Annotated in this window: 51 protein-coding genes (2 of these 51 only partly in view); 31 read left to right on the forward strand and 20 right to left on the reverse strand. The window is 62.2% G+C overall.

Translation table 11 applies throughout. The features are described from left to right. From N5D22_RS17855 to N5D22_RS17935, 17 genes are all read left to right on the forward strand, one after another. A protein-coding gene (locus tag N5D22_RS17855; RefSeq protein ID WP_020808632.1) for a phage tail tape measure protein crosses the window boundary here: on the forward strand, positions 1 to 49 show its end. 533 nt of this gene lie to the left of the window's left edge; only the last 49 of its 582 coding nucleotides appear in the window; its start codon lies off the left edge, out of view; it ends in the stop codon at positions 47 to 49. A 56-nt stretch (positions 50 to 105) separates the two neighbouring features. Then, positions 106 to 744 carry a TIGR02217 family protein gene (locus N5D22_RS17860; RefSeq protein ID WP_279658443.1) on the forward strand — a complete coding sequence of 213 codons (639 nt, stop codon included), beginning with the start codon at positions 106 to 108 and terminating at the stop codon, positions 742 to 744. Beyond that, the gene (locus N5D22_RS17865) at positions 741 to 1,625 is read left to right on the forward strand and encodes a DUF2163 domain-containing protein (RefSeq protein ID WP_279658442.1); all 885 of its coding nucleotides are present in this window, start codon (positions 741 to 743) and stop codon (positions 1,623 to 1,625) included. Before N5D22_RS17860 ends, N5D22_RS17865 begins: the two co-directional genes overlap by 4 nt. After that, on the forward strand, positions 1,622 to 2,056 hold the full coding sequence (locus tag N5D22_RS17870) for an NlpC/P60 family protein (protein ID WP_279658441.1): 435 nt from the start codon (positions 1,622 to 1,624) through the stop codon (positions 2,054 to 2,056). Before N5D22_RS17865 ends, N5D22_RS17870 begins: the two co-directional genes overlap by 4 nt. A 15-nt stretch (positions 2,057 to 2,071) precedes the next feature. After that, positions 2,072 to 5,881 carry a glycoside hydrolase/phage tail family protein gene (locus N5D22_RS17875; RefSeq protein WP_279658440.1) on the forward strand — a complete coding sequence of 1,270 codons (3,810 nt, stop codon included), beginning with the start codon at positions 2,072 to 2,074 and terminating at the stop codon, positions 5,879 to 5,881. 34 nt (positions 5,882 to 5,915) lie between these two features. After that, positions 5,916 to 6,122 (forward strand): hypothetical protein, encoded by a 207-nt coding sequence (locus tag N5D22_RS17880; RefSeq protein ID WP_279658439.1) that lies wholly within the window; start codon positions 5,916 to 5,918, stop codon positions 6,120 to 6,122. 139 nt (positions 6,123 to 6,261) lie between these two features. After that, positions 6,262 to 6,516, forward strand: a complete 255-nt coding sequence (locus N5D22_RS17885) for a hypothetical protein (protein ID WP_003497070.1) — start codon at positions 6,262 to 6,264, stop codon at positions 6,514 to 6,516. Positions 6,517 to 6,609: 93 nt separating this feature from the next. Further along, positions 6,610 to 7,281: a response regulator transcription factor gene (locus tag N5D22_RS17890; RefSeq protein WP_003497063.1), complete on the forward strand. Its 672-nt coding sequence runs from the start codon at positions 6,610 to 6,612 to the stop codon at positions 7,279 to 7,281. Beyond that, a complete protein-coding gene (locus tag N5D22_RS17895; RefSeq protein ID WP_279658438.1) occupies positions 7,271 to 8,671 on the forward strand; it encodes a HAMP domain-containing sensor histidine kinase in 1,401 nt (466 codons plus the stop codon). Before N5D22_RS17890 ends, N5D22_RS17895 begins: the two co-directional genes overlap by 11 nt. Positions 8,672 to 8,775: 104 nt before the next feature. Beyond that, the gene (locus tag N5D22_RS17900; protein ID WP_279658491.1) at positions 8,776 to 9,204 is read left to right on the forward strand and encodes a hypothetical protein; all 429 of its coding nucleotides are present in this window, start codon (positions 8,776 to 8,778) and stop codon (positions 9,202 to 9,204) included. A 154-nt stretch (positions 9,205 to 9,358) separates the two neighbouring features. Next, complete coding sequence (ccmI, locus tag N5D22_RS17905) at positions 9,359 to 10,522, forward strand: c-type cytochrome biogenesis protein CcmI (RefSeq protein WP_279658437.1); 1,164 nt, start codon at positions 9,359 to 9,361, stop codon at positions 10,520 to 10,522. Continuing rightward, positions 10,519 to 11,025, forward strand: a complete 507-nt coding sequence (gene ccmE, locus N5D22_RS17910; protein ID WP_279658436.1) for a cytochrome c maturation protein CcmE — start codon at positions 10,519 to 10,521, stop codon at positions 11,023 to 11,025. Before ccmI ends, ccmE begins: the two co-directional genes overlap by 4 nt. Further along, entirely contained in the window at positions 11,022 to 13,013 is a 1,992-nt protein-coding gene (locus N5D22_RS17915; protein WP_279658435.1) for a heme lyase CcmF/NrfE family subunit, read from the forward strand. Before ccmE ends, N5D22_RS17915 begins: the two co-directional genes overlap by 4 nt. Positions 13,014 to 13,039: 26 nt before the next feature. After that, a complete protein-coding gene (locus N5D22_RS17920) occupies positions 13,040 to 13,507 on the forward strand; it encodes a cytochrome c-type biogenesis protein CcmH (protein WP_279658434.1) in 468 nt (155 codons plus the stop codon). A gap of 156 nt (positions 13,508 to 13,663) precedes the next feature. Beyond that, positions 13,664 to 15,217: a Do family serine endopeptidase gene (locus N5D22_RS17925; RefSeq protein WP_279658433.1), complete on the forward strand. Its 1,554-nt coding sequence runs from the start codon at positions 13,664 to 13,666 to the stop codon at positions 15,215 to 15,217. Between the two features lie 302 nt (positions 15,218 to 15,519). After that, positions 15,520 to 16,278: a response regulator transcription factor gene (locus N5D22_RS17930; protein ID WP_031233368.1), complete on the forward strand. Its 759-nt coding sequence runs from the start codon at positions 15,520 to 15,522 to the stop codon at positions 16,276 to 16,278. Between the two features lie 9 nt (positions 16,279 to 16,287). Further along, on the forward strand, positions 16,288 to 17,697 hold the full coding sequence (locus N5D22_RS17935) for an ATP-binding protein (protein WP_279658490.1): 1,410 nt from the start codon (positions 16,288 to 16,290) through the stop codon (positions 17,695 to 17,697). A 63-nt stretch (positions 17,698 to 17,760) separates the two neighbouring features. Here N5D22_RS17935 and N5D22_RS17940 read toward each other — a convergent pair whose 3' ends face one another. Further along, complete coding sequence (locus N5D22_RS17940; protein WP_279658432.1) at positions 17,761 to 18,618, reverse strand: MipA/OmpV family protein; 858 nt, start codon at positions 18,616 to 18,618, stop codon at positions 17,761 to 17,763. Positions 18,619 to 18,836: 218 nt separating this feature from the next. Here N5D22_RS17940 and N5D22_RS17945 point away from each other — a divergent pair, with 218 nt between their 5' ends. Next, positions 18,837 to 21,806 (forward strand): bifunctional [glutamine synthetase] adenylyltransferase/[glutamine synthetase]-adenylyl-L-tyrosine phosphorylase, encoded by a 2,970-nt coding sequence (locus N5D22_RS17945; RefSeq protein ID WP_279658431.1) that lies wholly within the window; start codon positions 18,837 to 18,839, stop codon positions 21,804 to 21,806. Between the two features lie 180 nt (positions 21,807 to 21,986). On the opposite strand, the gene N5D22_RS17950 is transcribed toward N5D22_RS17945, so the two are convergent. After that, a complete protein-coding gene (locus N5D22_RS17950) occupies positions 21,987 to 24,323 on the reverse strand; it encodes a PAS domain-containing sensor histidine kinase (protein WP_279658094.1) in 2,337 nt (778 codons plus the stop codon). Positions 24,324 to 24,676: 353 nt separating this feature from the next. After that, the gene (gene pepN, locus N5D22_RS17955; RefSeq protein WP_279658093.1) at positions 24,677 to 27,325 is read right to left on the reverse strand and encodes an aminopeptidase N; all 2,649 of its coding nucleotides are present in this window, start codon (positions 27,323 to 27,325) and stop codon (positions 24,677 to 24,679) included. A gap of 441 nt (positions 27,326 to 27,766) precedes the next feature. Here pepN and N5D22_RS17960 point away from each other — a divergent pair, with 441 nt between their 5' ends. Next, positions 27,767 to 28,702, forward strand: coding sequence for a DMT family transporter (locus N5D22_RS17960; RefSeq protein WP_279658092.1), 936 nt, complete (start codon positions 27,767 to 27,769; stop codon positions 28,700 to 28,702). Positions 28,703 to 28,986: 284 nt separating this feature from the next. Here the strand turns inward: N5D22_RS17960 and N5D22_RS17965 are convergent, their stop codons facing one another. The 3 genes from N5D22_RS17965 to N5D22_RS17975 form a co-directional block, all read right to left on the reverse strand. After that, on the reverse strand, positions 28,987 to 29,178 hold the full coding sequence (locus N5D22_RS17965; protein ID WP_003509784.1) for a hypothetical protein: 192 nt from the start codon (positions 29,176 to 29,178) through the stop codon (positions 28,987 to 28,989). Between the two features lie 152 nt (positions 29,179 to 29,330). Then, the gene (locus N5D22_RS17970; protein WP_279658091.1) at positions 29,331 to 30,227 is read right to left on the reverse strand and encodes a uracil-DNA glycosylase; all 897 of its coding nucleotides are present in this window, start codon (positions 30,225 to 30,227) and stop codon (positions 29,331 to 29,333) included. A 43-nt stretch (positions 30,228 to 30,270) separates the two neighbouring features. Then, complete coding sequence (locus N5D22_RS17975; RefSeq protein ID WP_279658090.1) at positions 30,271 to 31,569, reverse strand: Hsp70 family protein; 1,299 nt, start codon at positions 31,567 to 31,569, stop codon at positions 30,271 to 30,273. 301 nt (positions 31,570 to 31,870) lie between these two features. On the opposite strand from N5D22_RS17975, the gene N5D22_RS17980 reads away from it, so the two are divergent. Beyond that, positions 31,871 to 32,848 (forward strand): sensor domain-containing diguanylate cyclase, encoded by a 978-nt coding sequence (locus N5D22_RS17980; protein WP_279658089.1) that lies wholly within the window; start codon positions 31,871 to 31,873, stop codon positions 32,846 to 32,848. A 22-nt stretch (positions 32,849 to 32,870) separates the two neighbouring features. Here N5D22_RS17980 and N5D22_RS17985 read toward each other — a convergent pair whose 3' ends face one another. After that, the gene (locus tag N5D22_RS17985; protein WP_279658088.1) at positions 32,871 to 33,659 is read right to left on the reverse strand and encodes an SDR family oxidoreductase; all 789 of its coding nucleotides are present in this window, start codon (positions 33,657 to 33,659) and stop codon (positions 32,871 to 32,873) included. Between the two features lie 80 nt (positions 33,660 to 33,739). On the opposite strand from N5D22_RS17985, the gene N5D22_RS17990 reads away from it, so the two are divergent. Beyond that, entirely contained in the window at positions 33,740 to 34,660 is a 921-nt protein-coding gene (locus N5D22_RS17990) for a cation diffusion facilitator family transporter (protein WP_279658087.1), read from the forward strand. A gap of 35 nt (positions 34,661 to 34,695) precedes the next feature. Here the strand turns inward: N5D22_RS17990 and N5D22_RS17995 are convergent, their stop codons facing one another. Further along, positions 34,696 to 35,301, reverse strand: a complete 606-nt coding sequence (locus N5D22_RS17995) for a cadmium resistance transporter (protein ID WP_279658086.1) — start codon at positions 35,299 to 35,301, stop codon at positions 34,696 to 34,698. A 378-nt stretch (positions 35,302 to 35,679) separates the two neighbouring features. Between N5D22_RS17995 and N5D22_RS18000 the strand changes: the two genes are divergently transcribed. Both N5D22_RS18000 and N5D22_RS18005 read left to right on the forward strand, forming a co-directional pair. Beyond that, positions 35,680 to 37,344 (forward strand): electron transfer flavoprotein-ubiquinone oxidoreductase, encoded by a 1,665-nt coding sequence (locus N5D22_RS18000; protein WP_279658085.1) that lies wholly within the window; start codon positions 35,680 to 35,682, stop codon positions 37,342 to 37,344. A 407-nt stretch (positions 37,345 to 37,751) separates the two neighbouring features. Then, positions 37,752 to 38,492 carry a pentapeptide repeat-containing protein gene (locus N5D22_RS18005; RefSeq protein WP_279658084.1) on the forward strand — a complete coding sequence of 247 codons (741 nt, stop codon included), beginning with the start codon at positions 37,752 to 37,754 and terminating at the stop codon, positions 38,490 to 38,492. Between the two features lie 87 nt (positions 38,493 to 38,579). Here the strand turns inward: N5D22_RS18005 and N5D22_RS18010 are convergent, their stop codons facing one another. Further along, a complete protein-coding gene (locus N5D22_RS18010; RefSeq protein ID WP_279658083.1) occupies positions 38,580 to 39,596 on the reverse strand; it encodes a zinc-binding alcohol dehydrogenase family protein in 1,017 nt (338 codons plus the stop codon). A 103-nt stretch (positions 39,597 to 39,699) separates the two neighbouring features. Here N5D22_RS18010 and N5D22_RS18015 point away from each other — a divergent pair, with 103 nt between their 5' ends. Both N5D22_RS18015 and N5D22_RS18020 read left to right on the forward strand, forming a co-directional pair. Then, positions 39,700 to 40,089 (forward strand): helix-turn-helix domain-containing protein, encoded by a 390-nt coding sequence (locus N5D22_RS18015; RefSeq protein WP_279658082.1) that lies wholly within the window; start codon positions 39,700 to 39,702, stop codon positions 40,087 to 40,089. Between the two features lie 120 nt (positions 40,090 to 40,209). After that, on the forward strand, positions 40,210 to 41,046 hold the full coding sequence (locus N5D22_RS18020; RefSeq protein ID WP_279658081.1) for an undecaprenyl-diphosphate phosphatase: 837 nt from the start codon (positions 40,210 to 40,212) through the stop codon (positions 41,044 to 41,046). A gap of 150 nt (positions 41,047 to 41,196) precedes the next feature. On the opposite strand, the gene mgtE is transcribed toward N5D22_RS18020, so the two are convergent. Continuing rightward, positions 41,197 to 42,573, reverse strand: coding sequence for a magnesium transporter (mgtE, locus tag N5D22_RS18025; protein WP_279658080.1), 1,377 nt, complete (start codon positions 42,571 to 42,573; stop codon positions 41,197 to 41,199). Positions 42,574 to 42,821: 248 nt separating this feature from the next. Further along, entirely contained in the window at positions 42,822 to 44,066 is a 1,245-nt protein-coding gene (locus N5D22_RS18030; RefSeq protein ID WP_279658079.1) for an MFS transporter, read from the reverse strand. A gap of 235 nt (positions 44,067 to 44,301) precedes the next feature. On the opposite strand from N5D22_RS18030, the gene N5D22_RS18035 reads away from it, so the two are divergent. The 3 genes from N5D22_RS18035 to N5D22_RS18045 all read left to right on the forward strand — a co-directional run bounded on the left by N5D22_RS18035 (position 44,302) and on the right by N5D22_RS18045 (position 47,407). Next, the gene (locus N5D22_RS18035; protein ID WP_279658078.1) at positions 44,302 to 45,210 is read left to right on the forward strand and encodes a diacylglycerol kinase family lipid kinase; all 909 of its coding nucleotides are present in this window, start codon (positions 44,302 to 44,304) and stop codon (positions 45,208 to 45,210) included. Positions 45,211 to 45,502: 292 nt separating this feature from the next. Beyond that, complete coding sequence (locus N5D22_RS18040; RefSeq protein ID WP_279658077.1) at positions 45,503 to 46,885, forward strand: aspartate aminotransferase family protein; 1,383 nt, start codon at positions 45,503 to 45,505, stop codon at positions 46,883 to 46,885. A 51-nt stretch (positions 46,886 to 46,936) separates the two neighbouring features. Continuing rightward, positions 46,937 to 47,407, forward strand: a complete 471-nt coding sequence (locus tag N5D22_RS18045) for an OsmC family protein (protein WP_279658076.1) — start codon at positions 46,937 to 46,939, stop codon at positions 47,405 to 47,407. Positions 47,408 to 47,590: 183 nt separating this feature from the next. Here N5D22_RS18045 and N5D22_RS18050 read toward each other — a convergent pair whose 3' ends face one another. The 6 genes from N5D22_RS18050 to N5D22_RS18075 all read right to left on the reverse strand — a co-directional run bounded on the left by N5D22_RS18050 (position 47,591) and on the right by N5D22_RS18075 (position 51,082). After that, positions 47,591 to 47,800 carry a type II toxin-antitoxin system VapB family antitoxin gene (locus N5D22_RS18050; RefSeq protein ID WP_279658075.1) on the reverse strand — a complete coding sequence of 70 codons (210 nt, stop codon included), beginning with the start codon at positions 47,798 to 47,800 and terminating at the stop codon, positions 47,591 to 47,593. A 59-nt stretch (positions 47,801 to 47,859) separates the two neighbouring features. Next, positions 47,860 to 49,365: an AMP nucleosidase gene (gene amn, locus N5D22_RS18055; protein ID WP_279658074.1), complete on the reverse strand. Its 1,506-nt coding sequence runs from the start codon at positions 49,363 to 49,365 to the stop codon at positions 47,860 to 47,862. A gap of 104 nt (positions 49,366 to 49,469) precedes the next feature. Further along, positions 49,470 to 49,646, reverse strand: coding sequence for a hypothetical protein (locus tag N5D22_RS18060; protein WP_162180287.1), 177 nt, complete (start codon positions 49,644 to 49,646; stop codon positions 49,470 to 49,472). Between the two features lie 7 nt (positions 49,647 to 49,653). Next, positions 49,654 to 49,836, reverse strand: coding sequence for a hypothetical protein (locus N5D22_RS18065; RefSeq protein WP_035218142.1), 183 nt, complete (start codon positions 49,834 to 49,836; stop codon positions 49,654 to 49,656). Positions 49,837 to 49,992: 156 nt separating this feature from the next. Continuing rightward, the gene (locus N5D22_RS18070) at positions 49,993 to 50,589 is read right to left on the reverse strand and encodes a hypothetical protein (RefSeq protein ID WP_279658073.1); all 597 of its coding nucleotides are present in this window, start codon (positions 50,587 to 50,589) and stop codon (positions 49,993 to 49,995) included. 154 nt (positions 50,590 to 50,743) lie between these two features. Then, complete coding sequence (locus tag N5D22_RS18075) at positions 50,744 to 51,082, reverse strand: DUF2147 domain-containing protein (protein WP_279658072.1); 339 nt, start codon at positions 51,080 to 51,082, stop codon at positions 50,744 to 50,746. 604 nt (positions 51,083 to 51,686) lie between these two features. On the opposite strand from N5D22_RS18075, the gene N5D22_RS18080 reads away from it, so the two are divergent. Continuing rightward, positions 51,687 to 51,950 carry a sel1 repeat family protein gene (locus tag N5D22_RS18080; RefSeq protein WP_003509974.1) on the forward strand — a complete coding sequence of 88 codons (264 nt, stop codon included), beginning with the start codon at positions 51,687 to 51,689 and terminating at the stop codon, positions 51,948 to 51,950. Positions 51,951 to 52,360: 410 nt separating this feature from the next. Here the strand turns inward: N5D22_RS18080 and N5D22_RS18085 are convergent, their stop codons facing one another. Both N5D22_RS18085 and N5D22_RS18090 read right to left on the reverse strand, forming a co-directional pair. Further along, complete coding sequence (locus N5D22_RS18085) at positions 52,361 to 53,473, reverse strand: pyridoxal phosphate-dependent aminotransferase (protein ID WP_279658071.1); 1,113 nt, start codon at positions 53,471 to 53,473, stop codon at positions 52,361 to 52,363. Between the two features lie 156 nt (positions 53,474 to 53,629). After that, on the reverse strand, positions 53,630 to 53,977 hold the full coding sequence (locus N5D22_RS18090) for a hypothetical protein (RefSeq protein WP_279658070.1): 348 nt from the start codon (positions 53,975 to 53,977) through the stop codon (positions 53,630 to 53,632). Between the two features lie 306 nt (positions 53,978 to 54,283). On the opposite strand from N5D22_RS18090, the gene N5D22_RS18095 reads away from it, so the two are divergent. Then, positions 54,284 to 55,501, forward strand: coding sequence for an FAD-dependent oxidoreductase (locus N5D22_RS18095; RefSeq protein WP_279658069.1), 1,218 nt, complete (start codon positions 54,284 to 54,286; stop codon positions 55,499 to 55,501). Between the two features lie 7 nt (positions 55,502 to 55,508). Then, positions 55,509 to 56,309, forward strand: coding sequence for an HpcH/HpaI aldolase/citrate lyase family protein (locus tag N5D22_RS18100; protein WP_279658068.1), 801 nt, complete (start codon positions 55,509 to 55,511; stop codon positions 56,307 to 56,309). 1 nt (position 56,310) lies between these two features. Here the strand turns inward: N5D22_RS18100 and N5D22_RS18105 are convergent, their stop codons facing one another. After that, a protein-coding gene (locus N5D22_RS18105) for a hypothetical protein (protein ID WP_162936695.1) crosses the window boundary here: on the reverse strand, positions 56,311 to 56,348 show its final stretch. The gene runs 139 nt beyond the window's last position; only the last 38 of its 177 coding nucleotides appear in the window; its start codon lies beyond the right edge, outside the window; it ends in the stop codon at positions 56,311 to 56,313.

The following is a 56,348-nucleotide window of genomic DNA, read 5'->3' on the forward strand; positions in this document are numbered from 1 at the left end:
CGCGGCCATGCTGGCGCGCAGCGTCGGGCGCGGCCAGCGCGGATTGTGAAGCACGCGCGTCCTCCCACGTTTCAAGACCATCGAAAAGAATCCAGGAACAACGACATGGCGGCATTTCATGAAGTGCGGTTTCCGCTGCGGCTCGCGCTCGGGGTGAGCGGCGGGCCGGTGCGGCGGACGGATATCGTCAACCTGTCCAATGGCCGCGAAAGCCGCAACCAGCGCTGGAGGAACGCCAGACGCAGCTATGACGCCGGATCCGGTATCCGCTCCGTCGCCGATCTTTATGAGGTGCTCGCCTTTTTCGAGGCGCGGCGCGGTGAGCTTTACGGCTTTCGTTTTCGCGACCCGGTGGATTTCAAATCCTGCCCGCCGGGGGAGACGCCCGCCGCGACCGATCAGAGGATCGGCACCGGCGACGGCGTGACAGCGGGTTTTCAGTTGCGGAAGACCTATGCCGATGCGGGCGGCTCCTTCGTGCGGCGGATAGAAAAACCGGTCGAAGGTTCGGTCATGGTTTCGGTCGAGGGGGTGAAGGTCGAAGCGGCTGATGTGGCGGTCGATCATGTAACCGGCATGATCGTGTTCCGTGCGGGGCGGGTGCCGCCCGCCGGCGCCGCGATCCGCGCCGGTTTCGAATTCGACGTGCCGGTCCGCTTCGGGATCGACCGTATCGACGTGAACCTGACCGCTTTCGAGGCGGGCCGCATTCCCTCCATTCCACTGATGGAAATCCTGCCATGAAAACCATTCCCGCCGCCCTTGCCGGGCATCTTGGGCAAGATGCGACGACCACATGCCATTGCTGGAAGGTGACACTGAAGGACCGTGCGGTGATCGGTTTTACCGATCATGACGAGGCGATATCGTTTGCCGGCACCTCCTACCTTGCCGCCAGCGGCTTTTCGGCCAGCGATAGCGACGGCGAAACGGGGCTGGGCGCCGGCGCGGGGGAGGTGGCGGGCGGTTTTTCGAACGAGGCGATTGCGGAGGGCGATCTGGCCGCCGGACGTTTCGATGGGGCGAGGGTGGAGCTTTTCCTCGTCAACTGGCAGGCGCCTGACCAGCATGTGCTGCTGAACAGGCGCGAGATTGGTGAGGTGACACGGGCCGGCGGCGCATTTCGCGCCGAGCTGCGCAGTCTTGCCCATCGCCTCGGCCAGCCGCAGGGCAGGGTCTATGGGCGGCGCTGCGACGCCGCGCTTGGCGACAGGCGTTGCGGTGTCGATCTGGCGCGTTTTACCGGGCATGGCAGCGTCGCGGCGGTGGATGCCTCGGGCGGACTGCTCGTCTCCGGGCTCGATGCCTTTGCCGATGGTTTTTTCAGCCGGGGAAAGCTGCGTTTTCTGACCGGCCCGCTCGCCGGCAAGGGGTTTGATCTCGACGGGCAGGAGCGGCGTGACGGTGGCGTGCATCTTTCCTTCTGGTCGCCGCCGGAACAGACGCCTTCGCCGGGAGATAGGTTTTCCGTCACCGCCGGCTGCGACAAGAGTTTTTCCACCTGCCGGGTAAAATTCGCCAATCATCTGAATTTCCGGGGCTTTCCGCATCTGCCGGGGGCGGATTTCGCCTATTCCTATGCGGCGGGCGGCGAGAGCCATGACGGCGGGGCGCTGTTTTCATGAGCGATACCGGCGAAAGAGTGCTGGTGCTCGCCGAAGGCTGGATCGGCACGCCCTATCGGCATCAGGCCTCGTTGAAGGGTGTCGGCTGCGATTGCCTCGGCCTCATCTGCGGCATCTGGCGGGACCTTTACGGCCACGAACCGGAATTGCCGCCGCCCTATGCGCCCGATTGGGCCGAACGCGGCGGTGAGGACCGGCTGATGGCGGCGGCAAAACGCCATTTTCCGGCGGTGGCGGGCCTGGAAGAGGCAAGGCCGGGAGACCTGCTGCTGTTCCGCTGGCGGGCCGATGCGGCGGCCAAGCATCTCGGCATTCTGGCCGGTCCGCAGCATTTCATCCACGCCTATGAACAGGCGGCGGTGGTGCGTTCGGCGCTGGTGCCCGGCTGGCGGCGGCGCATCGCCGGCGTCTTCCGTTTTCCCGATCCCTGATTTTTCGAGGCAAGCATGGCGACAATCGTTTTTCAGGCGGCGGGCGCGGCACTCGGCGGCATTTTCGGTCCTTTGGGCGCAGTAATCGGCCGGGCGGCCGGGGCGCTGGCGGGCAATGCCATCGACCGCACGCTGCTTTCGAACGGGCGGACGGTAACGGGCGCGCGGCTCTCGACGGCGCGCATTCCGGGGGCGGATGAGGGAGCGGCGATCAACCGGCTTTACGGCGCGGCACGGATCGGCGGCACGCTGATCTGGGCGACGCGTTTCGAAGAAAGCGTGGAGGTGGAGCGGCGCGGCGGCAAGGGCAATCGCGGCCCGAAGGTCGAAACCTTTCGGTATTTTGCCAACGTCGCCATCGGCCTGTGCGAAGGCGAGGCGGCAAGGGTGCGGCGCGTCTGGGCCGATGGGCGGGAACTGGACCTGAGTGCCGTGGAGATGCGCTTTTATCCCGGCAGCGAGACGCAATTGCCAGACCCGCTGATCGAGGCGAAGCAGGGGGCGGGCAATGCGCCGGCCTTTCGCGGACTGGCCTATGTGGTGTTCGAACGCCTGCCGCTCGACGGCTTCGGCAGCCGCATTCCGCTCATGCAGTTCGAAGTGGTGCGGCCGGTCGGCCGGCTGGAAAAATCCATCCGCGCCATCACCGTCATTCCGGGGGCAACGGAACATGGTTACGCCACCGCGCAGGTTTCCGAAAGGACGGGGATCGGCCAAAGCCGCATCATGAACCGCAACGGCCTGACCGCTTCGACCGACTGGGCTGCTGCGATCGACGAGTTGCTGGATATTTGCCCCAATCTTGAGAGCGTGGCGCTGGTGGTGAGCTGGTTCGGCACGGATATGCGGGCGGGGGAATGCCGCATTCTGCCGGGCGTGGAAGTGGCCGGCCGGGATGGGGAAACCATGCCATGGTCCGTCGCCGGCCTGTCGCGCGATGAGGCGCATCCTGTCAGCCATCATGGCGGCGGCCCGGCCTATGGCGGCACGCCGAACGACGAAAGCGTGTTGCAGGCGATAGCCGATCTCAGGGCGCGCGGCCTTCGGGTGTGCCTTTACCCCTTCGTGATGATGGATGTTCCCATCGGCAATGGGCTGCCGGACCCCTATGGCAAAAGCGAGCAGGACGCCTATGCCTGGCGCGGGCGCATCACCTGCTTTCCCGCACCCGGCAGGGTCGGCTCCCCGGATCGCAGCGCGGGCGCATGGGCGCAGGTTTCCACCTTCTGCAACCGTGACGAAGGCTATCGCCGTATGGTGCTGCACTATGCGGCGCTGGCGGCCCGGGCGGCCGAGGCGGGGGGAGTGGATGCTTTCCTGATCGGCTCGGAGCTGCGCGGGCTGACGTCGCTCAGGGACCAGGACGACGCCTTTCCCTTTGTCGGGGAATTGCTGCGGCTGGCGGACGATGTGCGAGCGATATTGGGGCCGGCGGTGAAGCTGACCTATGCGGCGGACTGGAGCGAATATTTCGGCCACCAGCCGGCAGACGGCTCGGGCGACGTGTTCTTCCATCTCGATCCGCTCTGGGCGAGCCCTGATATCGACGCCATCGGCATCGACAATTACATGCCGCTTTCCGACTGGCGCGACGGGGATGCCGCAAACGGCAATCCGGATGGCATGACCGGCCCGGACGATGTGAGCGCCTTCCGCCGCGCGATGACGGCGGGAGAGGGGTTCGACTGGTATTATGCCAGCGATGCGGACCGCGCCGCGCGGCGGCGCACGCCGATTACCGACGGGCTGAAGGGCAAACCGTGGGTGTTCCGTTACAAGGACTTGCGCAACTGGTGGGGAAACCTCCATTACGACCGGGTGCGGGGAACCGAGAAAACCACGCCGACGGCATGGGCGCCGCGCTCGAAGCCCATCTGGTTCACCGAACTCGGCTGCCCGGCGGTGGACAAGAGCGCGACGCGCCCCAATGTCTTTCTCGATCCGAAATCGGCGGAAAACGCTTTTCCCCATTTTTCCCGCCGGAACCGCGCCGACAGCCAGCAGCGACGGTTTCTGGAAGCGCATCTCGACCATTGGGGAAAGGGCGATGCGGCGATGGTCGATGCAGACAGGGTCTATCTATGGACCTGGGATGCACGGCCCTTTCCGGCCTTTCCGCAGAATGGCGCGGCATGGAGCGATGGCGGCAACTGGCGCACCGGCCACTGGCTGAACGGGAGGCTGGGCACGGCAACGCTCGCCGATACCATCGCCGCCATCCTTACCGATCACGGCTTTTCCGATTTCGACGTTTCCGCCGTCAGCGGCGATCTGGGAGGGTATGTGCAGGGCGACGTGACCTCGGCCCGCAACCTCTTGGAGCCGCTGATGGCGGCGTTTCAGGTGGATGTGACGGAAGATGGCGGAACCCTGCGTTTCCGCTCCCGCAACACGGCGGTCTTGCCGGTGCGGGATATTGCCGTGCTGGCCGATCTCGAGGACGAGCCGCTCTGGTCGGAAAATCGCGGCCATGACAGCGATTTCGCGGCTGAAGCCGTGCTGACGTCCTTCAATCCGGCGCTGGATTACGAGCAGGCAAGTGTACGGTCCCGCCGCATCGACAATGCCGGCAGCCGGGTGATGCGGCTCGATCTCAACGCCGCCCTGCCTGCGGAAACGGCGGAAGCCGCCGTCGAGGCGTTGTTGCGCGACAACCGGCAGGCGCGGCGCAGCCTGCGCTTTGCGCTGCCGCCTTGCGATATCGCGCTTGAACCGGGTGATTGTATCCGCCTGCCGGAAGGGGCCTTTCCGCAGGCGCCGGCAGGGCGGTTTCTGGTCAGCCGGATCGAGGACGGCGCGGTGCGGCAGGTGGAAGCGCGGGCCTTTTCCGCTGCCTTTCCGGTCTTTGCCGGCGGCGCGGAGGAACGGCGCAGCAGCGGCGCAAGCGGAGCGGAAGGTTTCGCGCCCGAGCTGCTGTTTCTCGATCTGCCCAACCATGACGGCACCGCGTCGGAGGATTCGGCACGAATTGCGGCGCTTGCAAAGCCCTGGCGACCAATCGTCATTTCCGCGTCGCCGGGCAGGGAGGGTTACCGGCAGCGCGTGCTGCTGGACCGGCCGGCGATGATCGGCGCGCTGGCAATGCCGCTGACATCAGGCCCTTCCGGCCGCTTCGACCGGAAAAACACAATCCTCATCGATCTGCCCTTCGGCGAAGTATCGTCGGCCGGGGAGCTTTCGGTGCTGAACGGCGAGAACCGTCTCGCCGTCAAGGCGGTAAACGGCGTGTGGGAAATCGTCGCTTTCGCAAAGGCCGAGGAAATCGCACCCGCACGCTGGCGGCTCTCCGCTCTCCTGCGGGGGCTCGCCGGCACGGAAGACGCGCTCGCCGCAGGCGCGCCGAAAGGTGCGCCGGTGGTGGTGCTGAATGCGGCGGTGCAGCCGCTCGGTCTTGCCGCAAGCGAGCGCGGGCGACGCCTGAACTGGATTGCGGAGGCCGCCGGAATGGCGGGCGCGCCGAGCGGCCCTTTTGCCTTCGAGGGCGGCCTGCGGGCGCTGACACCGCTCGCGCCGGTGCATCTTGCCGCCGAGCGGCGCGGAGACGGCGTTTTCATCAGGTGGAAACGCCGGGGCCGGGTTGAGGCCGATGGCTGGGACGCCGCCGAGATCCCGCTGGATGAGCCCTTCGAGCTCTATCGTGTCGAGGTGCTGGACGGAGAGACCGTGCGGCGCATGGTGGAGGTGCCGGAAACCTCGTGGTTTTACCCCCTTGCAGACGAACTCACAGATTTCCCGACCATGCGGGATCACATTTCCGTGCGTGTCCGCCAGCTCGGCCGCGCGGTGCCCTCGGGCGTGGCGGCCAAGGCCGACCTCCCGATCTGACATGTGCCTGAAAAACAACGCAAAGGATGAGATTATGGACAGCAGCAAAGCATGGTATCAATCGCGCACCATCTGGGGCGCACTGATCGCGGTTTTCGCGCCGCTTTTCAGCATTGCCGGCCTTGACCTGCCCGCCGGCATGGAGGGCGAACTGGCCGAGGGCCTTGTCACGGTTGCGGGCGGAATTGGCGGCCTGATCGCGCTTTACGGTCGCCTTTCGGCGACCCGCGCCATCCGCTGAGCGCCCCTGCCAGGATGCCGTTCCCGCCATGCGCGCCTGCGGCGGGGGCGGCATTCATTTGCCATTCAGACGCTTTGCGCTACATATTCAGTCACAATAGGGTTCGAGACGCACCCGGTTTTTTGTGGAAGTTTGTAGAATGGCATCACCTCTCATCATCGCGACGCTTGCAGCCGGGCTTTCCGGTTTCACGGCGCCCGAGGCTGATCTGCAGGGCCACTACATACTGGCTGCCAGCGATTGCGGCGCAGCCGTCGCCCGCGTCGTGCGCGAAACCGGCGGTCAGCTGCTTTCGGTCTATCCTTCCGGCGACGGTCAGTCCTGTGTCGTCACCGTTCTCGTCCAGGGCAATGGCGAGCGTCCGCGCAAGGTGACGATGCGCGTGCCGATGTAGCTTGCCCGCATCGCCGAAATATCGGAAAACAATCCGACACATCTAGCATGACCGGCCACACGCGCGGGCCGGGACGGAAGGAAAGGGCGGACAATGCGTATTCTCGTTGTTGAGGATGATGCCAATCTCAATCGTCAGCTGACCGATGCGCTGAAAGAAGCCGGTTATGTTGTCGATCAGGCATTCGACGGCGAGGAAGGCCATTATCTCGGCGATACCGAGCCCTATGACGCCATCGTTCTCGATATCGGCCTGCCGCAGATGGACGGCATCACCGTCGTCGAAAAATGGCGCGCTGCCGGCAAGGCCATGCCTGTCCTCATCCTCACCGCCCGCGACCGCTGGAGCGACAAGGTGGCGGGCATCGACGCCGGCGCCGATGACTATGTGACCAAGCCTTTCCATGTCGAAGAGGTTCTCGCCCGTGTGCGCGCGCTCATCCGCCGCGCCGCCGGCCATGCTTCTTCCGAACTGGTGTGCGGCCCGGTCCGGCTCGACACCAAATCCTCCAAGGCGACCGTCAACGGCACGACGCTGAAGCTCACCTCGCACGAGTTCCGGCTGCTGTCCTATCTCATGCACCACATGGGCGAGGTCGTCTCGCGCACGGAGCTGGTCGAACACATGTACGATCAGGATTTCGACCGCGATTCCAACACCATCGAGGTGTTTGTCGGTCGTCTGCGCAAGAAGCTCGGTGTTGATCTGATCGAGACGATCCGTGGTCTCGGTTACCGGATGCAAGCGCCGGCAGATGCGAAGTAATTCCCTCACCGCCCGCGTCCTGCTGCTCGCCTCGCTCTGGTCGGTGCTGGCGCTGGTGGTGATCGCCGTCGTGATCTCGACGCTTTACCGGCAGGGGGTGGAGCGCAGCTTCACCGATCTTCTGAGGGCGCAGCTCTATAACGTCATCAATTCCGTGACGATTTCCAACGAGAATACGCTGGCCGGCAGCCCGCAGCTCGGCGATCTCCGTTTCTCGCAGCCCGATACCGGCTGGTACTGGGTGGTGGAGCCGCTTGGCAATTTCCAGACTGCGCCGCTCGTGTCCTCCTCGCTTGGCGTCTCCACCCTGCCGGTGCCGAGCATTCTCGATGCGCCCTTCGATAACCGCTATGAGCGCTTTTATGCCGTCACCGACGAGGCCGGCAATCAGGTGCGTGTGGCGGAAACGGAAGTGGTGCTGGACGGCGAGGGGCGCGCCGCGCGTTTCCGTGTCTCCGGCAATCTGAACGTCGTGGAAGACGATGTGCGCGATTTCTCCAACAGCCTTTATCTGGCGCTCGCCGTTTTCGGTGTCGGCAGTCTGGTCGTCAACGGCCTTGCCATTCTCTACAGTCTGCGGCCGCTCGATCAGGCTCGCGTCGCGCTCGGCAAGATCAGGGGCGGGGAGGCGGAAAGCCTTGAAGGTGAATTCCCGCGTGAAATCCAGCCGCTCGCCAATGAGGTCAATGCGTTGATCGACAGCAATCGCCGCCTCGTGGAGCGCGCCCGCATGCAGGTCGGCAATCTCGCCCATTCGCTGAAGACGCCGATTGCGGTTCTTCTGAACGAGGCTCGCACGCTGGAGCCGCAGCATGGCGATCTGGTGCGGGCGCAGGCCGACGCCATGCAGGCGCAGGTGCAATCCTATCTCTCACGCGCCCGCATCGCCGCCCAGCGCGGCTCGATCCTTGCCCGCGTCGAAGCGGAACCGGCGCTGGAACGGCTGGTGCGCGTGATGCGCCGCCTGAACCCCGACAAGCAGTTCGTGCTGAATTTCGAGCAACCCGGCGCCGTGCTCGGCATGGAACAGCAGGATCTGGAAGAGGTCGTCGGCAATCTTCTCGAAAATGCCGCGCGTTTTGCCCAGACGCGCGTGGTCGTCACGCTTGCGGCCGGCACGCACCCGTCATCCGACGCCGAAATTTCCCGTCGTTCCTGGGTGGAGCTGACGGTGGAAGACGATGGGCCGGGGCTGGAGCCGGAACAGATCAGCGAAGCGATGAAGCGCGGGCGACGGCTGGACGAGAGCCGTCCGGGCACGGGCCTCGGCCTGTCGATCGTTTCCGAGGTGGTGTCAGAGTACCACGGCCGCTTTTCGCTGTCGCGCAGCGGCATCGGTGGGCTGAAAGCCGATCTGATTTTGCCTGGCCTTTCGAAAGAGCTTGCGTGAGGCAAGAAAAAAAGCAAGAAATTCAATGGCACCATATCGGGTGCAATGCGGTAGGAAGAGGACAGGGTTTGGTTGACGTGTATGATGGCTGTCGCTCCGTGACGATGCGTTCGCTGGTGTCACGCCCGGCACTTCTCTCGATCCTGTGTGTCTCGATGCTGAGCGCCTGCACCACCACGGGCACCCGCCCGTCGGGTGGCGGCCTGTTTGGCCGCTCTGCGCAGCCCTCGACGCCTTTCCTTGCCAATCTTGAGGGTGGCATCGTCGGACGAAGCGGCGTGCAGCTCGACCGCGGCGACCAGACCAAGGCGCTGGAGGCGGAATACAAGGCGCTGGAAACGGCTCCCGTCGGCACGCCCGTGTCCTGGACCGGCGACGACGCCAAAGGGCAGGTGGTCGCCAATGCGCCCTATCAGGTCGGAAACCAGAACTGCCGGCAATATTCGCACAGCCTCACGGTGGATGGACGCGAAATCAAGGTGCGCGGCGCGGCCTGCCGCAGCGCCGACGGCAGCTGGTCGCCGCTGACCTGACCGGTTTGACGCAAATCAAGGTCGCGCGCCTTTCGCAGTGACAAGAAGGGTCGCGGCGGAGCAGCGGGGCCTGCGGTGCGGCGTGATGTCTCAAATTCACGTCATCCCTGCGCTTCATGTTTCCATGTGCCGCGCATTCGAGTAATTGAGCCTTATGTTCTGGATTGTCGTTGCGATATTGACGGCGGCTGTCGCCATCGTCCTGATGTATCCGCTGATGCGGAAGACCGAGGTGTCGCAGACGCGCCGCGACGGTGAGGTTGCCGTTTATCGCGATCAGCTGGCCGAACTGGACCGCGAACGCGCCGCCGGCCTGATCGGCGAGATCGAGGCGGATTACGCCCGCGCCGAAATCGGCCGCCGGCTTCTTGCCGCCGCCGAAGCGGAAGCGCAGCCCGGCAAGGAGGCCCGGCCGCGCCGGCACAATTTCGCTGCCAGCCTCATCACCATTCTCTTGCCCGCGCTCGGTCTCTGTCTTTACATCTGGAACGGCAGTCCGGAGGCGCCGGACATGCCGCTTGAGGCACGTCTTGAAAAGCCCGGCAACGACATGAACCTGCTGGTTGCGCGGGCGGAGCGGCATCTGGCGCAGAACCCGGATGACGGCGCCGGCTGGGATATCCTCGCGCCGATCTATTTCAAGATGCAGCGGCTCGGCGACGCCGAACTTGCCTACCGCAATGCACTTCGCATTCTCGGACCGAGCGCCGAACGGCTGACGGGTCTTGGCGAAACGCTGGTAGCGGGCAATGACGGCATCGTCATCGAGGCGGCGCGCGATGCTTTTGCACAGGCCGAAGAGCTGAAACCCGGCAATCCGCGCGCCCGTTTTTATCTGGCGCTGTCGCTGGAACAGGCCGGCAAGGAGGAAGAGGCGCATGCGGGCTTTGCTGCGCTTGCGGCCGATGCGCCGGCCGGTGCGCCATGGCTGCCGCTGGTGCGCGAGCATATCGCCCGGACCGGCGGCGCGACGACGCCCGCCGCACCCGGCCCGACCGCAGAGGACGTGGCGGCGGCGAATGACATGACGGCGACCGACCGGCAGGCGATGATCGAAGGCATGGTCGCGAGCCTCGACGCCAAGCTGAAGGATAACCCGGCCGATTTCGAAGGCTGGATGCGGCTTGTACGCGCCTATTCGGTGCTGAAGAACGAAGCCAAGGCCGGAGAGGCGCTTCGGGCGGGGCTGAAGGTCTTCCCGCCGGAGGGCGAGCAGGGCAGGCAGCTTCTGGCGCTGGCGAAGGAACTGGGCGTTTCCGCCGGACCGATCCGCATGAACGGGCAGCCGGACGCCGCGCCGCAGGGAGTGACGCAATGACCCGCAAACAGAAACGCCTGGCGATCATCGGCGGCGGCATGAGCTTCATCGTAGCAGCCGTGCTGCTGGTCATGTTCGCCTTCGGCCAGTCGATTGCCTATTTCTACATGCCGGCCGATCTGGAGAAAACGCCCGTCAATCCCGGCACCCGCATCCGCCTCGGCGGGCTGGTGGCGGAAGGTTCGATCAAGCGCGGCGAGGGCCGCACGGTGAGCTTCACGGTGACCGACGGCGAAGCGAATGTGCCGGTCAGCTATACCGGCATCCTGCCCGATCTTTTCCGCGAAGGGCAGGGCGTGGTGACCGAAGGCGTGTTCGACGCCGCGACCCACGGTTTCGTGGCCGACAGCGTGCTGGCCAAGCACGACGAGAACTACATGCCGAAGGAAGTGGCCGACCGGCTGAAGGACAAGGGCCTGTGGCAACATACGGAGGAGGGCGGGCAACCTGCCGGCGCTTCCACCGAGGGGGCTTCGGCCGACAAGACCGGAGCGACCAGATGATCAACGAGATCGGCCATTATGTTCTTGTTCTCGCGCTCGGGGTGGGGCTGATCGTTTCAACATTGCCGGTCATCGGCGCGCGCCGTAACGACCGGGCGCTGATGGATATCGCCCCGCTCGGCTCGGTGCTGATGTTCCTGCTGGTGGGCTTGTCCTTCGCGGCGCTGACGCGGGCCTATGCCGTCTCGGATTTTTCCGTGCGCAATGTCTGGGAAAACTCCCATTCGCTGATGCCGATGATCTACAAGCTGACCGGCGTCTGGGGCAACCATGAAGGCTCCATGCTGCTGTGGCTGCTGATCCTGGTGTTTTTCAGCGCGCTGGTCGCCGCCTTCGGCCGCAACCTGCCGGAAACGCTCAAGGCCAATGTTCTTGCGGTGCAGGCGTGGATTTCGGTCGCCTTCCTGCTGTTCATCCTGCTCACCTCCAATCCGTTCCTGCGGCTGGAGCCGGTGCCGGCCGAGGGGCAGGACCTCAATCCCATTCTTCAGGATTTCGGCCTCGCCATCCACCCGCCGCTGCTCTATCTCGGTTATGTCGGCTTTTCCGTCTGCTTCTCCTTTGCCGTCGCCGCGCTGCTGGAAGGCCGCATCGATGCCGCCTGGGCGCGCTGGGTGCGGCCATGGACGCTCGCCGCCTGGACCTTCCTGACCGCCGGCATCTCCATGGGTTCCTACTGGGCCTATTATGAACTCGGCTGGGGCGGCTGGTGGTTCTGGGACCCGGTGGAAAACGCCTCCTTCATGCCGTGGTTGGCGGGAACGGCTCTGCTGCATTCGGCGCTGGTCATGGAAAAGCGCGAGGCGCTGAAGATCTGGACCGTGCTTCTGGCGATCATGACCTTTTCGCTGTCGCTGCTCGGCACCTTCCTCGTCCGCTCCGGCGTGCTGACCTCGGTGCATGCCTTCGCCACCGATCCGAGCCGCGGCATCTTCATTCTCGGCATTCTGACGATCTTCATCGGTGGGGCCTTTGCGCTGTTCGCATGGCGCGCGCCATCGCTGAAGGCCGGCGGCCTGTTTGCGCCGATCTCGCGCGAAGGGGCACTCGTCCTCAACAATCTCATTCTCACGGTCTCGACCGCCACGGTGCTGATCGGCACGCTCTATCCGCTCATTCTGGAAACGCTGACGGGCGAAAAAATCTCGGTCGGTGCACCCTTCTTCAATCTCACCTTCGGCCTGCTGATGATCCCGATCCTGATCGTCACGCCTTTCGGGCCGATGCTGGCGTGGAAGCGCGGCGATCTTCTCGGCGCCTTCCAGCGGCTTTATGTGGCCGCCGCCATTGCAGCCCTTGCCGGGCTGGCGCTCTGGTACGTGGAAAATGGCGGCCCGGTACTGGCGGCACTCGGTATCGCCGCCGGTTTCTGGCTGATTTTCGGTGCGTTTGCCGATCTCTGGTATCGCGCCAATTTCGGCAAACTGGCCTTCGCCATTGCATTCCGCCGCTTAAAGGGCCTGCCGCGCTCTGCCTTCGGCACGGCGCTGGCACATATGGGCGTCGGCATCACCGTGCTCGGCATCGTCATCGTCACGACCTATGAGACCGAAACCGTCCTGGAAATGAAACAGGGCATGGTGGCGGAAGCGGGCGGTTACAGCCTGACCTTCGATGGCATCCGCAACGCCGTCGGTCCCAATTTCACCGAGGATCGCGGCCATTTCACCGTGCGCAAGGCGGGGGTGGAGGTGGGCGACGTCTGGTCCTCGAAGCGGCTCTATACTGCGCGGCGCATGCCGACGACGGAAGCCGGCATCCTGACCTTCGGCCTCAGCCAGCTTTATGTTTCACTCGGCGATCCCATGGCCGATGGCGGCATGGTGGTGCGCATCTGGTGGAAACCCTTCATCCTGTGCATCTGGGGCGGCACGCTGTTCATGATGGCGGGCGGTTTCATCTCGCTCTCGGACAGGCGTCTGCGCGTGGGTGCGCCGAACCGCAAGGCGAAGCCGGTGCGGGCTGCAATGCCGGAGGCGGCGGAATGAGTGTGGCCTTGTTCCGGGGAACAGGAATGAGGGAGAGAGTGGCAAGGCTCGGGCTTCTTCTCACCCTCATCTTCGCTGCGGCCTCTCCGGCCTTCGCCTTCAATCCGGATGAAGTCCTCAAGGACCCGGTGCTGGAGCAGCGCGCCCGCAACCTCACGTCCCAGCTCCGCTGCATGGTCTGCCAGAACCAGTCCATCGACGACAGCAATGCCGAGCTGGCGCGTGACCTGCGGGTTCTGGTGCGCGAAAGGCTGGTCGAGGGCGACAGCGACAGGGCCGTCATCGATTATGTCGTGTCGCGTTATGGCGAGTTCGTGCTCCTGAAACCGCGCCTCAGCCTGCGCACGGTGCTTTTGTGGGGCGCGCCCATCGGTCTCACCCTTGCGGGAATTTTCGCCGTCTTCGTCTTTTCGCGCCGTCGCGCCACCCAGGAACAGCCGCAGAAACTGAGCGCGGACGAAGAAGCGCGAATTCGTAATCTCATTGAAAAATAACCGGTTTTCATTTCCGTCCCCGGTTCTTTTTCAACATTACGGATTTTTCATTCGTCAGACACTTCGCCGTAAGGTGTCGCCTCCTATATCTTCATCATCCACCGCTTCTCCCCCGGTCAAACGGGCTCCAGTCTGAATGAAGAAAGAAGGTACACCATGTCTCATTCGCAAAACGGCCATTCTTCGCTGAAGACGGCTTTGAAGGCCACGACCGTTGGCGGCCTTGCGGCGCTGATGCTTTCGACCGGCATCGCCGCACCGATCCTCCATTCGTTTGCCGCCCCCGTCGAGGTGAATGCGCCGCAGGTTCCGAGCTTCGCCAATGTCGTCGATGCGGTGTCGCCCGCCGTCGTCTCCGTTCGCGTGCAGTCGAACGTGCAGCCCGCTTCCGATGACTCCAGCAATTTCTCCTTCAATTTCGGCGGCCGTGGCCTCGACCAGCTGCCGGACGATCATCCGCTGAAGCGCTTCTTCAAGGAATTCGGCGGCCCCAACCAGGATCGCTCCGACCGTGGCCCGAACCGCCACCGTGACGGCAAGGGTCCGCTGCGTCCCGTCGCTCAGGGCTCCGGCTTCTTCATTTCCGAAGACGGTTACATCGTCACCAACAACCACGTCGTCGATGACGGCTCCGCCTATACGATCGTGATGAATGACGGTACCGAACTCGACGCCAAGCTCGTCGGCCGCGATCCGCGCACCGATCTGGCGCTGCTGAAGGTCGATGTGAACCGCAAGTTCACCTATGTCCAGTTCGCCGATGACAGCAAGATCCGCGTCGGTGACTGGGTCGTCGCCGTCGGCAACCCCTTCGGCCTCGGCGGCACGGTGACGTCCGGCATTATCTCGGCCCGCGGCCGCGATATCGGCTCCGGCCCCTATGACGACTACCTGCAGATCGACGCCGCCGTGAACCGCGGCAACTCGGGCGGTCCCGCCTTCAACCTCAACGGCGAAGTCGTCGGCATCAACACCGCCATCTTCTCGCCCTCCGGCGGCAATGTCGGCATCGCCTTCGCCATTCCGGCCTCGGTCGCCAAGGACGTGATCGCCGACCTGCAGAAGGACGGCAAGGTCGAACGCGGCTGGCTCGGCGTGCAGATCCAGCCCGTCAGCAAGGATATCGCCGAATCGCTCGGTCTTTCCGAAGCCAGCGGTGCGCTCGTTGTCTCGCCGCAGTCCGGTTCGCCGGGCGACAAGGCCGGCATCAAGCAGGGCGACATCATCACCGCCGTCAATGGCGAGCCCGTCAAGGATGCCCGCGACCTGTCGCGCCGCATCGGCGGCATGGCTCCCAATGCCAAGGTAGAAATCTCGCTGTGGCGCGGCGGCAAGTCGCAGTCCGTCACCGTAACGCTCGGCGATCTGGCCAGCGACGACGCCTCCAAGGCGACGCCGAGCCAGAACGACGACAAGGGTGCCCAGCCTTCCAGCGAGAAGGTGCTCTCCAGCCTCGGACTGACGGTTTCGCCCGCCGATGACGGCAATGGCCTTGCCATCACCGATGTCGACCCCGACAGCGACGCCGCCGCCCGTGGCCTGAAGACGGGTGAGAAGATCACCTCGGTCAATAACCAGCAGGTCGCCTCCGCCGCCGATATCGAGAAGATCCTCGAACAGGCCAAGAAGGACGGACGCTCCAAGGCGCTGTTCCAGATCCAGACGGACGATGGCAGCCGCTTCATCGCGCTCGATATCGACCAGGGTTGATAGGCTGGAAGGCGATGCCGGTTCTTTTACAAGCCGGCGTCGTATCCCGCTCCTGAGATGGGGCGGTTGAGTATGGCAGGGCGTTGCGGCCCGCTTCTTCTCCCCGCCGGGGAGAAGATGCCCCAAAGGGGCAGATGAGGGGGGCGCCCTCTCGGTCTATCGCTGACGTCACCCCCTCATCCCGCTGCCGCGACCTTCTCCCCGGCGGGGAGAGGAAACAGGCGGCAACCACTCGCTCCACAGGCGGTCGCCCCGTCTTGAAGCCAGATAACGCCAAAGGCCAGGTCTTCGGAGGAAACCTCATGGAAAACAAGGTTCAGGAAATGTCTGTCGCATCTGTTTCCGGTTGTGCGGAAAAGGGCGAGGGCGCTATTGTCCCGCACATGAAGATTCTTGTCATTGAAGACGACCTCGAGGCTGCGGCCTATATGACCAAGGCATTCCGCGAAGCCGGGATTGTCGCCGATCACGCCAGCGACGGTGAGAGCGGCCTGTTCATGGGCTGCGAGAACGCTTACGACGTGATGGTGATCGACCGCATGTTGCCGCGCCGCGACGGGCTTTCCGTCATCAGCGAGCTGCGCCGCCGCGGCATCGAGACGCCGGTTCTGATCCTTTCCGCGCTGGGGCAGGTGGATGACCGCGTCACCGGCCTGCGCGCCGGCGGCGACGACTATCTGCCGAAGCCCTATGCCTTTTCCGAACTGCTCGCCCGTATCGAGGTGCTGGGCCGCCGCAAGGGCAAGCCCGAGCAGGACATGATCTACCGCGTCGGCGATCTCGAACTCGACCGGCTGTCCCACGATGTCCGCCGCAATGGCAAGGAAATCCTGCTGCAGCCGCGCGAATTCCGCCTGCTCGAATATCTGATGAAAAATGCCGGCCAGGTGGTGACCCGAACCATGCTGCTCGAAAACGTCTGGGACTATCATTTCGACCCGCAGACCAATGTCATCGACGTGCATGTGTCCCGCCTGCGCTCGAAGATCGAGAAGGACTTCGAGAAGCCGCTGCTGAAGACCATTCGCGGCGCCGGCTACATGATGAAGGACGAGGGCTGATTGGCTAAAATGGCCCGCCTCAGAATAGTGTTCAGATCGACGGCGGTGCGCCTTTCGGCGCTCTATATCCTGCTGTTCGCGCTCTGCGCCGCCTTCCTCGTCTTTTATGTCACCGCCCTTTCCGAAAAGCTGCTGAATCAGCAGACGCGCGATGCCGTGCTGCAGGAAGTCTCGGATGTGCAGCGCATCTATAATCGCGGCGGCATCAACCCGCTTTTGCGGATGATGGAGCGCCGCGCCCGCCAGCCGGGGGCGAGCCTTTACGTCATCGCCGGGCCGAATGGCGAAATCCTTGCCGGCAACGTCGCTTCGGTGCAGCCGGGTGTCTTCGACAGGGAAGGCTGGACGGGCTTTCCTTTCCGTTACGAGCGTTACTCCGAAAGCGGCGACAGCGTGCAGCATCTCGCCACCGCCAATGTCTTCATGCTGGACAATGGCCTGCGCATTCTGATCGGCCGCGACCTCGGCGAACCGACAAAGTTCCGGGCGCTGGTGCGCAATGCGCTGATGGTGGCGCTCGCCATCATGGGCGGCGGCGCGCTGCTCATCTGGTTCGGCATCGGCCGCAACGCGCTGAAACGTATCGACCGCATGTCGGCGGCGACCAAGAAGATCATGGCCGGCGACCTTTCGCAGCGCCTGCCGCAGGGCCGCTCCGGCGACGAATTCGATCGCCTGTCCGGTTCGCTCAACGCCATGCTCGGCCGCATCGAAAAGCTGAATGAAGGCCTGCGGCAGGTCTCCGACAATATCGCTCACGACCTGAAGACGCCGCTGACGCGGCTGCGCAACAAGGCGGCCGCAGCGCTTGACGACAATGACGAGACGAAACGGCGCGCGGCGCTTGAAGGCATCATCGCCGAATCCGACCAGCTTATCCGCACCTTCAACGCGCTGCTGATGATTTCCCGCGTCGAGGCGGGTTCCATCGCCGCCGAAATGACCGATGTGGACGTCTCGGCGATTGCCGCCGACAGCGCCGAGCTCTACGAGCCGGTGGCCGAGGATGCCGGGCTGGCGCTGGAAGCTGAAATCGAGCAGGGCCTTGCCGTCAAGGGCAACCGCGAACTGATCGGGCAGGCGCTTTCAAACCTCATCGACAACGCCATGAAATATGCCTGCGAGGGCGAAGGCGACAAGAAACTCGTCGTGCGCCTGGCAAAGGCGCCGGACGCGATCGTGCTCTCCGTCGCCGACAATGGCCCCGGCATTCCCGCCGACAAACGCGACGAGGTGCTGAAACGTTTCGTGCGGCTGGATGAAAGCCGTTCCAAACCCGGCACCGGGCTTGGCCTGTCGCTGGTGGAGGCTGTCATGGAACTCCACGGCGGATCGTTGCTGCTCTCCGATACGGATGCCTCGAACACGGCGTGCCCGGGCCTGACCGTTTCGATGGTCTTTCCCGACAACAGCCGCTGAGGACCATCGATGAGCCTTGTATGGCGGGGAAGGATATCCCCGCCGGACGGCTCCCGCGCCGCCTCAGAACGTGTAGGCCACGCCGACCATGGCAAATGGCTGGATATCCTTCTTCACCACCGGGCTGTCCTTGGCGTCGCCGAGCAGGAAGCCGACGCCGCCGGTGCCGGTGATCGTCCAGTTTTCCGTCATCATGTAGGAGATCGAGGCGCTGGCGTCGATGCGCTTGAAACCAGCCTTCGCATCATAACGGCGCAGACCGGAACGGGCCGATTGTGCTGCCGTCACGCCGAAATAGGATTTCATGTGATTGTCGTCCGCCCAGATGGCGGAAAGGTCCGCGCCGAGGATAAACTGGTCGACCCTGTGCGAGACGCTGGCGCCGACGGTGGCCGTCAGGCCTTCGCTGCCGCCGATGGTCTTGTCCACCTTGGCGTAGATTTCAAAGGGCTCCACGCCATAGGCGATGACGCCGCCGACCACACCGCCCGCCTTGATATCACCCAGCCCGCGCAGGTTCTTCTTGTCGTCCTTTTCCTTGCGGCCGGCTTCCCAGCCACCCTTGATGCCGAGCCTGAAACCGTTCTGGTTCAACAGATTGAGGGTGGCGCCGCTGAAATCGGCGCTGAAGACATCCCCATATCCAACGGAAATCATGGGAACCGCGCCTGCCTCCAGCTTGTCCGAACCCTCATATTTCGGGGCATAGGCAGCACCGACGCCGAGGGTGATCTTCCATTCGCTGGAATTGCTATAGCGGGCATTGTCGAAACCCGTCCCCGGATCGGCCATCCTGTCCGATTTGCCGATATCGGCGGCCAGGACGGGTGTGCAGACGGCCTGCGCCAGCGGCGCCGCCGTCAGGCAGAGCGCCATGGCGCGGAGGTTTTTCTGAAATTTCGGCGTAAAAATCTGTTTCATGATGGTATCCGTTGCAGCACCGAGCGTTGAAATCCGGGAGTCGGGTTTCGTTGAGGATGACGCTACGCGGGCACAATTGCGGAGACATTACGTGGTGCCCTGCCACGGAAAACGTCGCCGTCAGCGGTTTTCTGATCGCAAAGCGCCGCGCATTTGTTAAAACGCAGAGACATGCGCCGGCAGGCTTCGAAAGGTCAGGCGGAAGAGGGAGAGAGACTGTGACGAAACGGGAAACCGCTGAAAGGCGGCTGGGCGAAGTTTTGCCGGGTGTGATCCGCCCCTATACGCAGACGGAACTGAAATCCGTTCTTTCGACGCTGAAGGATATCGGCAAAAGCGAGCCGGCGGTGGCCGCCCTGCTTGTCGGGGAAAGCCCGCTGAAGGACTTTATCGCCGCTGCCTTCACCCTGTCTCCCTATCTGCGCGACATGGCGTCGGCGGATGAGGGGCTTTTGTCGCTCGCGATTTCCAAACCGCTCGAGCCGCTGCTGACCGGTCTTGTCCATGAGGCGCGCGATTGCTGGAAGCCCGGGGAAGAGGGGGGCATACCAAGTGAAAACGAGGTGATGTCGAGGCTGAGAATTGCCAAGCGGCGGCTTTCCTTCGTTGCGGCGCTTGCCGATCTCGCCCGCATCTTCACCGCCCGCGATACGACACGCTGGTTGAGCGACATGGCGGATGCGGCGCTCTCCGCCGCCATCGATCACCTGCTGCTATCAGCGCATGAGAGCGGCAAGCTGAAGCTGAAGAATGTCGCGGCCCCGAGCGAGGGATCGGGCCTCATCGTGCTCGGCATGGGCAAGCTCGGTGCGCGCGAACTCAACTACTCCTCTGACATTGACGCCGTGGTGTTCTTTGAACCCTCAGCCGGCATCATGGACGATCCCTATGATGCGACTGAGAATTTCGGCCGGATGATGCGCCGCCTCGTGCGCATCATGCAGGAGCGCACGGCCGATGGTTACGTCTTCCGCACCGATCTGCGGCTGCGGCCCGATCCCGGTTCGACGCCGCTCGCCATTCCCGTGGAAGCGGCGCTGCTTTATTACGAGGGCAGGGGCCAGAACTGGGAACGCGCCGCCTATATCAAGGCGCGGCCGGTGGCCGGCGATATCAGGGCGGGCGAAAATTTCCTGCGCGAACTGACGCCCTTCATTTTCCGCAAGTACCTCGACTATGCGGCGATTGCCGATATCCACTCCATCAAGCGGCAGATCCATGCCCATAAGGGCCATGGTGCAATTGCGGTGAAGGGCCATAATGTCAAGCTCGGGCGCGGCGGCATCCGCGAGATCGAATTCTTCGCCCAGACGCAGCAGCTGATCGCCGGCGGCCGCATGCCGGCGCTCCGGGTTCGCGCAACGCAGGAGGCGCTTGCGGCGCTGACCGAGGCGAAATGGATCGATGCCGAAACGCGTGACAGCCTGACGGAAGCCTATTGGTTCCTGCGCGAGGTGGAGCACCGCATCCAGATGGTGCGCGACGAGCAGACCCATGTGCTGCCCGACACCGAAGCCGAACTGAAGCGCATCGCCTTCATGCTCGGTTTCGAGGACACCAAAGCCTTTTCGGAAAAGCTGGAAGAGGTGCTGCGGCTGGTGGAGCGGCGTTATTCGGCGCTGTTCGAGCAGGAGGTGAAATTGTCGGGCGAGGCCGGCAATCTGGTCTTCACCGGCCAGAAGGACGATCCCGATACGTTAAAGACGCTCTCCGCCCTTGGCTTCGAGCGGCCGGAGGATATTTCCCGCGTCATCCGCACCTGGCACAATGGCCGCTACCGGGCGACGCAATCGGTGGAGGCGCGCGAGCGGCTGACGGAGCTGACGCCGGACCTGCTCAGGGCCTTCGGTGAAAGCAAGCGGGCCGATGAGGCGCTGCTGCGCTTCGATAATTTCCTCTCCGGCCTGCCGGCCGGCATCCAGCTCTTTTCGCTGCTCGGAAACAACCCGGCGCTGCTCGACCTGCTGGTGACGATCATGTCGTCCGCACCGCGCCTTGCCGAAATCATCGCCGCCCGTCCGCATGTCTTCGACGGCATGCTGGACCCGGCATTGATGAGCGACGTGCCGACGCGCGACTATTTCGCCCACCGCATGGGAAGCTTTCTCTCCAACGCCCGGCATTACGAGGATATTCTCGACCGGCTGCGCATTTTCGCCGCCGAACAGCGGTTCCTCATCGGCGTTCGGCTCCTGACCGGCGCGATCCGCGGCGAGGTTGCCGCCCGCGCCTTCACCCACCTTGCCGATCTGGTGATCGAGGCGGCGCTGAATGCGGTTCTTTCGGAGATGGAAGCGGCGCATGGGCCCTATCCCGGCGGGCGCGTGGCTGTCATGGGCATGGGCAAGCTCGGCTCCTTCGAGCTGACGGCCGGTTCGGATGTCGATCTCATCCTGCTTTACGATTATGACGATGCCGCCCATGAATCGACCGGCGCAAAGCCGCTCGATGTGGTGCGTTATTTCACCCGCGTCACGCAAAGGCTGATTGCGGCGCTTTCCGCACCGACGGCAGAGGGCGTGCTTTACGAGGTGGACATGCGGCTTCGCCCCTCGGGCAACAAGGGGCCGGTGGCGACGCGTATTTCCGCCTTCGAGAAATACCAGCGCGAGGAAGCCTGGACCTGGGAGCACATGGCGCTGTCTCGCGCCCGCCTGATCTGCGGCGATGCTTCGCTGATGGAGGATGCGCGCCGCATCATCGCTTCCATCCTGTCGCAGAAGCGCGATGTGGCCAAGGTCTCGGCCGATGTGCTGGAGATGCGCAGCCTGATCGAGCAGGAAAAGCCGCCGGAAAACAACTGGGATTTCAAGCTCATCAATGGCGGGCTGATCGACCTCGAATTCATCGCCCAATATCTGGCGCTGGTCGGCCCCGTGAAGGGGCTTGCCGCGCATGAACCGGGGCGCAACACGGCCGAGGCGCTGCAGGCGCTCGCCGCCCCTGTGATGGAGCCGCAGGCCTTTGATGATTGCATGGCGGCGATGGCGCTTTACACCGAAATCTCGCAAATCGTGCGGCTGTGCATCGACGGCGCCTTCAACCCGAAGGAAGCGCCGGCGGGCCTCACCGATCTCGTCTGCCGGGCGGGGGATTGCCCTGACATTACCACACTGGAGGGGGAGGTGAAGCGGCTGGCGAAAGCGGTGCGCAAGGCGTTTGTGGGGACGGTGAAGAATGGTGGGTGAGGCTTCACCCCCCTCTGCCCTGCCGGGCATCTCCCCCTCAAGGGGGGAGATCGATATGCGGCACTCTTCAGTCCATCTCTAACGTTATGAATGAGCGAGCGTTAGCTCCCAGCTGATCTCCCCCCTTGAGGAGGAGATGCCCGGCAGGGCAGAGGGGGGTAAGCTCCGCCTGCGACATCCTCAATGCACCGTTCCGCAGCACCCCGCCGCATGCGGAATGATGATCGTCACCACCGTCCCACGGCCCTCACACGAGCGGATCTTCATCGTCCCGCCATGCAGCTTCACCAGCGAGCGGGAAATCGCAAGCCCAAGCCCGGAGCCGCCCTGGCTCTTGGCATATTGGCTCTGCACCTGTTCGAAAGGCTGGCCGATCTTGTTGAGCGCCTGGGCGGGAATGCCGATGCCGGTGTCTGCGATGGTGAGGATCATCGCGGCCTGATGCACATGGGTGCGCAGCGCGATGCGGCCGCCATCGCCGGTGAATTTCACGGCGTTGGAGAGCAGGTTGAGCATGATCTGCTTCATGGCGCGACGGTCGCCCTGCATGGTCAGCCCAGCGCAGACCTTCTGCTGCACGGTGATGTTCTTCTGCTCGGCCTGAATGGCGGTCAGGCGCAGGGTCTCTTCGATCAGCGGCGCGAGATCGATCGTCTCGCGGTTGATGCGCATATGGCCCGCCTCGATCTTCGACATGTCGAGAATATCGTTGATGACGTTGAGCAGGTGTTTGCCGCTATCGTGAATATCGCGGGCATATTCGGAATATTTCGGCGAGCCGACCGGTCCGAACATTTCGTTTTGCAGGATGTCGGAAAAGCCGAGGATGGCGTTGAGCGGCGTGCGCAGCTCATGGCTCATATTGGCGAGGAATTCGGATTTCGCCCGGTTGGCGGCCTGGGCGCGCTCTTTTTCGGCGAGATAATTGGCGTTGGCGTCGGAAAGCTCGGTCTTCTGCCGCTCCAGCTTGTGCTGCGAGGCGGAGAGGTCGCCGATGGTGGCCATCAGCCGGCGCTCGGAATCGCGCAGCCGTTCCTGATGGCGCTTCAGAAGGGTGATATCGGTACCGACCGCGACGAGGCCGCCATCGCGAGTGCGGCGTTCGTTGATCTGCAGCCAGCGGTCATCGGCAAGCTGCACTTCCGTGGTGCGCGACAGGCCGGACTGGTCAGGATCGGCAACGCGACGTTCAACGACGGGGCGGGCGGCTGCGGCATGGACGGTGCTTTTTTCCGTACCCGCCACCAGCACGCTGTCCGGCAGGCCATAGGCCTTCTGGTAATGGGTGTTGCACATCACCAGACGGTCGTTCTTGTCCCATAGCACGAAGGCTTCCGAGGTGGATTCAATGGCGTCGGCAAGGCGCTGGTCGGCTTCGGCGTAGCGTTGCGCAAGGCGGTGCTGCTCGGTGACATCCATGGCGATTCCGATGACGCGCGGACCGTTATTGGTGCGGATGACCTGGGCGCGGGCGCGCAGCCAGACATAATGGCCCTTGGCATGGCGCATGCGGAAAATCTGATCGATCTGGCGCAGGTTGCCGCAACCGACGGCGCGGGCAAGCTCATAGAGATTGCCGTCTTCGGAATGCATCATGCGGGCGGCATCGGAGAAGGACAGCGGTGCGGCCTTCGGCGGCAGCCCGAGAATTTCGTAAAGCGAACCGGACCAGAACATGCGCCGGCTGGAAAGATCGAAATCCCACAACCCGCAGCGGCCGCGAGACAGCGCGGTTTCGACCCGCAGGTTGGATTCGGCGAAGATATCGTCGGCGTCGCGGGCGCGCTTCACCTGCATGTAATAGGCATAGAGCACGACCAGCAGGATCGAGGAGATACCGGCGAACAGCGTCACGTTCATGGCGATTTCGCTGCGCCAGAAGGAACGGATCGGCTGCAGCGAGCGGGCCGCGATCACCATCGCGCCATCGTCGCCGAAGGGGATCATCGTCGCATAATGCTGCTGGCCGTCAATATTGGTCTCGATGGTGCCGGGCGCGCCGGGGAAACGCTGCACGATGGCGATTTCCGGAAGCAAAGCGGGCAGCGACGTGCCGATATAAAGCATCGCTTCCTTGCCGGCGCCGGCGAAAATGCGGCCATTGCTGCCCGAAAGAAGCACCATGGTACCGTCGGCAAGGCTGCCCGACGGCAGCGCCGCGACGAGATTGGCTTCGGCGCGGGCACGATCCTGCGCGGTGAAGACGGTATCGTTGTTGAGAAGGGCCGCCTTGGCCGTCAGCGCCGTCAGCGCCGTGGAATGACGGGCGGCCTCTTCCATGCGGCTATATTCGGCAACGATGCCCAGCATGCGCGAGGCCGCGACGACGACGAGAAAGGCGAGGATGAGAATGGGAATGAGACGTTTCAGCAGGGTCTCGACCTGCGGCATCGGGCGGTCGGAGCCATTCATCAAACCCATCAGGTCGCCGGAAAGCCTTTCGCCCCAGGCCGCAAGATCAGAAAATTTGGCATACGGCCGCTCATCGCCCGCAGTCGCCCGCCGCACGTTCGTCATTGTCCCGCCTTTTAGATGTCCCCAGTGATTCGAAGCGCCGCCGCTCGAATATCCCTAATGAATCAAATGCGATTCGCCCTGTCCAGAGGCAAAAGTTAAAAGAATTTTAACCCCTTGAACCGACTCCGTATTTTTTCGGGACGGTACGGGATGCAAGGACTTCTGGTGTCGTTACACCCACATTTCCTCATTCCCGTGCTTGTCACGGGAATCCATCCGACGCGCGTCTGTGCGGCGAGAAGAGTCCTTTCAGCCCAATGACTTGGCTGGCTGGATTCCTGTGACAAGCACAGGAATGGGGGGTGCAGAGCACTCCGGCAGTCCGTTTCGAACTGCCGGAAAAGCGAGGGAAATCAGCCCTTCAGGATGCGCCCGACAATATCGCTTACATCCGTCGACAGCCCCTTGGCGTCGGCGATCGTCGAAAGCGCCGCCTTGGCATGTTCGGCGCGGCTTGCCTCCAGCGACCGCCAGGAGCGCATCGATGTCAGGATGCGGGCGGCAAGCTGCGGATTGCGCTTGTCGATGGCGATGATCTGCTCGGCCAGGAACCGGTAGGCGGCGCCATCGGCACGGTGGAAGCCGGTCGGGTTGGCGAAGGCGAGCGTGCCGACAAGCGAGCGCACCCGGTTCGGATTGGTGGCGGTGAAATGTTTCGATTTCATCAGCGCCTTGATGCGATCCAGCGCACCGTCGCCGGGAATGGCGGCCTGCAGCGAGAACCACTTGTCGAGCACCAGCGCATTGTCGGCAAAGCGAGTTTCGAAGGCGGCAAGCGCATCCTTTGTTTCCGTGCTTTCCGGAAAACGCTGGGTCAGGACGCTGAGCGCATGGGCGAGATCGGTCATGTTGGTGGCGTCGGCAAAGGCCTTCGCCGCCCGCGCCGGCGTTTCCTCGGCAAAGGCGAGGAAGGTCAGCGCACCGTTGCGCAGCGAACGGCGTCCGGCACTTGCCGCATCCGGGCTGTAAGCCTCGCCGTCAGCCACACTGTCGGCAAGCCGCCTGAGCGTTTCGAGCCCGGCCGTTGCAATGGCCTTGATCGTGGCATTGCGCGCCTTGTGGATGGCATCGGGATCGGTATTGCCGCCAAGTTCGCGGGCGATGTCGGTCTCGCTCGGCAGGGCCAGCGCCTGTGCCCGGAATGCCGGCTCAAGCGAATCGTCACCGATGATTTCGATGAGCGTTGCGGAGAGCGCCGCATCCGTGCGGATCTCTTCGCCGTTCTGTACGGCCTTGGTGGCGGCGATCAGCGCCGGCAGGGCAAGATCGGTCAGTGCCTGGAAACGCGCGAACATATCTGTTTCATGCCGGGCGATCTGCACCAGGTCGGCCGCATTCTGCTCGAAATGCAGATTGATCGGCGCCGAGAAACTGCGGTTGATCGACAGTACCGGCCGAGACGAAATGCCGGTGAAGGAGAAGGTCTGGTTGCGTTCCGTCAGGTGCAGCACGCCGTCGCGATAGTCGCCGCCTTCGACGGCCTGAGGCTCGGCGATCTGGCCGTTATCGAGGATCAGCGCCAGCGACAGCGGAATGTGACGCCGCTGTTTCACCGACTGGCCGGGTGTCGGCGCGGTCGTCTGTTCCAGGGTGAGCTTGAATGTGGACTTGCCCGCATCATAAGCCGATGAGACGGAGACGAGCGGCGTGCCCGCTTCGGTGTACCACAGCGAAAACTGCGAAAGGTCACGGCCGCTGGCGTCCGCGAAGCTCCTGACGAAATCCTCGACGGTGGCGGCTTCGCCGTCATGGCGCTCGAAATAGAGGTCCATGCCCTTCTTGAAGTCGTCCGCGCCGAGGATCGTGGCGATCATGCGGGTGACTTCGGCGCCCTTTTCATAGACGGTCGTGGTGTAGAAATTGTTGATTTCACGATAGGTATCGGGGCGCGGCGGGTGCGCCAGCGGGCCGGAATCCTCGGGAAACTGCTCCGATTTCAGATGGCGCACATCGGCGATGCGCTTGACCGGCCGTGAGCGCATGTCGGCGGAAAATTCCTGATCGCGATAGACCGTCAGGCCTTCCTTCAGGCAGAGCTGGAACCAGTCGCGGCAGGTGATGCGGTTGCCGGTCCAGTTGTGGAAATATTCATGCGCGATGATGCGCTCGATATTGGCATAGTCAGCGTCGGAAGCGGTTTCCGGGTCGGCCAGCACGAATTTGTCGTTGAAGACGTTGAGACCCTTGTTCTCCATCGCTCCCATGTTGAAGTCCGACACGGCGACGATCATGAAGATATCGAGGTCGTATTCGCGGCCGAAGCGCTCTTCGTCCCACGTCATCGAACGCTTCAGCGCGTCCATCGCATAGGCCGCACGCGGCTCCTTGCCGTGCTCGACGTAAATCTTCAGCGCCACGTCACGGCCGGACATGGTGGTGAAGGTATCTTCCACCACGCCGAGATCGCCGGCGACGAGCGCGAAGAGATAGCTGGGTTTCGGATGCGGATCGAACCATGCCGCAAAGTGACGGCCTTCATCGTAATTGCCGCCGCCGAGGAAATTGCCGTTCGACAGCAGCAGCGGATTGCCTTCCTTCGCCGCGATGATCGTCACCGTATAGGGCGCCAGAACATCGGGACGGTCGGGGAAATAGGTGATACGGCGGAAGCCCTCCGCCTCGCATTGGGTGCAATAAACGCCATTGGTGCGGTAAAGCCCCATCAGCTGCGTATTGACCTGCGGGTTGATGTAATTGGTGATGCAGATTTCGAAGGGCGCCTCCGCCGGCAGGTCGCGGATGGTCAGGCTGTCAGGCGTCGCCTCGTATTGACCGGCGGGAAGCTCCACCTGGTCGAGCAGCAGGCTGGAAAGCGTCAGCTCGTCGCCATCGAGAACCAGCGGCGCCTGCCGCTCAGCGCCTTCGCGCCGGTGAAAGATCAGACGGGCTTCGACCTTGGTATTCTTGGGGTCGAGTTCGAAGGTGAGATCCACCCGCTCCAGAACGAAATCGGTGGGGCGGTAATCTGCCAGGTGAACGATCTGGCCCGTGTCTGTTCGCATGACTGTCCCTGAATAACTTTGCGTGGTCTTCCCGGCATCATGTCGTCATAAGGCCCGGATGTAAAATGGGTAGAATATTCGTCACGTTCATGTGCGCGTCGGAGGACGTTCTGTCCCGCCATGGAAGGCTTTGCCGGCCGTGCAGACGATCCCCCCGCCGCCGGACCTGTGGACCATCGCAGCAAATGTTGAACGATTGCTGAAATTATATTTTATTTTCTTCAAATTTTAGCACGCGTCGCTTTTTGGTCTGTGATCATTTTCGCAGCCGCGAGAACAATCCCTCCCCAAATCAACGGAATTCACGGGTAATCACATTTTTTGCTGTAAAGCGCCGGGGGAATGCTCTAGCCTTGGGCAAATCCAATTCCCCTGCGTCGTCCTCCCCGCATGAAAAATCTCACGATGGCGTGTTTGCGCAGCCGATATGAGTAGTTGCCAATGAACGCCGAACCGATGAATCCCTTTCGCGGGATTAGCATGAAGCTGATTTCGGTCGGCTTTTTTCTTGTCATGCAGACCTGTATCAAGGCCGCGGGCGATGTGCCGGCCGGGCAGATCACCTTCTTCCGCTCCGCCTTCGCCATCATCCCGATCGTCGTCTATCTCGCCTGGCTGCATGCGCTGGCAAGCGCGCTGCACACCAATAATCTTTCCGGCCACTTCAAGCGCGGTTTTCTCGGCATCCTTTCCATGGCCTGCGGCTTTTACGGGCTGACCATGCTGCCGCTGCCGGAATTCATCGCCATCGGTTATGCCTCGCCGCTTCTCGCGGTCGTTTTCGCCGCCTTCATCCTGCATGAAAAGGTGCGCATCTATCGCTGGAGCGCGGTCTTCGTCGGCATGACGGGCGTGCTGGTAATTCTCTGGCCGAAGATGACGCTGCTGAGGGAAGGCGGCTTCGCTGCCGGCGAGGGGTTGGGGGCCATTGCCGTATTGTGCGGTGCGGCGCTCGGCGGGCTCGCCATGATCCAGGTGCGGCAGCTGGTGGAGACGGAAAAGACGCCAACCATCGTGCTCTATTTTTCGCTCACCGCTACCCTGCTGTCGCTTGTCAGCGTGCCCTTCGGCTGGAGCGCGCTGAGCATGATGCAGGCCATGCTCTTGATCACCAGCGGCATTTGCGGCGGGGTTGCGCAGATTTTCCTGACGGAGAGTTATCGGCACGCTGAAGTCTCGGTCATCGCGCCCTTCGAATACAGCTCCATCATCTTCGGCATTGCGGTCTCCTACATTCTGTTCGGAGATATTCCCACGGTGCCGATGCTGATCGGCACGGCGATCGTTATCCTCGCCGGCATCTTCATCATCTTCCGCGAGCATCAGCTGGGCCTGGCGAGACGGGCGGCGCGCAAGGCCTCGACGCCGCAGGGGTGAAGCCGCCACTCCCCCGATATGTTCCGTTGAAGTTGATGACGACCGGTATTTCTTCTCTCGGCGTCATCCTCGGGCTCGTCCCGAGGATCTGTCAACGTTTTGATTTTGTTGAGGTGATTAGATCCTCGGGTCAAGCCCGAGGATGACGTCAGAGTATTTTGCAAGGTTCTTAACCTCGCCGTCTCTCTCGGCAAAACCCACAAAAGCAAAAGGCGCCTTCCCGAAGAAAGACGCCAGCGCGCAATCATATCTGTGGACCAGCGCTAGACTGGCCTGAGTGCTTCTCAGCGCTCGCGGAAATCCGCGAAGACTGCCGAGGGACGCGTCACGCGGACCTGCTGCATGGCAGCGCGTGCGGTCATCTGTTCGTTTGCGGCAGCGCCGAAACGATGGTAGCCCTGACTGGAGCGAGGGCCGAGGCCCGCCAGGCGGAGCGTTTCAAAGCCGGAATGTACCGGACGGAAGCGAGTGGTCATTGCCTTGGTTCCTTAAACCGAATTCCTCCCAAGACATGATCGTTATATCGCAGCGCAGCATGGATTCGGCAAGCCGGCCAAATGCGCCGCTGTTATGCGTAATGCGCATGGCTTTTTTCATAATTCATTTACATTGACCAGGAATGAGGCAGTCAGCCTTGCGCGATCTTTGCCTGAAAAGCCAATAAATCCTGCCATGCCAATGACTTGCTGGCAGGCGCGTTCAACAGCTCCTGCGGGTGCAGGCTGGCAAGGGCCGGCAGAATCAGGTGTCCGGCTGCGACATCACGCCACTGTCCGCGCAGCGTATGGATGGTGCCGGCGCCGCCAAAGAAGAAACGTGCGGTAAAGTTGCCGAGAAGCAACAGGTGTTTCGGCTCGGCAAGGGCGATCTGACGCTCGATGAAAGGGCGGCAGATGTCCATCTCGGCCTGTGTCGGCGGGCGGTTGCCCGGCGGCCGCCAGGGCACGACATTGCCCAGCATGATGGCGCTGCGCTCAAGCCCGATGGCCGCCAGCATGCGCTCAAGCAAAAGCCCGGTCCTGCCGGCGAAGGGCAGGCCTTCACGATCGTCATCCGCGTCAGGCATCGGGCCGATGACCATGATGCCGGAGGCGGCATCGCCTTCGGTGAAAATCGTATTGCGCGCGCTGTTCTTGAGGTTGCAGCCGCTGAACCCTTCAAGCGCGGTTTTCAGCTCGGCAAGCGACCGCGCACTTTCCGCTGCAAAACGCGCCGCCGCCACGGCCTGCTCGTCCGGCATGGCGACATTCTGCTGAATGGCGGGGGCCGCCGTTGCGCCGCGCGCCGGGGTGCTGCGCATCGCCGCCTGCCGCTGAGGCGCATCGCCGCGATCCGCAGATCTTTCAGCCTGCCGTGCCGATGTCGTCGCATCCTGCGCGGGGGCGGATCGGGCAGGGCGGGCGGCGGCAAATTCGGCGAAACGGTCGACCGGCTGCTCTTCCAGCAACCAGTCGACGCCCGCATCCGCGTGGAAATGCAGGAGGGCGGCGAGTTCGGCCGGGGAGAGGTCGTGAGCGGCGATCATGGGCGGAAATTACCCCATGTTCCCCGCCCGGGGAACCCGCAAATCACACTGTCCAGCGCTGAATGTCGCCGCTTTCGCCGATCATGGCGAGACCATGGGCAATCGAGAGCAGCTCGCCGCCGCTTTCGATCCGGTCGGCGTCGAAACGGCGGGTGAAAAGCTCGCGTACCGCTGGCACGAAGGAGGTGCCACCGGTGAGGAACACCTTGTCGATGGCTTCGGGCGCGACTTTCGTCTTTTCCAGAACCTCGTCGAGCGCTTCTTCTATCTTGGCGAGGTCTTCGGCGATCCAGCTGTCGAAATCGCTGCGCTTCACCATCTTGCGGCCGGCCTTGCCGAGCGGCGAGAAGTTGAACTCCGCTTCTTCCGCCGAGGACAGCGCCATCTTGGTGGCGGAAATCGCCTGATAGAGCGGGTAACCCTCGTCATGTTCGACGAGATCGACGAAAAGTTCGAGCTTCTCCGGCTCCAGCGCCGAGCGCACCAGCGATTTCAGGTCGGTAAATTCCTTCGAGGTCTTGAAGATCGACAGCTGGTTCCAGCGGCCGAAATTCACGTAATAACCCGAGGGTACATCCAGAACCTTGTCGAAGCTCTTGAACTTGCTGCCCTTGCCGATCTCGGGCGAGACGAGATTGTCGATCATGCGGAAATCGAAATGATCGCCCGCAACGCCAACGCCGGAATGGCCGATGGGGGTGGCGGAAAGCTTGCCGGCATGGGTCTCGAAACGGATCAGCGAATAGTCTGTCGTGCCGCCGCCGAAATCCGCCACCAGCACATTGGCGTCCTTCTTCAGGCTCTGGGCGAAATAATAGGCGGCCGCCACCGGCTCGTAGACATAGTGGATTTCCGGGAAGCCGGCCCGGGTGAGCGCTTCGTTGTAGCGGGCAAGGGCGAGGCTTTCGTCGGGATTGCTGCCGGCGAAACGCACCGGCCGGCCGGCGATGACGGTCGAGACGTCCCCCGGCCATTCCTCGCCCGCATAGGTCTTCAGCTTGCGCAGGAATACCTCCATCAGATCCTCGAAGCTCTGGCGCTTGGCGAAGATCAGCGTGCCCTGGAAGAGCGAAGAGGCCGCGAAGGTCTTGATCGACTGCAGGAAACGACAGTCGCCGGCATTGTCGATGAATTGCCGGATGGCGGCGTGGCCCGCTTCCACATGCAGGGCGGCCGCGCCGAGGCTCGCATCCTTCATGAAGGAGAGCGCCGTGCGCATGCTGTCATCCGTGCCGGCGCTGCTGGTGAAGCGCATGGAATGGCTGGCGCCGCCAGTGTCGGAAAGAGCCATGACCGTGTTGGTCGTGCCGAAATCGAGGCCGAGAGCCCGCTTTTGCGTCATCGCCATATCCTTGTTGCCGATAGGAAACTCACCCGGCCCGAGAGGCGGCCCGGTGGTGAAAATAAGGGACGCGTTTGGCGTCCCGATGTCAGAGGAGGGCGGTTGATTGCACAGGCGCGGCGGGATGGCAAGCGCCGCATCCGTGTTTATTGTGAAATTTGCATGAAGTAGTCATGGTGGATGGAAGGCAGCCCAGCTGCCCGCATTAAATATTTTTTCGCACAAAACGAGTATAAGGCTGGACTATAACGTTAAAGAACAGATCTATTTTATATTTGCTGCGTTCGCAGACGGAGCCCCGATGTCCCGAAAGCCGGCCCGTTCCACCCCCAAAAACGTACAGCCGGAACGAAGCGCTCTCGTTCGCGGCGACGTCGACAGCTTTAACCGCCATCTCATGGATCTGGTGGAGGCGTCGCAGCAGGGTTATGCGCTTTTCGACGACGGCGATGAACTGCGTTACGCCAACACGGCATTCCGCACGGCGCTTGGCATCGGGCCGAACGAATTTCCGACATGGATCGAGCTGATGCGCAGCGGTTACCGCAACGCCGCCGGCACCGCCATCGAGACGTCCGATTTCGAACAGTGGCTGCGCTCCGCCAAAACGAGGCGCGGCAAGCTGCCCTTCCGCACCATCGAGACCGGCCTCAATGACGGGCGCTGGATACTGACGACGGAAACGACGCTGCCGGGCGGCTGGATGTTGTGTGTCGTCACCGATATTTCCGAACTCGGCGTCGAACTGCGCGATCTTCGCCAGGAGCGGGACAGGGCGCTAAAATCCGCTCTCAGCGACGAGCTGACCGGGCTTGGAAACCGCCGTTACGTGATGGATATTCTCAATCACAGGCTCGGCCCCAACAAGGCCGAGGCGCTTGCCGTCATCATCATGGACATAGACCACTTCAAGTCGGTGAACGACCGCTTTGGCCACGCCTGCGGCGATCTGGTGCTGAAGGACTTCGCCACCCGGCTTTCCGCCGCCGTCGCCCGCGACGATCTCGTGGGACGCATCGGCGGCGAGGAGTTCCTGCTGGTGCTCGGCGGCTCGCGAGTGCTGAGCGTCGAGCCTGTCATGCAGGGGTTGCTGTCGTTGCTCTCCGAGGCGTCGCCGCTGCCCGACATGCCCGGTTTCCGATATAGCTGCTCGGCGGGCATTGCCTTTGCAAATCCGGGCGAGAGCGCGAGCGACGTCCTGCGGCGCGCCGACACCGCGCTTTACGAGGCCAAGAATACCGGCAGAAACCGCTACGTGATTTACGGAGCGGCCTCCTGACGGAATTCGTGTCTATTCGGCCTTAGTTCGACTTCGCCGCGCCGCCATCCACTCTCAGCATCGTGCCGGTGATGTAGCTGGCCGGCACCGAGCAGAGGAAAGCGCCGGCGGCGGCGAATTCTTCCACCGTGCCGAGGCGGCCGGCCGGAATGGTCTTGACGGAGGCCTCGCGGATTTCCTCGATGTTCTTGCCGAGACGTTTGGCATTGGCGCCATCCAGCTCATCGATGCGGTCGGTATGGATGCGGCCGGGCAGGAGCAGGTTGGAGGTGATGCCGAAGGAGGCCACTTCGGAGGATAACGTCTTGCTCCAGCCGACCAGCGCGCCGCGCAGGGTGTTGGAGAGGGCCAGATTGGGGATGGGCTCGAACACACCGGAGGAGGCGACGGTCAGGATGCGGCCGAAACCCTGTTCCTTCATCTGCGGCAGCAGCGCGTTGGTGAGCGTGATGACCCGCAGCACCATGGACTGGAAGAAGGTATCGAGCTTGTCGGCCGTCATTTCCTGCGCCAGACCCGGCGTCGGACCGCCGGTATTGTTGACGAGAATATCGATGCCGCCGAGCTTTTCCTTGACGGCCTGAACCATGGCCTCGACGAAATTGTCGTCGGCAAGATCGCCCCACACCCAGTCGGCCTTGCCCTTGCCGAGCGCATTGATCGCCTTGCAATTCGCCTGCAGCTTCTCACCGCTGCGGCCGACGAGAAGCACATTGGCGCCTTCCTGCGCAAGCGCGGTGGCAATGCCCAGCCCAAGGCCGCGTGAAGAGGCGAGAATGAGGGCGCGTTTGCCGGAAATGCCGAGATCCATGGGTTTTATCCTGTCTTGTGAGTGCTGTATGTGCTGTTTATAGGAAGGCGGCGTCCGGTTTTGAAGGAAAAATACACGTCATGACAGAACAATCCCTGCTCAAATTCTCCATCGCCGTCACGGTTCTCCTGGCGCTGTTCGGCATCGGTGCGGGCCTGTTCTCCGGCTCATTCGCGGTGGTTTTCGATGGCGTTTATGCGCTGACCGATGCCTTCATGACGGTGCTGGCGCTGCTCGTCGCACGGTTGATCGCCGCTTCCGCAGCACCGAGGCCGGGCGGACGGCTGGTGGAGCGCTTCACCATGGGCTTCTGGCATCTGGAGCCGATGGTGCTCGGGCTCAACGGCACGCTCCTGATGGGGGCGGCGATCTATGCGCTGATCAATACCATCGACAGCCTGATGGATGGCGGCAGATCGATCGAGTTCGATTACGCCATCGTCGTCACCTTCGTCAGCTTCGCCGTCTCGCTCGCCATGGCATGGTTCGTCAAGCGGCAGAACCGCCGGCTGAAATCCGCCTTCGTGGCGCTGGACGCCAAGAGCTGGCTGATGAGCGCGCTCCTGAGCATGGCGCTCTTTGTCGCCTTCGTCATCGGTTATGGGCTGACGGGGACGTCGCAGGCGTGGCTCGCGCCCTATATCGACCCGGCCGTGCTGGCGCTGGTCTGCCTCGTCATCATCCCCATGCCGCTCGGCAATGTGAAACAGGCGCTGGCGGATATCCTTCTTGTGACCCCGCTGGAATTCAAGCAGCATGTGGACCGGGTGGCCGGCGAGATCGTGACAAAATTCGGATTTTCCTCGCACTATTCCTACGTCGCCCGTGTCGGCCGCGGCCGTCAGATCGAACTCTTCTTCATCGTCCCGAAAAACTGGCCGCCCCGGCGTCTGGAGGAATGGGATGCGATCCGCGACGAGATCGGCGATGCGCTGGGCGGCGAGGGGAGTGACCGCTGGCTGACGATCGTGTTCACGACGGATGAGGAATGGGCGGTTTGACTTGGGTTTATGCCAGATCGGGCTCCCGCCTTTTCTCAGGCGTGCGCCTGTCCCAGCCCAAGCAGTGAGAACGATCCGCCTTCATAAAGGACGAACAGGCCGATTGCGATCAACACGAACGGGACAAGGATGTGCCCATAGCGGCGAATGGGCGCACCCATGTGGGGATGGTTCACCAGCCAGTGGGAGAGCGCCAGCCAGACTGCGACCATGAGGGTGAAGACGACGACAAAGATGCCGATCTCGCCGGCTGAACTGGTGGCGAAAACGGGCGTATAGATGCCAATATTGTCTCCGCCATTGGCAATCGTAACGGCGGCCACGGCAAAAACATTGCCGAACCCGGCATTCGTCATGGTAGTTTCATCGTCGCCGTCGCCCTTCAGAAGATCGTAAAGCTTCTTGAGGCCGATCAGGATCGGCAACAGGCCGAGCAGCCCGACATATTCCGGGGCGAATACGAGAGAGACAAGCGAGGCAATGATGCTCACGGCAACCAGTGCCGCGATGCCAAAATATTGGCCGACAATGACCTGCGAGGGGCGAAATTTTGGATCGGCAAAGAAGCCGATCAAGACGAATATGTCGTCAATATTCGTGGCCGCGAACAGGCCGATTGCCGCTCCGGCAGCGCTTAACATGTTCGATCGTACCTATCGTGCCAGATGTCTTGCCTGAAGCGGAGCCATCATCAATTTCGGCTTGTGTTATACCGTAACTGGCAACGACGCGGCCGTCAAAGGGCTGTAACCCTTGACGCCTAGTTTCCTTGCTTCTATCTTTCTTATTACGTGAACGTAAAAGTAATAAAATCAATCGTCAGGTTGTCTGACAATTGACTGGCGTGCGACATGTTTTGCCGCTATAGAAGCTCGACAAAGGCGTCCTGCTTTGCGAAGACAGGGCTGGTGAATGCGGTGCCGCGTCTGGCTTTTTGACCGGCGCAGGCGATGCGCCGGAAATGCCGGAAAGCGGATATAACAACAGCCGGATGGGACCGGCGATGCGGAGAGGACGAAATGACGGAAGCGATGGAACTGCCCGAACGCGAAGCGATGGAATTCGACGTTGTCATCGTCGGTGCGGGTCCTGCCGGCCTTGCCGCCGCGATCCGGCTGAAGCAGGTCGAGCCGGAGCTTTCGGTTGTCGTTCTCGAAAAGGGCGCCGAAGTCGGCGCGCATATTCTCTCGGGCGCCGTGGTCGATCCCATCGGCATCGACCGGCTGCTGCCGGGCTGGCGCGAAGAGGAGGGGCATCCTTTCAAGACCGAGGTGAAGGACGACCAGTTCCTGTTTCTGGGGCCGGCCGGCTCCATCCGCCTGCCGAATTTCATGATGCCGCCGCTGATGAACAATCACGGCAATTATATCGTCTCGCTTGGGCTGGTCTGTCGCTGGCTGGCGGAAAAGGCGGAAGCGCTCGGTGTCGAGATCTATCCGGGCTTTGCCGCAACCGAAGTGCTCTATAATGACGAAGGTGCGGTGATCGGCGTCGCCACCGGCGATATGGGCATCGAGAAGAATGGCGAGCCGGGCCCGAACTTCACCCGTGGCATGGAGCTGCACGGCAAATATGTGCTGATCGGCGAAGGCGTGCGCGGGTCGCTGGCCAAGCAGCTGATTTCCAAATTCGATCTGTCCAGGGATCGCGAGCCGCAGAAATTTGGCATCGGCATCAAGGAACTCTGGCAGGTCAAGCCGGAGAAGCACAAACAGGGTCTGGTGCAGCATTCCTTCGGCTGGCCGCTCGGTTTCAAGACCGGCGGCGGTTCCTTCCTCTATCATCTCGAGGATAACCTCGTCGCCGTCGGTTTCGTGGTGCACCTCAATTACAAGAACCCCTATCTCTATCCTTTCGAGGAATTCCAGCGCTTCAAGACGCATCCGGCCATCCGCGAGACCTTCGAGGGCGGCAAGCGCATTTCCTATGGTGCGCGCGCCATCACCGAAGGCGGTTACCAGTCGGTGCCGAAGCTGACTTTCCCCGGCGGCGCGCTGATCGGCTGTTCCGCCGGTTTCGTTAACGTGCCGCGCATCAAGGGCAGCCACAATGCGGTGCTGTCGGGCATGCTGGCGGCAGAGAAGATCGCCGCGGCGATTTCCGCCGGCCGCGCCCATGACGAGGTTGTCGAGATCGAGAATGAATGGCGCGACGGCGATATCGGCAAGGACCTGAAACGGGTCAGGAACGTCAAGCCGCTCTGGTCGAAATTCGGCACGCTCATCGGTGTCGGCCTTGGCGGTCTCGACATGTGGACGAACCAGCTCTTCGGTTTCTCCGTCTTCGGCACGCTGAAGCATGGCAAGACGGATGCGGAGAGCCTTGAGCCGGCCGCAAAGCACAAGCCGATCGCCTATCCGAAGCCGGATGGCGTGTTGACCTTCGACCGGCTGTCCTCGGTGTTTCTGTCCTCCACCAACCATGAGGAAGACCAGCCGGTGCATCTTCAGGTGAAGGACATGGCGCTGCAAAAATCGTCCGAGCACGACGTCTTTGCCGGTCCTTCGACGCGTTATTGTCCGGCCGGCGTTTACGAATGGGTGGAGAAGGACGGCGAGGAAGTCTACGTCATCAACGCCCAGAACTGCGTGCACTGCAAGACCTGCGATATCAAGGACCCCAACCAGAACATCAACTGGGTGCCGCCGCAGGGCGGCGAAGGGCCGGTTTACGCCAATATGTAAAGGGTAGCCGGCTCGATCCTTCTCACTCGTCATGCTCGGGCCCGTCCCGAGCATCTGCAACGGGTTGATTTCACGACACGCGGACGGATCCTCGGGACAGGCCCGAGGACGACGTGGAGCGTGGCTCGCGGCGCGAAAGCCTCTCATAGCGCAAAACAGTTTGCCATGGCGCAGACGCGCGAGGGCTGCACGCGAGCGCAGGAAGGCGTGAGGCAAAAGCAGCGTTCAGGCCTGTTCCCCGTCAGTATTTGTGGATTGCTCTTCGATTTCTTACATATAGGATGTTGGGGTGTTGTAGCATCACGTCGCCCGTGGATTGCCGGGCAGGAATGCGGTAACGCCTTGAATGTGCGTGTGGCTCAAGAGCTGTTGCGGTTGCGTCGTCGACCGGCGCAGGGAGTGTGAGAATGTCCGGCTTTCAAAGGCTGAATATCGTGCGGAAGACGAGATTTGGCGCTGCCGTGGCGGCGGCGGTGGTTGCGGTGGTTTCGCTCGGCGGCGGTCCGCTGGGGGCCGCAAGCTGCCGCACCGACGCCATGGCCGGCATCGACTGGCGCGAATGCAACAAGCGGCTGCTGATGCTGGGCGGCAGCAATCTCGATTCGGCAATGCTTTACGGCACGGATTTCACCTATACCGATCTGCGCGGCTCGTCGCTGAAGGGGGCCAATCTCGAGAAGGCCAAACTCATCCGCACGGCACTGGGTGAGGCGAACCTGCAGGGCGCCAATCTGACCAAGGTGGAAGCCTATCGCAGCGATTTTTCCGCTGCGGACGCCACCAATGCCAGATTCGTCAACGCGGAAATGCAGCGGACCAAATTCGAAAATACCAAGCTCGACGGCACGGATTTCACCAAGGCCGAACTCGGACGGGCCGATTTCGAGGGTGCGTCGCTGAACGGGTCGAAATTTTCCCTCACCAACCTGTCGCGCGCCCGCTTCGGCGGCGCGAAGATTGGCGGGCCGGTGGATTTCACCAGCGCCTTCCTGCTGCTGACCCGGATCGAAGGGGTCGATCTCTCTACGGCCACAGGCCTCGATCAGAAACAGGTCGACATTGCCTGCGGCGACGCCAAGACCAAATTGCCGAGCGGCCTCACAGCACCCACCTCCTGGCCGTGCCCGGAAGATCCGGACGACGATTGACAGGAATAGCCGCGCGGTCTTGCGCTCGGCCCAAACATTTCCATGAGCGGAAGAGAAGCGTCCGCGATGCGGACGCCTCACCGGCGATCAGAAGCCCGAAAGCACGATCTTGCCCTTGGCCTTGTTGCTCTCGATCAGCGCATGCGCCTTGATGAGATTTGCGGCATTGATGGTGCCGAAAACCTCGGTCAGCGTCGTCTTGATCTTGCCGGCATCGACGAGTTTCGCAACGTGGTTCAGCAACTTGTGCTGTTCGATCATGTCGGGCGTCTCGAAGACAGCGCGGGCGAACATCATTTCCCAATGGATCGACACACATTTGCGCTTGAAGGCCATGATGTCGAAACCGCCGGCCGGATCGTCGATCAGCGCAAAACGGCCCTGCGGCGCGATGGCCGCCACGCTGTCGGCGGCATGAATGTCGCTATGGGTGGTGGAAAAGACGAAGCCCGGCGCACCGAGCCCGAGCGCCTCCACCTGCGGGGCTATCGGCTTGCTGTGATCGATGACGTGATGCGCGCCGAGTTCCTTCACCCACGCAATCGTCTCGGGTCGTGAAGCGGTGGCGATGACGGTGAGATCGGTCAGCGCCCGCAGAAGCTGGACGGCGATGGAGCCGACGCCGCCCGCGCCGCCGATCACCAGAACGGCGTTGGCCGCGCCCGGAACCGACTCCTTCACCCGCAGCCGGTCGAACAGCGTCTCGTAAGCGGTGATGGCGGTCAGCGGCAGGGCGGCGGCTTCCTCGAAATTCAGCGATCTTGGCTTTGCGCCGACAATGCGCTCGTCCACCAGATGGAACTCGCTGTTGGAGCCGGGGCGGTTGATGACGCCGGCGTAAAACACCTCGTCGCCCGGCTTGAACAGCGAGACCTTGTCGCCGACGGCCTTCACCACGCCCGCCGCATCGAAGCCGAGCACGCGCGGTTCGCCGTTTTCCGGCGACTGGTTACGGCGAACCTTGGTATCGACAGGGTTCACCGAAACGGCCTTCACCTCCACCAGAATGTCGTGGCCTTTCGCCACCGGCTGGGGCAAGTCGATATCGATGAGGGCATCCCTGGCAGCGATGGGCTGGCTGGTCCTGTAACCGACGGCGCGCATGAACAGTCTCCTTTGCTTGTTTGCGTGCCTCCTACTTGATACATATGGGCAAGGATCGCAAGAATGCACATTTTGTGATGATACATACAAAAAGGATACTGTGATGTCGCGACCGCGCGCCAAGCTCACCGGCAACTTCCCCGGCTGCCCGGTGGAATCGGCCTTAAGTTTTCTCGATGGAAAATGGAAGGGCGTGATCCTCTATCACCTCATCAACGAGGGCACGCTGCGCTTCAACGAGCTGCGCCGCCATATCCCCAGCGTCACCCAGCGCATGCTGACCAAACAGCTGCGCGAGCTGGAAGAGGCCGGCCTGATTTCCCGCACCGTTTTTCCGGTGGTGCCGCCGCGCGTGGACTATGCGCTGACGCCGCTCGGCGAGACCATGAAGCCGGTCATCTCGGCGCTGAAAAGCTGGGGTGACGCCCATGTCGTCTGCAAGAACGGCGCGAAATATACACAGCTTCCGCAGGCTGAGGAGAAGGCCGCCTGAAAAATCACGGGTAAGACCACGTGCCGCTTTCAATGCTCGCGATGGTGCGATGCAACATGTATTTGCCCCGATTAATGCATAATGCTGCCATCGTGATTCGCAGCAGGGACATCAAAGCACATGAGCATGGGTTGGATGGAGGCCGGATTTCTTGGCCTTTTGCAAGGACTTACGGAATTTCTTCCGATTTCTTCAAGCGCGCATCTGAGGATTGCCGGGGAGTTCCTGCCCTCCGGCGCCGATCCCGGGGCCGCCTTCACCGCGATTACGCAAATCGGCACGGAAATGGCAGTGCTGGTCTATTTCTGGTCCGACATCATGCGCATCGCCGCCGCCTGGCTGCGGCAGAACCTGCGCCTTGGCCCCTATGACAAGGCCGATGCCCGGCTTGGCTGGCTGATCATCCTCGGTTCGGTGCCGATCGTCTTTCTTGGCCTGTTCTTCAAGGACGCCATCGAGCATTCGCTGCGCAACCTCTATATCACCGCCGTCATGCTCATCGTCTTCGGCATCGTTCTCGGCATCGCCGACAGGATCGGTGAAAAGCGCTACAAGCTCAACCAGCTGATCTGGCGCGACGGCATCCTGTTCGGGCTCGCGCAGGCCATGGCGCTCATCCCCGGCGTCTCGCGCTCGGGCGGCACCATCAGTGCCGGGCTGCTTTTGGGCTATACCCGCGAAGCGGCAGCGCGTTATTCCTTCCTGCTCGCCGTTCCCGCCGTCTTCGGCTCCGGTTTCTATCAGCTGTTCAAGAGCATCGGTGAAGACAACCCCGTCGGTTGGGGACCGACGGGGCTCGCGACCCTGATCGCCTTCGTGGTCGGTTATGCGGTGATCGTCGTCTTCCTCAAGCTCGTCTCGACCAAGAGCTACATGCCCTTCGTCTGGTACCGCGTGGTCATTGGCTTCATCCTGCTGGGGCTCCTGGGAACGGGCGTCATCAGCGCCGGCGGGTGAGGGGAGCCTCACTCTCCGTCATCCTCGGGCTTGCCCCGAGGATCCACAACCCGGCGCACCATGGATCCTCGGGTCAAGCCCGAGGATGACGATGGCGAGGTTTCGATTTGTAAAGGTAAGGCCCGCTCTTCCGAGCGGGCCTTTTGTCTTTCAAAGCAACGTGCCGCTCAGGATCACCAGCGCCACCGAGAAGTAGATGATGAGCCCGCTGACATCCACCAGCGTGGCGACGAAGGGGGCCGATGCGCTGGCGGGATCGAGCCGCAGGCGCTGCAGCACGAAGGGCAGCATGGAGCCGGCCAGCGAACCGAAGGTGACGATGCCGACGAGGGCCGCGAAAACGGTGGCGCCCACCAGCAGCCAGTGTTCGCCGTAGTCGTAAAACCCGGCCTGCTGCCAGAGGCTCAGGCGCAGGAAGCCGATGGCGCCCAGAATGCAGCCGAGCGTCAGGCCCGTCGGGATTTCCCGCAGCAGCACCCGCCACCAGTCGGAAAGCTTCAGTTCGCCAAGCGCCAGCGCCCGGATGATGAGCGAGGTGGCCTGCGAACCGGAATTGCCGCCCGACGACATGATGAGCGGAATGAACAGTGTCAGCACCACGGCCTTTTCCAGCTCGCCCTCGAAATGCTGCATGGCGCTGGCCGTCAGCATTTCACCGAGGAAGAGGGCTGCGAGCCAGCCCGCGCGCTTGCGGATCATGTCCGGAAAGCCGATCGTCATATAGGGCTTGCCGAGTGCTTCCATACCGCCGAACTTGTGGGCATCTTCCGTCGTGTCGGCGATCATGGTGTCGATCACGTCATCGACGGTGACGATGCCGAGAATATGCGAACGGTCATCGACGACGGGCAACGCCAGAAGGTCGTGCTTGCGGATCAGCCGGGCGACATCCTCCTGCGACATCAGGGGGCTGGCGCAGACGATGCCTTCCTTCGATGCGACTGAGAGGATGGAAGCACCGGCTTCGCCGGTCAGCAGGCGGCGCAGCGTCACGACGGTGGAGAGCGTTCCGTCCTCAGCCAGCACATAGATGGCATAGACCGTTTCACGCGACCGCTCGACGACGCGGATGTGCGAAAGGGTCTGTTCCACCGTCCAATTGTCCGGCACACTGACGAATTCCGTGGTCATGATCGAGCCGGCGGTACGCGGCGGGTAACCCATCAGGTGCTTGATGGAGAGCGCCGTCGTGCGGTCCAGCCGGGAAAACAGCTTTGCGCGCGGCTCTTCGGCCATTTCCGCCATGACGTCGGCCACGCGGTCATCGGACATCAGGTTGACGAGGCGGGCCGCCTGTTCGACCGGAATATCGGCGATGATGGCGGCGGCGCCATGCAGTTCCGGCCGGTCGAGAATGGCGACGGCTTTTGCCTGCGGCATGGCGAGGAGGGCGGTTACGGCCTCGGCGACATCGAGCGTGTTGAGGTGCTCGACGCGTTCGGCAATGGTGGTGGAGGAACCGGCGTTTCCGCTACGAAGAAGACGTGCGGCCTTGCTGGCCCTCTGGGAGAGGTTGTGGAAGTTCATGATTGCTCACCTTTCCGTCGATTCGCCGATCACGGCGAACGCGGTGGTGAGCCGACAGCGGTCGGATCAGTTCACGTTCGCCGGTCTCGGCAAAGGCAATCGACTGCTACTGTCGCTAGACATCCAATGATGCTCCGTTGAAATCCGCGCCGTGCCGTTTGGCATGCGCGTAAGGCCGTGTTGCGCCTGAAACCGGAAAGAGTCAAGCGCCGGATCGTGAATTTTCCGCAAGGTCCGGCCTAGCCGGCTCAGGTCGTCTTTTCGCGCCGTTCGACGGTGACGGAAACAAGGAAAACGCCGAGCCCGAGAAGGGAAAGAACCGCGCCGACATAACCGGTGGAGGCATAACCATAGCCCATGGCGATGACGAGGCCGCCGAGCCAGGCGCCGAGCGCATTGGCGATGTTGAAGGCGGAATGGTTGGAGGCGGCGGCCAGCGTCTGCGCATCCTGCGCCACATCCATCAGCCGCGTCTGCACGGCCGGACAGGCGGCGAAACCGCAGCCGATCAGGAAGACGCAGAGGCAGAGCATGAAAGGATTGTCCGCCGTCATGCCGAACACGGTCATGACAAGCACGTTGAAGGCAAGCATGCCGCCAATCGTGCCGTTGAGCGAGATATCGGCCAGCCGCGAGCCGACCACATTGCCGACATTCATGCCGATGCCGAACAGCGCCAGCACCATGGAAACGGTGGAGACCGGCATCATCGCCACATCGGTGGTGGTCTTGGCGATATAGCTGAAGACCGAAAACATGCCGCCGAAGCCGACAGAGGCGATGCCAAGCGTCAGCCACACCTGCACGCGGCGGAAAGCGCCGAGTTCGCGCCACACGCTTGCCCCTTCCTCCACTTTGTCACGCGGCTGGAACAGCCACAGCAGGGCAACTGTCAGAAGGGCTATGCCGCCGACCAGCATGAAGGCCGCACGCCAGGAAAGCAGCTGGCCGAAGAAGGTGGCAAGCGGTGTGCCGAGCAGGGTGGCGATGGTGAGGCCGAGCATGACGCGGCCGACGGCGCGGGCGCGCTTGTGGATCGGCGCCATGGAGGCCGCCACCAGCGCCGCAACGCCGAAATAGGCGCCGTGCGGCAGACCGGTAATGAAACGCAATATGGTAAAGCTCAGGAAATCCGGTGCGACGGCGCTCAAGATATTGCCGGCCGCAAAAAGCCCCATCAGGCCGAGAAGCAGGGCGCGTCGCGTCATGCGCGCCGCAAGGACGGCGATGATCGGTGCGCCGATGACGACGCCGAGCGCATAGGCCGTGATCACGTAACCCGCCTGCGGCACGGTGACGCCATAGGTGGTGGCGACGTCGGGGAGCAGGCCCATGATGGCGAATTCACCGGTGCCGATGCCGAAGCCGCCGGCGGCCAGGGCCAGTTCGATCAGCGCGACGGCAAGCGGGGAGAGGGCCACGGCAGGGGCGGCCGTGTAAACGGTTTCATTCTCCGCGCCAGGGCGGGCTTCGGAAATATGCGACTGGCTCATCGTGACCTGAAAAGCGGGGAGGGCCCACAGAAAAAAGGGCAAGACCGTATGGGAGCGGCCTGCCCTGACTGGAGATGCGCGGTCATGAAAATGACCTTAAGTGATCCCTAACATGAAATGATGCGTTGCGGTAGAGCGATTCTCGGCAAAAGAGCATCTTCACGTGATGGTGTTCGGAACTCTACAGGATGACAGGCATTTACGCGCGGCTGCCTTACTGGATCGGATTGGAAACATGAAGCTTATTGCAATTTTCAATCGTGACGGCGGCACGTTTCGCACCACCGACATGGAGGCCTATTGCGAGCATGCCCGCGCGGTCTTCTCCCGGGCCGGCCACACGATTGATTGCCGTCTGGTCTCCGGAAAGGATGTCGTCGAGGAAATGGAACGCGCCGCCGATGAGCCTGATATCGAGGGCATCATTGCCGGCGGCGGTGACGGCACAATTTCCGCAGCGGCCGCCATTGCCTGGAAACACGGCATTGCGCTCGGCATCGTGCCCGCCGGCACCATGAACCTGTTCGCCCGTTCGCTGAAGCTGCCGCTCGATATTCGTCAGGTGCTGGAAACGCTGGCGAATGGCGAGATTACCAGTGTCGACATCGCCAGCGCCAATGGCAGGCTTTTCGTCCACCAGTTTTCGGCGGGCCTGCATTCGCGCATGGTGCGCTATCGTAACAATCTCGCCTTTGCCTCGCGGCTCGGCAAGATCAAGGCGAGCATCCGCGCCGCCATCAGCGTCATTCTCAATCCGCCTGTTTTCGAGGTGGAATATACCGTCAATGGCGAAACGCAGCATCGCAAGGTTTCGGCCATTTCCGTTTCCAACAACGAATTCGGCCAGAATTCGCTGCTGGTGGCGGATAATGTGTCGGGCGGCCATCTCGGCTTTTATCTCACCGATCCGCTGCGTCCTTCAGGTGTTGCGAAGCTGGCTTTCGATATTCTGCGCGGCCGTCTGAAGGAAAACGCCGCCGTGACGGCCATGACGGTGACGAATGTGGAGCTGCATTTCCCGAAAAAGCGGCATGATGTGCGCTGCGTCATCGATGGTGAATTGCTGCCGATGGAACGGGATGTGGCGCTTGCGGTCCATGCCGGCGAATTGAAGGTGCTGGTGGGACGGTCGTTCTTCGCATAGCGCGAACGGAGTGCGTTTGGATTGGGAGCGCGCCGCTTGTTTCTTCTCCCCGCCGGGGAGAAGTCCGTGGCAGCGGGATGAGGGGGCTAGCTCTCCGAAATCCGGCAAGGTTGCCCCCTCATCCGACCCTTCGGGCCACCTTCTCCCCGGCGGGGAGAAGAAACCCGGCCGCCTACGTTCGTCCAAGCCGTCCCCCTAAAAAACGCCAGTCTTGCCAAATCGAAGCCGCCCGGCCATGTTCGGCGGGCGCGGCAGCGTGAGCGCCGTCGCCTTTATGGGAGTGCGATCTGTCATGAATGAAGTCTCCAAGCCGATGTCCAATCTCGCCGCCATTGATGCCGCCCATCACCTTCACCCCTTTTCCGATATGGGCAAGCTCAACGCCGCCGGCACCCGCATCATCGAACGGGCGGAAGGGGTGTTCATCTATGACAGCACCGGCAGGAAATACCTCGACGCCTTTGCCGGTCTCTGGTGCGTGAATATCGGTTACGGACGCCGCGAGATCGCCGATGTCGTGCAGCACCAGATGAACGAGCTGCCCTATTACAATGCGTTTTTCGGCACCACCACGCCGCCCGCCACACTTCTGGCGCAGAAGATCGCCTCGCGCGCCGGGCCGAAGATGAACCATGTGTTCTTTACCAATTCCGGTTCGGAAGCGACCGATACCTGGTTCCGCATGGCGCGGGTCTACTGGAAGGCGCTCGGCCATCCCACGAAGACCAGGGTGATCGCACGGCGCAACGGCTATCACGGCTCGACGGTAGCCGGCGCCTCGCTCGGCGGCATGAAATGGATGCACGAGCAGGGCAACCTGCCGATCGAAGGCGTCTCTCATATCGGCCAGCCCTACTGGTATGCCGAGGGCGGCGATCTTTCGCCTGCCGAGTTCGGCCTGAAGGTTGCCCGCGAACTGGATGCGAAGATCGATGAACTCGGCGAGGAAAATGTCGCTGCCTTCGTCGCCGAACCCATTCAGGGGGCAGGCGGCGTCATCGTGCCGCCGGAAACCTACTGGCCGGAAATCGCCCGTATCTGCAAGGCGCGCAATATCCTGCTCGTATCGGATGAGGTGATCTGCGGTTTCGGCCGTCTCGGCTCCTGGTTCGGTTATCAGCATTTCGGCGTGGAGCCGGACCTCGCCCCCGTCGCCAAGGGCCTGTCATCAGGCTATCTGCCGATTGGCGGCGTCATCGTCTCCGACCGCGTGGCGGAGGTGATGTTGTCCGAAGTCGGTGATTTCAACCATGGTTTCACCTATTCCGGCCACCCCGTCTGCGCCGCCGCCGCCCTGGAAAACCTCCGCATCATCGAGGAGGAGGGGCTGGTGGAGCGGGTGCGCGACGATATCGGCCCTTATTTTTCCGAGGGCTGGAAAAGCCTGACGGATCACGAACTGGTCGGCGAGGCGGTGAATGTCGGCCTGATGGGCGGCCTGCAGATAACGGCCGACAAGGCGACACGCAAACGTTTTGCGAAGCCCGACGATATTGGAACCGCCGTACGCAACCATTGCCTGGCAAACGGTCTTGTGATGCGCGCCACCGGCGACCGCATGCTGGCCTCACCGGCGCTGACGATCAGCCGCTCGGAAGTGGATGAGATCATAGAGACGCTGCGCAAGGGGCTCGACCATCTGCGCGATACGCCAGAGCTTTTCCAGGAAAAGTGAACCCCGGTTTTCGTCCGGAAATGCGACAAAAGGCTCCAAGGGAGGAATGAAATGGCAGGACAGGAACATCATTACGCCGTTGAGGTGAAGTGGACGGGCAATCGCGGCAAGGGGACTTCCGGCTATCGCGATTATGAACGCGACTACACGATTTCCACGGCGGGAAAAGCCGATATTGCCGGCTCCTCCGACCCCGCCTTCCGTGGCGATCCCTCCCGCTGGAACCCCGAGGATCTGCTGGTCGCTTCCCTCTCTGCCTGCCACAAGCTGTGGTATCTGCATTTCTGCTCGGTCAACGGCATCATCGTCGAAGACTATGTCGACAATGCCGAAGGTACGCTTGTCATGGAAAAGGATGGCGCGGGGCAATTCAGCGAAGTGGTGCTGAAACCGGTCATCACCATTTCGAAGGGCGATCCGGCCAGAGCGGATGAGCTCCACCATGACGCGCACGAGAAATGCTTCATCGCACGCTCGGTGAATTTTCCGATCCGCGTGGAGGGGACGGTGAAGGTGGTTTGAGGTGTAGCCAGCCTCTCCTCGCGAGTTGCGGTCTACCTCATACTCGACGTGGATGACGGCTTCCGTCTACCTTCAGCCTCCAGAGCATTTCCAGTAAAAGCGGAATCGCTTTTTGCGTCTGGACAATGCGTCAAAACAAAAAGTTAGAGCATTTGCCGTGAACCCTTGTTCACGGGAAATGCTCTAGGCTTCATCCGTGCTCCAACTATCGCGGATTTCATCGAGATTACCTTCCCAGCCGGTGCCCCGCAGTTCCTCAAGTGCACGTCTCTGCCGGTGTATCCGGATAAATTCTCTCAAGGCCTCTTCAACCGCCGCTTCAGGGCTGGAAAGACCGGTAATTTCCATGACCTCTGCAATCAGCCCGTCATCAAGGTCGATAGTCACACGCATTTCGACGCCTCAAGGTGTATGAGCCAACATCAGCACCTTGAGGGCGAAGATGCGCGATCTTACTGGAACGCCGTCTCGTAAAAGCTTCGAAGCTTGCGCGAGTGCAGCGTCTCCGTCGGCATGGCGGCGAGCTTCTGCACGGCGCGGATGCCGATCTGCAGATGCTGGGCGACCTGGGTGCGGTAGAACTCCGTCGCCATGCCCGGCAGCTTCAATTCGCCATGCAGCGGCTTGTCGGAAACGCAGAGCAGGGTGCCGTAGGGCACGCGGAAGCGGAAGCCGTTGGCGGCGATGGTCGCCGATTCCATGTCGAGCGCGATGGCGCGCGATTGCGACAGGCGCTTGACGGGGCCGGCCTGATCGCGAAGCTCCCAGTTGCGGTTGTCGATGGTGGCGACGGTGCCGGTGCGCATGATGCGCTTCAACTCGAAACCCTCGTAACCGGTGACTTCCGCGACCGCGCCTTCCAGCGCCAGCTGCACTTCGGCAAGCGCCGGGATCGGCACCCATACCGGCAGGTCATCGTCGAGAACGTGGTCCTCACGCACATAGGCATGCGCCAGAACATAGTCGCCCAGCCGCTGGCTGTTGCGCAGGCCAGCGCAATGGCCGACCATCAGCCAGGCATGCGGGCGCAGCACGGCGATATGGTCGGTGATCGTCTTGGCGTTAGACGGGCCGACGCCGATATTGACCAACGTGATGCCGGCATGACCCTTTTTCTTCAGGTGATAGGCGGGCATCTGCGGCAGGCGCGCGAGCACGGCATCCGTTTCCGGCTTGTCGGAGCCGGCCGGGGTGACGATATTGCCCGGTTCCACGAAGGCCGTGTAACCCTCACCGCCATTCTTCATCATCTGTCGCGCCCAGGCGGCGAATTCGTCGATATAGAACTGGTAGTTGGTGAACAGCACGAAGTTCTGGAAATGGTTTGCGCTGGTTGCCGTATAGTGGCTGAGGCGGGCCAGCGAATAATCGATGCGCTGCGCGGTAAAGGGGGCGAGCGGCGCGGGTTCGCCCGGCACCTGGTCATATTCGCCATTGGCGATAAGATCGTCGGTATTGTTGAGGTCGGGCGTATCGAAGAGATCGCGTAGCGGCACATCGGAGAGCGACGAAGCGGCCGCCGCTTCGACATAAGCGCCTTCGCCGAAAGCGAAATGCAGCGGAATGGGCGTGGCCGATTCCGACACCGTGACGGGTACCCCGTGGTTCTTCATCAGAAGCCCCAGCTGTTCCTTGAGGTAATGGCGGAACAGTTCCGGCCGGGTGATCGTCGTCGTATAGACGCCGGGCGCCGTGACATGGCCATAGGAAAGGCGGGAATCGACATGGCCGAAAGTGGCTGTTTCCAGGCTCACCTGCGGGTAGCAGGCGCGGTAGCGGCCGGCGATCGGCGCGCCCTTGGCAAGCTCGGTGAAGGAATTGATCAGGAACGCCGTATTGCGTTCGTAAAGCGCGGTCAAAGCCTCGACGGCTTCTTTCGGGTCCGTGAATGTCTGCGGCGCGAAAGGCTCGGGGCTGATGAAGGTGAGGGGCGGAATCGTTCGTTTTGCTATTGTCATGGCCCATTATAAGAGGCCAATTTCGACAGGCAAGCGACAGAAATACGAAGAAACTGAAAAGAAACGGGAAAAGCGGCTGAAGGGGAATGGCGGCGGTGGAAATATCAGCCGAGCGCGCCGCGCTGCAGGCTCATCAGCAGCACGAAACCGGCGCCTTTCGAGGCGGGGCGGGGATCGGCCTTGTAGACTGCAAGTCCCGCCACCGGGCCGAGAAAGATCGAGGCCATCAGCACCAGCCGCAGGGCGGAAAACAGGCCGTTGGAAAAGCTTGTCGTCATCATCAGGTCCTCAAAGTACGACGGGGCAATTGGCGGCGGGCGCCGGGCTGTGCTGGCAGGCGATGGCCGCGCCGGCATTCACCCGCTGGAAACTGCGGTTGGGATTGACGACGAGCGAAGCGAAGGACATGGCGAAGATCGCCATGAGAAACGCGAAGATTGCCAGTCGGCTGATCAGCTTTGCCATGTCCATTCCCCTTTATTGGAGTTGATGGACAGAGTTTTGCCATAGTCGGACTGAACGGACCCTGAGACCCCGGTTCATATGGTGTTCAGGGATGTTAACGGGTGGTGACACGGCAAATCGATGCGGCAATGGCGCGGGGCAATCCGCCAACGCCACGCCTTTTCAGGCCGGGGAGACCGTCATACGTGCGGCAAGATCGGCCACGAGGGTCTCGAATGCCTGAGGCATGGTCACATCGACGACCGGCACGTGATGTTCCTGCGCCGATGCCAGCATTTCGGTATTTTCCCGCAGCGAACGCTCGATGAAGGCGTCGATGATCTGCCGCTGGCTGGCGGTTGCATCTTGATATCGGGCGTGGGAGCGCATCCGCGCAAGAAGAAAGTCATTGCCGGCATGAAGGAAGAAGCCGGCGACCGTGCCGCCAAGCAGGGACGACATGAATTCCGGGCGCAGGGCCGCACCCTCGAAGATTGCGGTGGTGCCGGTATCGGAGCTGCGGTCGATCATCGGGCGGATCATCGGCCAGATGTTGTGGTGATGCACCTTGAGAAACCAGTGGATCGTTTCTGCCGACAGCCGTGTATAATATTCCTCTACCGCTGCCGGAATGCCCGGCCATGGCCTGCCCGGATGGCGGGCGAGACTGTCGGTCGATATCGCCTCGCAGCGCAGCCTTTCGCTCAGCAGGCCGGCAAGGGTGCTTTTGCCGACATGCGAGGTGCCCGCAATCAGGATTGTCGAAAGGGTGGGGCGCATGCGTCGCTCTCGTTGGTGTTGGGCGCAACGATACATCAACGGATATATGGCTTCCATGCGGCGTGCGTCCGCAGTCTCGGGCGAAATCCTTGGGCGCGCCGTCAGGCGCGGCACCGCAGGCGGGAGGACGGCAGCCCACCCGCCGCCTTGTCGATTACAGACGCGTCCAGGTCTGCGACTTGCACAGAACCTTCAGCACGCAGCCCTTCATGCTCAGCGAATTGCCGGAAACGGTGCCGGAGCCGCTATAGGTCTTGTCATTGGCGGGATCGGTGATTTCGCCGGAATAGCTGTTTCCCTTGCCGGAAAGCTTGCCGATCTGTTTTCCGGCATGTTTGCCGGTCTTCAGCGTCACGCAGAAGGCGCCGCCGCAGGGGCCGATCACGGCGGTTTCGCCGCTGGCGGTCTTCCAGTTGCCCTCGATAGCCTCGGCGGCAAAGGCAAGGTTGCCGCTCAGCACGAGGGCGGCGGCAATCGTCATCATACGCTTCATAAAATTCCTCCCGAAATTCGCGCCGGCGTTCCGGAGCCCGACTGGCCCGAAGACGCGATGCGCAGATCAAACCCTTTTGGCGTGCCAATGCGCCATCTCTGGCCCAAAGCCGCCCTGCGGCGCAACGATTGCTCCTTGCACCGCCCTATCCTGCGCCCGTTTCATCCTCATGACGGGCAGGGCGGATAGTATTTTACGTTAACGTAAAAGGAAACAGAAATTTGCGGTCCTGGAGTAGGCATTTGCAGCAGCGGGAGGAGCGAAAGAGGGGAAAATCGAAAATCGCTGTTTTGATCGTGGTGAAGGAAGGGTTTAAATCCAATTCTGAAGTTTTCGTAAAATTCGCCGCAAAGTCCTTAATTTCCGCGGTCCGTGATATTTAACAAAAACCCAATTTTACCAATCGTTTGCAGTTTGTTTGCGGCGCATTAATCATGCCTTTTAAGCGAGCGTTGAAAGCCCGGTGGCATAGTGAAGTCATCAAAAGCGCAGGGCAAACCTGCCGGACGAAAGGACAGAAAAGCCGCAGAAGACGGCGGGTCCCGACGGTAGCCTCGGCAAGAAGGCGAATGATGAAACAGGCAGAAGGACAGGGATAAAAACGATGGCACGCTTTGACATCAGCGATATCGAAATGGCTGCCGGTGGCGAAACCCGCGCCGACACTCTTTGCAATCTCGGCCTGGTCTATGCGACCGGCCGGGGCTGCAAGGTGGACCTGATCGCAGCGCATAAATGGCTCAACATCGCCGCGATCCGCGGATCGGAAAGAGCTGCTTCCCTGCGCGCCGATCTCGCCCGCAACATGACGAAATCGGAACTCGCCGAAGCGCTGCGCGCCGCCCGCGACTGGATGACGATGCACTGATTGACCCAAGCCTTTATTGAGATTTCCGGTCCGGTTCCCTCCAGTCCCGACGGCCGGCGCAAAGGAAAGTAAACCCGAAGGGGAACGCGGCGAGGGCTTTGAAAAGGGCTTTTGCGCTGACACATCAAACCGCGACCGGCAGGAACAAGGCCGGCGCGGTTTTCTTATGTCCGGCGATGTCTCTTCGCCGGAAAACGATTCGCGGGCAGGGGCTTGCGGGTGGATGTTGAATCGATGCGTGCAATGCGCGGTATCGGATCATATGCCGATCCGCCCGACACCCTCATCCCTGTGCTTGTCACAGGGATCCGGCCAGCCCAAGTCCTTGGGCTGAGAAGAGTCCTCTCGCCGCGCAGACGCGCGTCGGCTAGATTCCTGTGACAAGCACAGGAATGAGGAGACGTAGGAGCTTACCCGATCGCCTTGATGACCTTCGGCAGCGCCTGCTCGAAAAGATCGAGCTTGTCACCCGGCCCGACGCTCACTCGGATGCAGCGGTTGAGCGGCGCGACACCCGGCATGCGAATGAACACGCCGTGATCCATCAGCCCATCGACGATGGCGCGGGCGTAAGCGCCGTCGCGGTGGCAATCGATGGTGACGAAATTGGTGGCGGAGGGGAGCGGCGAAAGGCCGTTATCCCGGGCTATCGTGGAAATGCGTTCACGGGCGGCGGAAATCTTGCCAACGACCTCATGCAGATAGGCCTGATCCTTCAGCGCCGCCAGAGCGCCGGCGACCGAAATGCGCGCCATGCCGAAATGGTTGCGGATCTTGTCGAAGGCTTCGACATTGCCGAGCGTGCCGATGGCGTAACCCACGCGCGCGCCGGCCAGCCCATAGGCTTTCGAGAAGGTGCGCATGCGCAGGATGTTCGGCTGGCCGATCAGCGCTTCGATGGCCGGCACGGCGCTGGCGGGCGCGGTCTCGCAATAGGCCTCATCCAGGATGAGCAGGCAGGTTTCCGGCAATGCGCGGGCAAAGGCAACCACCTCGCCTGCTTCCCACCAGCTTCCCATCGGATTGTCAGGATTGGCGAAATAGACGAGCGGCGCATTTTCCCGAATAACGAGATCGAGCAGCCCGTCGAGATTCTCATGATCGTCGACATAGGGCGTGGTGACGAGTCTGCCGCCAAAACCGTTCACATGATAGTTGAAGGTGGGATAGCCGCCAAAAGAGGTAACGACAGGCGTGCCCGGTTCGACGATCAGCCGGGCGATCTCGCCCAGCAATCCGTCCACGCCGCCGCCAATGGCAATATTGCCGCGCGCAACGCCGTGGTGGATGGCAAGCACTTCCTTCAGTTCGAAATTTTCCGGATCGCTATACATCCAGGTGTCCGCCGCCGCATCGCGCATGGCCAGCAGCACGGAAGGGGCGGGGCCAAAGCCGCTTTCGTTGGCGCCGATTCGCGCCTCCACCTTCAGGCCGCGATTCCGCTCGATGGCCTCGGGGCCGACAAAGGGAACGGTGGAAGGAAGCGAGGCGGCAAGCGGTGTGAGACGTGAAAAAGCGGACATTGGCTGAGAGTTCCGGTACCTGTGTTTAAAACCCGGCTCACAATAGGTGCAAAAAAACCGGACGCAAGGCGCGGCCGGTTGCCGCATGACTGTTTTGGAACAGAATCTTGCGTGTCGGCGACGGGCCGAAAAAACCAGCCGCCTATCGTAGCGCCGTCAGGCGCTTGTCTCGAAGCTCAGACGCCGCACATGGTGCAGGAATTCCGCATCGATGAGCATGTTGAAGCCGATCGTGACCTTTTCCTCCTCGCGGCGGATCAGCGTGCAGCCGATCTCATCGCGGATACCGAGAATCTCCAGATAGAAATTGGCCGGCATTTCCAGGTGCGGGCTGACTTCGATCTCCGCGCCGTAGAGGGAGATGGTGCGCACCAGGCAGCGCATGGTGTCCTTGGCGCTGAGATGATGCCCGATGAAGGTGATCTTGCCGGGCCGGTCGATCTGAAATTTCTCGTACATCTCGTCCTGCGGGACGTTCTGACTGATATCCATATGCAAAGCCATGACAACCTCCCGGATTGCCTCTTTTCGTGCCGATTTTAACGCGGTTTCCTTGCCAGCACATGAAGGAAATCCGCGCAATTGTCTCCAGTCTGTGTCGATCTCGACCAGTCTTCCTTACGGAAGCCGATGTTTCCGCTGTGGAAATGCGCTCGGTCCCATCAGGTTGCAGCCTCTGCTGATAATGCCTCATGCTTGCACAGGGCTGGTGTTGACTGAGGCCGTACTTGGCGTTACGCCTGATCCGGCAATATGGCTTCGCGAGGGTCGGCAGGATCGGCCGCTTCGTGATTCTTCTGGGAGTGGACTGTGACGGGAAGGCTGGTAATCGTCGGGGCGGGGCAGGCCGCTTTCGCGCTGGCGTCGAAGCTTCGGGCGCTGAAGGACGAGCGTCCCATCACCATCGTCGGTTCCGAGGACGCCCATCCCTATCAGCGGCCGCCGCTTTCCAAAAAATACCTTCTCGGCGAGATGAGTTTCGACCGGCTGATGTTCCGGCCGGAGGAATGGTACGCCGAGAACAATGTCGATATCCGGCTTTCCACCTGGGTAGAGGACATCGACCGCGCCGCCAGAACCGTACGCATGCAGGACGGCGGCACGCTTTCCTACGACAGGCTGGTGCTCGCAACCGGCGCCGCCCCCCGCCTTTTGCCCGCCAGTATCGGCGGCGATCTGGAAGGGGTGCTGACCGTTCGCGACAAGCGCGATGCCGACCGGCTGATGGAGGAGATGAAACCCGGCCGCAGGCTGCTGGTCATCGGCGGCGGTTACATCGGCCTTGAAGCAGCCGCTGTTGCCCGCAAGCTCGGCCTCGAAGTGACCATCATCGAAATGGCCGACCGCATTCTGCAGCGCGTCGCGGCGAAGGAAACCGCGGATATCATGCGCGGTATCCATCAGGCCTATGGCGTCTCCATCCGCGAAAAGACCGGCCTTGTGCGCCTTGTCGGCATGGACGGCCGGGTGACCGCCGCCGAACTGTCCGACGGTTCGACGCTGGATGTGGATTTTGTCATCGTCGGCATCGGTGTGACGCCGAATGACCGTCTTGCCCGCGAATCGGGCCTCGATGTCGGCAACGGCATCGTGGTTGACGACCATACCCGCACCTCCGACAGCGCCATTCATGCGGTGGGCGATTGTGCGCTGTTGCCGTGGCGCGGCCAGCACGTGCGCCTCGAATCGGTACAGAATGCTGTCGATCAGGCCGAGGCGGCCGCTGCCGTGCTCACCGGCGCAGAAACCGCCTATGATCCGAAACCATGGTTCTGGTCGGATCAATATGACGCCAAGCTGCAGATCGCCGGCTTCAATCTCGGTTACGACGAAACGCTGCTGCGCCCCGGCGCGCGCGAGGGCAGCTGGTCCGTCTGGTATTTCCGCGAGGGGCGTTTCGTGGCCGTTGATGCCGTCAACGACGCCAAGGCCTATGTTGCGGGCAAGAAACTGCTCGATACCGGCGCGGAGCCGGATCGCGCCATCCTGGCGGACCCGTCCGCCGATCTGAAATTGCTGCTTTCCTGAGGATATCATGCCCGCTCCCGAAAACCGTTTCAAAACCGCCATCCACGCCGGCAGGCCGCAGATCGGCCTCTGGCTCGATATGGGGGAGGCCATCACGGCGGAAATCGCCGGCACGGCGGGGTTTGACTGGCTGGTGATCGATGGCGAGCATGGGCCGAACGATCTGCGCAGCATCATCGACCAGCTGCGCGCGCTTGCCACATCGTCTGCGGAGCCCGTGGTGCGCGTGCCGGTGGGCGAAAGCTGGATGATCAAGCAGCTTCTGGATGCGGGTGCGCGCACGCTTCTGGTGCCGATGGTCGATTCGGCCGCCCAGGCCAGGGATCTGGTCAGCGCCATGCATTATCCGCCGCGCGGCATTCGCGGCATGGGTGCTGCCGTTACCCGCGCTTCCGCCTTCAATACGATAACCGACTATGCCGACAGCGCCTCCGATAGCGTCTGTCTGCTGGTGCAGGCCGAAACGCGGGCGGCGATCAACGATCTCGACAATATTCTTGCGGTGGAAGGCGTGGACGGCGTCTTCATCGGCCCGGCGGATCTGGCCGCCGATATGGGGCATCTCGGCAGGATCGATGAGCCGGAGGTTCAGGCGGTGATCGAGGCGGCCATCGTCAAGATCGTCGCGGCGGGCAAGGCCGCCGGCATTCTGACCTTCAATGAAACCTATAATCGCCGTTATCTCGAACTCGGCGCGTCCTTCGTGGCCGTCGGCGCCGATGTCACGGAATTTGCCAGCACTTTGCGCGCGCTGTCCGCCCGTTATAAGGGCGGCGCGGCGCCTGCGCCATCGCGGTCGGGATATTGATTCAGTCGTCGTTGCTGGCGTTCAGCTTTTCCGGCGGAA

It is taken from the genome of Agrobacterium sp. GD03872 (genome assembly GCF_029840625.1).
Taxonomy (GTDB): Bacteria; Pseudomonadota; Alphaproteobacteria; order Rhizobiales; family Rhizobiaceae; genus Agrobacterium; species Agrobacterium fabrum_A.

What these genes read in the sequence shown, in the direction of transcription:
- N5D22_RS17980 (WP_279658089.1), top strand. Translation starts at nt 31,871, where the DNA reads ATGTCCCGAAAGCCGGCCCGTTCCACCCCCAAAAACGTACAGCCGGAA.
- N5D22_RS17935 (WP_279658490.1), top strand. Translation starts at nt 16,288, where the DNA reads ATGGCCCGCCTCAGAATAGTGTTCAGATCGACGGCGGTGCGCCTTTCG.
- N5D22_RS18050 (WP_279658075.1), bottom strand. Translation starts at nt 47,800, where the DNA reads ATGCGTGTGACTATCGACCTTGATGACGGGCTGATTGCAGAGGTCATG.
- N5D22_RS18010 (WP_279658083.1), bottom strand. Translation starts at nt 39,596, where the DNA reads ATGCGCGCCGTCGGTTACAGGACCAGCCAGCCCATCGCTGCCAGGGAT.
- N5D22_RS18045 (WP_279658076.1), top strand. Translation starts at nt 46,937, where the DNA reads ATGGCAGGACAGGAACATCATTACGCCGTTGAGGTGAAGTGGACGGGC.
- N5D22_RS18040 (WP_279658077.1), top strand. Translation starts at nt 45,503, where the DNA reads ATGAATGAAGTCTCCAAGCCGATGTCCAATCTCGCCGCCATTGATGCC.
- N5D22_RS17915 (WP_279658435.1), top strand. Translation starts at nt 11,022, where the DNA reads ATGATCAACGAGATCGGCCATTATGTTCTTGTTCTCGCGCTCGGGGTG.
- N5D22_RS18030 (WP_279658079.1), bottom strand. Translation starts at nt 44,066, where the DNA reads ATGAGCCAGTCGCATATTTCCGAAGCCCGCCCTGGCGCGGAGAATGAA.
- N5D22_RS17875 (WP_279658440.1), top strand. Translation starts at nt 2,072, where the DNA reads ATGGCGACAATCGTTTTTCAGGCGGCGGGCGCGGCACTCGGCGGCATT.
- ccmI (WP_279658437.1), top strand. Translation starts at nt 9,359, where the DNA reads ATGTTCTGGATTGTCGTTGCGATATTGACGGCGGCTGTCGCCATCGTC.
- N5D22_RS18085 (WP_279658071.1), bottom strand. Translation starts at nt 53,473, where the DNA reads ATGTCCGCTTTTTCACGTCTCACACCGCTTGCCGCCTCGCTTCCTTCC.
- N5D22_RS18090 (WP_279658070.1), bottom strand. Translation starts at nt 53,977, where the DNA reads ATGGCTTTGCATATGGATATCAGTCAGAACGTCCCGCAGGACGAGATG.
- mgtE (WP_279658080.1), bottom strand. Translation starts at nt 42,573, where the DNA reads ATGAACTTCCACAACCTCTCCCAGAGGGCCAGCAAGGCCGCACGTCTT.
- N5D22_RS17920 (WP_279658434.1), top strand. Translation starts at nt 13,040, where the DNA reads ATGAGGGAGAGAGTGGCAAGGCTCGGGCTTCTTCTCACCCTCATCTTC.
- N5D22_RS18075 (WP_279658072.1), bottom strand. Translation starts at nt 51,082, where the DNA reads ATGAAGCGTATGATGACGATTGCCGCCGCCCTCGTGCTGAGCGGCAAC.
- pepN (WP_279658093.1), bottom strand. Translation starts at nt 27,325, where the DNA reads ATGCGAACAGACACGGGCCAGATCGTTCACCTGGCAGATTACCGCCCC.
- N5D22_RS17900 (WP_279658491.1), top strand. Translation starts at nt 8,776, where the DNA reads ATGCGTTCGCTGGTGTCACGCCCGGCACTTCTCTCGATCCTGTGTGTC.
- N5D22_RS17970 (WP_279658091.1), bottom strand. Translation starts at nt 30,227, where the DNA reads ATGATCGCCGCTCACGACCTCTCCCCGGCCGAACTCGCCGCCCTCCTG.
- N5D22_RS18035 (WP_279658078.1), top strand. Translation starts at nt 44,302, where the DNA reads ATGAAGCTTATTGCAATTTTCAATCGTGACGGCGGCACGTTTCGCACC.
- N5D22_RS17990 (WP_279658087.1), top strand. Translation starts at nt 33,740, where the DNA reads ATGACAGAACAATCCCTGCTCAAATTCTCCATCGCCGTCACGGTTCTC.
- N5D22_RS17925 (WP_279658433.1), top strand. Translation starts at nt 13,664, where the DNA reads ATGTCTCATTCGCAAAACGGCCATTCTTCGCTGAAGACGGCTTTGAAG.
- N5D22_RS18080 (WP_003509974.1), top strand. Translation starts at nt 51,687, where the DNA reads ATGGCACGCTTTGACATCAGCGATATCGAAATGGCTGCCGGTGGCGAA.
- N5D22_RS18060 (WP_162180287.1), bottom strand. Translation starts at nt 49,646, where the DNA reads ATGATGACGACAAGCTTTTCCAACGGCCTGTTTTCCGCCCTGCGGCTG.
- N5D22_RS18100 (WP_279658068.1), top strand. Translation starts at nt 55,509, where the DNA reads ATGCCCGCTCCCGAAAACCGTTTCAAAACCGCCATCCACGCCGGCAGG.
- N5D22_RS18065 (WP_035218142.1), bottom strand. Translation starts at nt 49,836, where the DNA reads ATGGACATGGCAAAGCTGATCAGCCGACTGGCAATCTTCGCGTTTCTC.
- N5D22_RS18000 (WP_279658085.1), top strand. Translation starts at nt 35,680, where the DNA reads ATGACGGAAGCGATGGAACTGCCCGAACGCGAAGCGATGGAATTCGAC.
- N5D22_RS17950 (WP_279658094.1), bottom strand. Translation starts at nt 24,323, where the DNA reads ATGACGAACGTGCGGCGGGCGACTGCGGGCGATGAGCGGCCGTATGCC.
- N5D22_RS17895 (WP_279658438.1), top strand. Translation starts at nt 7,271, where the DNA reads ATGCGAAGTAATTCCCTCACCGCCCGCGTCCTGCTGCTCGCCTCGCTC.
- N5D22_RS18070 (WP_279658073.1), bottom strand. Translation starts at nt 50,589, where the DNA reads ATGCGCCCCACCCTTTCGACAATCCTGATTGCGGGCACCTCGCATGTC.
- amn (WP_279658074.1), bottom strand. Translation starts at nt 49,365, where the DNA reads ATGACAATAGCAAAACGAACGATTCCGCCCCTCACCTTCATCAGCCCC.
- N5D22_RS17860 (WP_279658443.1), top strand. Translation starts at nt 106, where the DNA reads ATGGCGGCATTTCATGAAGTGCGGTTTCCGCTGCGGCTCGCGCTCGGG.
- ccmE (WP_279658436.1), top strand. Translation starts at nt 10,519, where the DNA reads ATGACCCGCAAACAGAAACGCCTGGCGATCATCGGCGGCGGCATGAGC.
- N5D22_RS17880 (WP_279658439.1), top strand. Translation starts at nt 5,916, where the DNA reads ATGGACAGCAGCAAAGCATGGTATCAATCGCGCACCATCTGGGGCGCA.
- N5D22_RS18020 (WP_279658081.1), top strand. Translation starts at nt 40,210, where the DNA reads ATGAGCATGGGTTGGATGGAGGCCGGATTTCTTGGCCTTTTGCAAGGA.
- N5D22_RS17930 (WP_031233368.1), top strand. Translation starts at nt 15,520, where the DNA reads ATGGAAAACAAGGTTCAGGAAATGTCTGTCGCATCTGTTTCCGGTTGT.
- N5D22_RS17890 (WP_003497063.1), top strand. Translation starts at nt 6,610, where the DNA reads ATGCGTATTCTCGTTGTTGAGGATGATGCCAATCTCAATCGTCAGCTG.
- N5D22_RS18005 (WP_279658084.1), top strand. Translation starts at nt 37,752, where the DNA reads ATGTCCGGCTTTCAAAGGCTGAATATCGTGCGGAAGACGAGATTTGGC.
- N5D22_RS17975 (WP_279658090.1), bottom strand. Translation starts at nt 31,569, where the DNA reads ATGACGCAAAAGCGGGCTCTCGGCCTCGATTTCGGCACGACCAACACG.
- N5D22_RS17960 (WP_279658092.1), top strand. Translation starts at nt 27,767, where the DNA reads ATGAACGCCGAACCGATGAATCCCTTTCGCGGGATTAGCATGAAGCTG.
- N5D22_RS17870 (WP_279658441.1), top strand. Translation starts at nt 1,622, where the DNA reads ATGAGCGATACCGGCGAAAGAGTGCTGGTGCTCGCCGAAGGCTGGATC.
- N5D22_RS17995 (WP_279658086.1), bottom strand. Translation starts at nt 35,301, where the DNA reads ATGTTAAGCGCTGCCGGAGCGGCAATCGGCCTGTTCGCGGCCACGAAT.
- N5D22_RS17965 (WP_003509784.1), bottom strand. Translation starts at nt 29,178, where the DNA reads ATGACCACTCGCTTCCGTCCGGTACATTCCGGCTTTGAAACGCTCCGC.
- N5D22_RS17985 (WP_279658088.1), bottom strand. Translation starts at nt 33,659, where the DNA reads ATGGATCTCGGCATTTCCGGCAAACGCGCCCTCATTCTCGCCTCTTCA.
- N5D22_RS17940 (WP_279658432.1), bottom strand. Translation starts at nt 18,618, where the DNA reads ATGAAACAGATTTTTACGCCGAAATTTCAGAAAAACCTCCGCGCCATG.
- N5D22_RS18015 (WP_279658082.1), top strand. Translation starts at nt 39,700, where the DNA reads ATGTCGCGACCGCGCGCCAAGCTCACCGGCAACTTCCCCGGCTGCCCG.
- N5D22_RS17885 (WP_003497070.1), top strand. Translation starts at nt 6,262, where the DNA reads ATGGCATCACCTCTCATCATCGCGACGCTTGCAGCCGGGCTTTCCGGT.
- N5D22_RS17865 (WP_279658442.1), top strand. Translation starts at nt 741, where the DNA reads ATGAAAACCATTCCCGCCGCCCTTGCCGGGCATCTTGGGCAAGATGCG.